Genomic DNA, 47,608 nt, shown 5'->3' on the forward strand with positions numbered 1-47,608 from the left:
CAATGCCGGTGCGGCAAAATCATTAACAATCAACACCGGAGGCGTAGCCACCTGGACATCAGCCTTAATAACCAACATTGGAACAGGCGGAATAAACATAGCTTCCACAGGTGATATAACCGGAGCATCCAATGGTGTGTTAACAACTACCGGAGGGCTTACTCTTAATGCAAATTTAACAAGCACATCAGTAACTATTACCATTCAAACAACTGCAGGACAAACAATTTCCGGCACAGGAACGCTGGCAAAATTAGATATCAGTGCGAACACCACCAATAATGGAATACTTACCGTTACTACCACTCTTGCGAGCACAGTAGCAAGCACCTTAACACAAGGCAGTTCCTCGACATTAACTTATGGAGGAAATACAGTAGCCCCAACGCTTGATGCAAGTGCAATCGGTAATACAGTAGATTATAATCAAGCCGGAACGCAAACAATAAAAAGCACACCCTACCAGAATATAACCATTAGTGGCAGTGGCAACAAAACATTAGGCGGAGCCATAACCGTTAATGGCAACCTGACTGTTAATGCCGGAACCCTTGTTACGAGCACGTTCCAGATCACGGGGAATGCCACAGGAACGTTAAGTGTAGCAGCAGGAGCGGCCCTAACATTAGGCCTTACAACTTCAGCTGCGGTAGTAGACTTTCCTGCCGACTTTACCACTGCAAATATTTCGCTTGACGCAACAAGTACCGTTACTTATCAGGGGAATAACATGCAAACAATTTCTTCTGTTCCAACATATGGAAATTTAACAATCAATACATTCTCCGGTTCCAAAGTAGCAGACGGAGATATAACAGTAACAGGCAACCTGATTACAACAAGCCCTGTCACATTGGATATGACATCAAATACATTGAATTTAACCGGCACCTATACCGGCACAGGAGCGCTATCGTTTAGTTCAGGGAATTTTAATATAGGTGGAACATTTACTAACACAGGCACCTTTACAGCGGGAACAGGAACAGTTACTTATAATGGAAGCGGTGCCCAAGCCGTAAAAGGAATCACTTATTACAACCTGACCATAACCTCCGGCAATATTGCCACAGCCGGAGCCTCGTTTACCTGTAATAATAATTTGTCACTTACATCGGGTACATTTGCTTCGGGAGCATTTACAATTATAGTATCCGGGGCAACAACCATCAGCGGAGGGACGCTCAGAACAAGCAACGCAGCCGGTTTATTCAACCTTCAGTCGTTATCGCTGACGGGAGGAAGTGTAGCAGGCACTGCAACGGGCAATGTGAATGTGGCTACCACGTTAAGTGTTCCAAGCGGCAGTGCGACCATTGGCCGCTGCAACTTAACCGTTACGGGCGCGACAACCGTTAGCGGGACATTAGATTTTAATAGTGCCTTAGGAGTAAAAACATTAGGAGATATTACCATCAACATCGGTGGAACATGGACAAGCACGGGCAATTCAGCACTTACGATTACGGGAAGTTTAACGAATGACGGAACATTTGCCGAAGAGAACGGTATGGTAACTTTTATCGGTTCCTCAGCGCAAACAATCACCGGCGCTTGCACCTTCAATAATATAACAGTAAATAATGCAGCAGGAGTTACCGCCAGTGCAAATCAAACCGTGAATGGCGTGCTTTATTTAAGCTCCAATGCTTCTGCCACACAAGGGTGCCTTGAAATGAGTACTTATACCCTTACCATGGGCGCTAATGCAACTACCACAGGAACCGGCGATGTGACCGGGATTGTGAAACGGACAAGTTTGGATCCCGCCACTTCATATACCTTTGGGAATCAGTACACAACAATAAACTTTCGGAATGTAGGAACTTTACCGACTGATGTCAGCGTGAAAATCACCATCGGCTCGGCACCAGCGTGGAAAACGGATGCTGTCGAAAGGACTTACGATATCATCCAGACAGGAGGAAGCGGTAGTTTTACGACTTTAAACTTGCACTACCTTGATAGCGAACTTAATGGGAATACAGAAAATACGTTGGTCAAATGGGCCTGCGACGCTCCTTTTATACCGGGGACGGCGATAGAATTCGGCAGGTCAAATTATGAAGTGACGGACAACTGGGTTGGAACATCAAGCTTCGATGTATCACTTTGGCCCACAAGCTTTGACACAAGAATCGAGACAATAGGTAATTCTGTCCTCTCAAACACTACCTGGAATGGATCAATTAGTACAGTTTGGACTAACCCTGGTAACTGGACTCCAAAAGGTATTCCATCAGACTTAAGCGATGTCATAATTCCTGATACTTCAACAACCATCAACAACCCGACATTAGGTATATCTCTTGCAGTCGGAAGACTGACAATCGAGAGTGGAGGAATTTTGAACTCAGCGGCAACCTCCACCGTTACCATCTCTGGTGGTAACGGCGCGTGGAGTGACAACGGAGGTACATTTAATGCCAGCACAGGCACAGTGATTTTCACTAACGCGGTAGCCACAATATCCGGTGTAACGGATTTCTACAATGTGACGATTAATTCCGGTGCGGTGTTGACACTGGGAAGCGGTGGTACAATGCGGATTAGCGGGACGATGACCAATAATGGAACATGGCGTGCAGCGCAACTAGCAAATAATACCGTCGAGTATAATGGTGGAAGTCAGACAGTATTGAATCCTAACGGAGCCACTCCAGGCTACGATAACCTTATCCTCAGCGGTAGTGGAACTAAAACAATGCCAGGCACTGCACTGGCTATAGCCGGGGATTTCTCCATGTCGGACACAGCCACGGCCACTGCGGGTGCCGCGATGACTATCGAAGGCGACTTTACCCTCGGCTCAGGAACCACGTTTACCACGGGGGCATTGAGTCATTCAATCGGCGGGGACTTCTTGAACAACGGCGGCACCTTTACTGCCATCGGAAACACCATTATGCTCGATGGCAGCAGCGCACAAACAATTGGCGGGACTGCTGCTACAATGTTTGACAATCTTACTTTAAACAACGCAGCCGGTGCCTTGCTTGGAAACAGTGAAATCGTAAATGGCACACTAACGTTGACAAGCGGAAGATTGACGACTACCTCTTCCTATACACTAACCATGGGAACAGCGGGAATTATTTCAGGTGGCAGCATCAGTTCTTATGTCAACGGCAACCTGCAGAAGAATTTCCCGACCAATGCAGGAACACAGTCGTTCACTTATACGATCGGGGATGCCTCCATCTACACCCCGGTAGTACTGGATATCAGTAACGTCAATATTAGCTCCAACCCGGTCAATATCATTGCATACATCGCATCTACCGATACCAATGAAAGCAGTGGCTCGGGGATCGACCAGACCAAAAAAGCAGACTGCTACTGGTTCGTGAATGAAAATGCATCACCCGGTATATTTGACACCTACGATATCACGTTAAATCTTTCAAACACCACAAATTCGGGGGAAGCCGGCGGAACTATTGAAGGCTATACTATTAAAAAATTCGATCCTTCCACGTGGGCTTCAACTTCCAGCACTGTGACCAATAATTCTGAGGGTAACAGAACCATCAAAGCCACCGGCCTGACGAGTTTCAGCGATTTTGAATCGGGTGAAGACTGCACTGCACCAACCATTACACTGGGGGGCAATCCATCAGTATGCAGCGACACAATATCGGTAAATCTTACCTATAGCGCAACGACAGGCAGCCCGGATCAGTATACCATCGATTATAATGCAGCGGCCGAAGGACAAGGGTTTGCCGATGTAGCCTATACAACGCTGCCATCGAGCCCGATTTTACTAACCGTACCGGGAGGAGCTGCTGAAGGAACATATAATGGAACACTTAAAGTTAAAAACAGTTCGACGGGTTGCGAAAGCAGCGGGTATGAGATAACTGTGACGGTAACGAATTGCGGCTATTTGATACCACTGTCCAACTGGTCATTGTTCATGGCAATCGGTCTGATGCTTGTGGCTTCTGCATTCATTTACAGGAGAAGGATTTCGGGATAAGTTGCTCTAATCTGTGAATAAAAGTTTCCCTGGTCCGGATATATATTCATCTTCTTTTCTAAATTTACCTCATTAAAAAAGAACTTAAAATAATTAAGCTGTTTCTACGTTTAATCTCAGCCAAATGAAAATAATATGACCGGATTTTTTTTATTGCAGATCAGTACTAGTAACGACTTAATCAGCGGACAGGCCAACCCGTCTGAAATCACTCTTTCTGTCTATGACCTCGCCCTTAAAGGCGGATGGATTATGGCAATCCTCGGTGTTCTATCCATCATAGCAGTTTATATTTTTATTGAACGGTTTCTGACTATCAAAAAGGCCAGCCAGGATGACAAACATTTCATGAACAATATTCGTGATTTCATGCACAACGGCAGATTGGATTCGGCCTTAGCGCTTTGCCGTAACAATGAAAGTCCGATTGCCAGGATGATAGAAAAAGGGCTGATTCGCATAGGCCGGCCTTTAAATGATATTAATACCGCCATTGAAAATGTCGGTAAGCTTGAAGTAGCGAAAATGGAGAAAAACATTGCCGGACTGGCCACTATTGCCGGAGCAGCGCCTATGCTCGGCTTCCTGGGAACCGTGATCGGGATGATTGTTGCCTTTTATGACATGTCTATGGCGGGAAATAACATCGATATTACACTCCTTTCCAACGGCATATACCAGGCCATGGTAACCACGGTTGGTGGTTTAATTGTGGGTATCTTTGCACTCGTCTTCTATAACATATTGGTTTCCAGGGTTGAAAATTTAGTCTTCATCCTGGAAGCACGCGCTTCTGAATTCATGGATCTCCTGCACGAGCCTGCATCTTAAAACTTAAACGCCATGCCAATCCACGCCAGAAATAAAATCAATGCTTCATTCAGCATGGCTTCCATGTCTGACCTGGTTTTTCTTCTATTGATCTTTTTTATGATCACTTCTACACTAGTTGCTCCAAACGCCATCAAGCTCCTGCTTCCAAGCAGTAATAGCAAGACCATGGCCAAACAAACAGTCACAGTCTATATTAATAAAAATCAGAATTTCTTTGTTGAAGAACTCCAGGTTAATGAGGATATCCTCGAATCCCAGATCGCTCAGAAACTTACAGGGCAGACGGAAGGTACAGTCGTTTTAAGGGCTGATAAATCAGTACCTGTTCAGCACATAGTAACAGTTATTGATGCTGTTAATGGGATCAACCGGAAAAATGGGACAAAACATAAGGTGATCCTGGCTACTTTGCCAAAATGATAAACGAGAAAAAAAACAGGATTAAGGGCATATTGGGAACCATCCTATTTCATGTGGGATTGCTGGTTTTATTGCTCTTTCTGGCCTTACGGACCCCACTGCCTCTACCGGGGGAAGAAGGCGTACTGGTTAATCTTGGTTTTGATGAGACCGGCATGGGTATGGATCAGCAGGAACAGCCTGCCCCTGCCGAGCCTTTGCCTCAGCCAACATCTTCCAGGCAGGAGCCGGAAGAAGATGAATACCTGGTACAGGATGTAGAAGAGGCGCCTGCGATCAGAGAGAAAATAGTTGAAGAAAAAAAGAAAGAGCCTGAAAAAGTCATTCCGAAACCTGAACCAGAGCCGGTCAAAGAGATAATCCAACCCGAACCCATGCCCGAGCCTAAGCCTCAGCCTAACCCCAAAGCTATGTATAAAGGCAAGAGCACTACAACGACACAGGGCGGCCAGGAAGGTCAGACCGGGAAGCCAGGCGACCAGGGCAATCCCAATGGCACACCCGGTGCTCCCACTTATAAGGGTGCGGGTGGAGAAGGAGCAGGAACGGGAAGTGGCAAAGGAACAGGAACCGGAACCGGAGATGGAGCGGGAGATGGTATCTCTTATAGTTTGGGTGGAAGAGGCTCTTTGATGCTCCACAAACCTTCCTATGATTCCAAAGAACAAGGGAAAGTGGTGGTAACTATAAAAGTAGACAAGCAGGGAAATGTCGTCAGTGCCGTGGCCGGTGCAAAAGGAACCAATGTTTCCGATCAGACATTATGGCAATTGGCTAAGGACGCGGCACTCCGGTCCCGGTTCATCGCTAATCCCAATGCGCCCGACACACAAGTCGGCACGATCACCTATAATTTTATCCGGCAGAATTAATTATCTCATTCAATTTACAAATATGAATTACCGGCAGACCCTGGACTACCTGTTCGCTCAACTGCCGATGTTTCATCGCATTGGTGCTGCCGCTTACCGGGCTGACCTCAGCAATACTATTAATTTATGCACCTTGCTCGGCCACCCGGAAAATACTTTTAAATCTGTGCACATTGCCGGTACCAACGGAAAAGGATCCACTTCGCACCTGATCGCTTCTGTTTTACAAAGTGCCGGCTACAAAACAGGGTTGTACACTTCACCCCACTTGAAAGATTTCAGGGAAAGGATCCGGATCAACGGAAAGAAAATCCCTAAAAGTTTTGTCAGCAAGTTCGTCAACCGTTACAGAAATCAGTTTGAACCTGTTGAAGCATCCTTTTTTGAATACACCGCTGTGATGGCATTTCAGTATTTTGCAAAAGAAAAGGTCGATGTGGCCATCATCGAAACCGGGATGGGGGGCAGGTTGGATTCTACTAACGTCATAACCCCGTTAATCAGTGTGATTACTAACATCAGTAAGGATCACACAGCGTTTTTAGGTGAAACTTTACCAGCCATTGCTGCAGAAAAAGCCGGCATTATCAAACCCGGCGTGCCGATAATAATCGGCGAAACACAACCGGAAGTCCGGGAAGTTTTCCTGGCTAAGGCTAAAGCGTTGAAGTCACCGATTCTGTTTGCTGACCAAAACTTTAAAATGATAAGAACAGGCTTGAGAAAGGGTTCGTTTTATATGGCAGCTTCCACGGGGGACTCTATCCCCGGGGATGGAGTCCTGTTGTATTGCCCACTCAGCGGAATCTACCAGGAGAAGAATATCATTTCAAGCTTCCAGGTTATTAAACTTTTAACAGAATCAGGATTCAACATTCCCGAAGGTGCCATCACGTCAGGTTATAAAAATGTGATCCGGCAGACAGGACTGCAGGGCAGGTGGCAGTCACTGCCCGGTAAACCAAAGACTATCTGTGATGTTGGCCATAATGAAGCGGGAATAAGATATATCCTCGAACAACTGGGCCAGGAAAAATTCGACCGTTTGCATTGGGTTTTTGGGTTAGTAAATGACAAGGATGCGGACAGTATCCTTAAATTATTGCCACGCCATGCAGTTTACTATTTCTGCAAGGCGAATATTCCAAGGGGTTTGGAAGCTTTAGAATTGCAACAGAAGGCTCTGGCATATGGACTGAAGGGAGAAGTGTATCAATCTGTCAGGGAAGCATTTATGGCAGCCCGGAATTCAGCCAATTCGAATGATCTGGTTCTTATAGGGGGAAGCACCTTCGTAGTTGCGGAAGTGCTTTGATCTTAACCTCCGCTGATAAGATGCAAAACTATCACATCATCCCCAGCCTTGATCATCACATTATCACGGTCCACTTTTTTCACTAATAAACCATTGATCTTAGTCACCAGCATAGGGAAAGTGAAATTTTTATATTGAATAAGTTCCGCCAGCGTGAGCTGATCACGTTCAATAATTTCTTTGTTATTATTTAACTGAATTTCCATCTTTTACATTTTACCTAAAATAATCTCTAATACCTGGTTTGCCTGCATGTTCGCTACAACGCCAACACGCGGAGCCAGCGGCGGAAAATCTTCCGATACTTCATTAGACCCATCCCCAAAAAAATACAGCTTTCCAGTAACCGTCATTCCAATTGACTCATTCTCACCCCATCCGGCCAGCCCGCTCCCGCAAATGAGATAATGATCCGGCATTTTTTCAAGCACCGTTTCGACAATCATCTGCTTCATTTCAGCCCGGTCGAAAGCTTCCACGATCACATCACATTCTTTAAAGATATCAGGAATATTTTCCTCATTAAGCTGAATCTCATGCGTTTCGACCTTAATCAAAGGATCAATCCTGTTAATATTCTCTTTCAAGGCAATCACTTTAGCTTTACCTACCTGATCAGTAAAAAAATACTGCCGGTTCAGGTTCGAAACATCTACCTTATCATAATCGGTGATTACCAGTTTCCCCACTCCTACCCTCGCTAAAGCTACAGCACAATTTGAGCCAAGACCACCGCAGCCGGCGATCCCGACGACCTTGTCCTTAAGTTTGGTTCTGATGTGTTGGTCATTCATGGTCATTGATAGTCATTAAGTTGTCATAAAGTTGTCATAAAGTTGTCATAAGGTTGTCATAAGGTTGTTTAAAAAGTGTTTTCATTCTGTCTTCTGTCTTCTGTCTTCTGTCTTCTGTCTTCTGTCTTCCTATTAACAAAATTAAGCAATTCAGCTCTTCATGGAATAATATTAATTCCTTCCAGCCATTTCAAAAATTTCTACTTTTGTGCTGCTAATTAATTAACAATAAAATTCTGAAAATATGGATACCGCGACTATCGCCAAAACCCAGGTAGTATTGAAAGAATGGCCATATAACTGGACGCCGCTGGATAAAGGATACACGGACAAGATATTGTATGTGAATGTCGGATCGGGTGAAATAAAAGAGAAAGCCGTTCCTCCCCTGATGAAAGAAAAATTCATCGGCGGAAGGGGCTATGGGCTAAGGCTGCTCTGGGATGCAACCAAACCGGATACAAAATGGGATGACCCTGAGAATGAGATCAATATCTCCTCAGGCCCTATTGGCGGGATCACCCAATATTCAGGAACAGGAAAATCGATTTGTGTCTCTATTTCGCCGTTGACTGATGTTCCCATTGACAGTAACGTCGGCGGGTACTTTGGTCCTTTCCTTAAATTTTCCGGCTTTGATGCTATTGAATTGCAGGGGAAAGCTGATAAGGATGTGATCGTTTTTATTGACGGGATCAACCATAAGGTGACCGTTAGTGAAATCAATGTTAATATCAAAGATTCCCATGTCCTGGCTGAATACCTGACCGATCTTTATGCCGATGATGAAAAGGATAAGAAAAATGTGGCCGTGGTATGTTCAGGCGCTGCAGCGGAATATTCCCTGATCGGGATGCTGAACTTCAGTTTCTACGACACCCGCCGGAAAAAGGTGCGTCTGAAACAAGCCGGTCGTGGAGGCATCGGAACCGTACTTCGCAATAAGAAGATTAAAGCTGTTGTAGCTAAAATAGCCGGCGTAAAAGGCAACCTGAATAATGTGGCCGACCTCGAACCGATCATGGAGCGTGGCAAGCGGTTTAATGCTGAAATGCGCGATCTCGATGATTCACAGGCGGAAATGCGCACGAAAGGTACGGCCCACCTTACCAATATCATGAATGATTATGACCTTCTGCCTACCCATAATTTCAAATTCGGAAGTCATCCGGAAGCTAACGCCATTCATTCTGAAGTCTGGAAAGCACGCTTTACCCAAGGGATACCTGATGGCTGCTGGATAGGTTGCAACATGGCCTGCTCAAAAGGTGTAGATAATTATAAGCTGAGAACAGGACCTTATGCAGGCGACAGTGTCCTGGTCGATGGTCCGGAATACGAAAATGCCGGCGGATTGGGCTCCTGCAGCGGTATCTTCAACCCTGATTACATCATTGAAGCGAATTTCTACTGCGATACTTATGGTATCTGCGCTATCTCTTTTGGAACCATTACAGCCTTCGTGATGGAATGTTATGAAAACGGTATCCTGAATGACCAGCGCACCGGTGGCCTTAAACTGAACTTCGGCAATGCCGAATCTGCCATGGAAATGCTTCACCAGATGGGACGCGGCGAAGGATTTGGCCTGATTGCCGGGATGGGCGTCCATAAAATGAAGCAGTTGTTCGCCGAAAGCGGATGGGGTGATGCAGGTTTCCTGAATGATATCGGCATGGAAAATAAGGGCCTGGAATACTCTCAGTACGTCTCTAAGGAATCTTTAGCCCAGCAGGGTGGATATGCCATGACAAACAAAGGCCCGCAGCATGACGAAGCCTGGCTCATTTTCATGGATATGGTGAACAACCAGATCCCCACTTTTGAAAAGAAAGCCGAAGCGTTGCATTATTTCCCGATGTTCCGCACCTGGTTCGGGCTGGTCGGGCTTTGTAAACTCCCATGGAACGACGTTGAGCCGCTTACTAACGCCGAAACCGACGAACCGGCCAAAGTGCCCGAGCATGTCGATAACTATGTGACCATCTATAAAGCCGTTACCGGAAAACCTTTCGACAAGTTTGAAATGATCCGGATGTCGGAACGCGTATATAATTTCCAGCGGATATTCAACATCCGCAGGGGATACGGAACGAGGAAATACGATGCCCAGCCCTACCGCGCTGCAGGTCCTGTTACTAGGGAAGAGTATGAATCAAGGGCGGATCGTTACGACAAGCAACTTAAGGAAAAGATCGGAGTTGACCCGGCAGGATTGTCCACTGAAGAAAAAATGAAACTCACCCGAAAATTCAGGGAAGATCAGTATGAAAAGCTACTGGATGCTGTCTATTTCAGAAGAGGCTGGACGAAAAACGGAATTCCGAAGATCGAGCACCTGCAAAAACTGGGGATGGACCTGCCGGAGCTGATCGAACTGGTGAAGGACAAGCAGGGGGATTAATTGAAAATTGAAAATTCTGAGTTTTGAGTTATAATTGTGTTTCCTTATTCTCTGTGTAACTCTGCGATACCTCTGTGGAACTCTGTGTAACTAAACACAAATTGCAAGTTGATTTATAAGACAGTAATTTTCCTTATATAAACCTGATCACCAGTTCTCAATCTCGCCAGGTATAAACCGGGTACCGGGAAGATCTCATCCTTCAGCAATCGGTCCAGTATCGGCTGGTTCCCATCATATTGCTTGCTATAAACCAGTTTTCCGGTTAATGTAAATATTTCCAGGATGGCCTTTCCTCCTGTTGGAAAAGCTTCAAGGTATAACAGTTCCCCATCTTTCACAGGAACAGGATAGATCCTGAAATTGCCGTTTTCAAAATCTTCCGGATCCACAATTCCTATTCCGGAATAACAATCACTCTGGTATTGGGAAATAATGCCGGATGTGACTTCGCACCTGTCAGTTCCGATAGTAAAACTTGTTGTTCCTTCAAAAATGGTATCCGATGGGGAATACGATTCGTTATAATACACGTTCACATTATAAGACCCGGGTTCAAGCGGCCCGTAAGTTACTGAAAGGTCAAAGGTGCAGAGGCAAAACGCCGCCAATCCTGTATCAATCTGGTACCAGTCAATTTGATGATCAATTATATTTATCTCCATCGTGTAAACAGCTCCACAATTCCGGTATGCTCCTGTTTCCCACAATGTTACTGTATCCCCGTTGACATATGCAAAAATGTTTTGAGATTGTGAGGATAGGGCCATGTTTATCAGCGAATAAATGATTAGAAAACTGATTGTGAATGATTTCATGGAAATGAGTTTTTTTAGTCGTAAATCGATAATCTGACAATAAAGATAGCAATTTTCAGCTTCATATGCAACATGTTTTTATATAAACATAAATTTTCTTCTTCTTTAATTAGCCTTACACATTTTGTGCTTTGCTGCGGTTATAGTATTTTTGTCCCGATATGCATAAGATCACATATCGAAAAAAATTAAACTATGGGTAGGTTAAAGCCTAGCAAATTCGAAATATTCCTGAATTATAAGTTGTGGTTATCTTCTGTGACAGGAGAAGGAATCATTGAGGAAGACAAGTATAAACTATTGCAGATAATCAATGAGAAAGGTTCCTTGAAAGCGGCGGCAGATGAAATGAAGATAAGTTACCGTAAAGCCTGGGGAGACCTGAAAAAAGCAGAGAGCTTATTGGGGTATGAACTGATTATCAGGCAACGTGGCGGGAAATCAGGGGGTCAGTCACATTTAACTGATAAAGCGAAAAAACTCCTGGAGGCTTACGATGTCCTTCATATGAAAATGGATGATGCTGTAGAGAAAGCTTACGAAGAGTTTAAAAATAAAACTAGTAATCTTGAATGATTATGAGAAATTCGTTTGCCTTTTTGCTCCTGTTTTTAATGTTCTCCTGCCAGAGCTCAAATAACCCGCAGAAGAATAAAAATGCTGCGATTTCAGGCGATATCATCATTTTTCATGCCGGCAGTCTTTCCGTTCCTTTCCAGGAAATTGCAAGGGATTTTGAACGGGAAAACCCCGGAGTGAAAGTTCTCCTTGAGGCTGCAGGCAGCGTCGATTGTGCGCGGAAGATCACCGATATGCATAAGCCTTGTGATCTGATGGCTTCTTCCGATTATAAAATCATAAAAAAATTTCTGATTCCCGGTTATACATCCTGGTACCTTCCCTTTGCCGGGAATGAAATGGTCATCGCTTATACTGACCACTCCGCCCTTGGCGATGAAATATCTGTCCAGAACTGGCCGGAAATCCTCCTCAGCGAAGAAATCCGTTACAGCCGGGCAGACCCTGATGCTGATCCCTGTGGTTACCGCACCGTGATGGTCATGCAGCTTGCCGGGCTTTATTATGGAAGAAATGACCTGGCCAATAAATTGGCTGCAAAAGATCAGCGGTATATCCGTCCGAAAGAAGTTGACCTGCTGGCGTTACTTGAGCTCCACGAGACCGATTATATCTTTATTTACCTTTCGGTGGCCATCCAGCATGGTCTTAAATTTCTTGAACTGCCGGATGAAATCAACCTGAAGAAGATGGAACTGAATGAACATTATAAGCAAGCCGGTGTTAAGATAAAAGGAAATACTCCTTCCAGCCAAATAGAGGTCAGGGGTGAAGCCATCGTTTATGCTGTCACTGAGCTGGATAATGCTCCAAATCCTTTGGTAGCCGAGGCTTTTCTTAATTATCTCCTGAATAATGAGAAAGGGATGAAAATCATGAATCAAACGGGCCATAAGTCATTAATTCCTGTCCCGCAAAATCCTGATATGAAACTTCCTGAATACTTGAATCAATACACCATTGCAAAAACTGATACAATATAAACCATCTTAATTTATCTTCTCATATGAAAGAAGTTTTGAAAAGACTTGGCATTAAAGAAATAAACCATGGAATCCATGATGGACTTAAATGGGTTGAAACACATGGCGGGCTCCTGGAATCCCATTCTCCGGTGGATGGAAAACTTATTGCCAAGGTATGTCAAGCTTCCCGGGAAGATTATGAGCGGGTGATTTTTAGCGCTCAAAAAGCCTTCACAGCCTGGCAAATTGTACCTGCTCCGAAGCGTGGGGAGATCGTCCGCCAGATCGCCAACGAGCTCAGGATATACAAAGAGCCCCTGGGGAAACTCGTTACCTATGAAATGGGGAAGACCTGCCAGGAAGGCTTGGGTGAAGTGCAGGAGATGATCGACATTGCCGACTACGCGGTTGGGCTTTCCAGGCAATTATACGGATTGACGATGCACTCCGAACGGCCTCAGCACCGGATGTATGAACAGTATCACCCGCTGGGCGTAGTCGGCGTGATCAGTTCATTCAACTTCCCGGTTGCAGTCTGGGCCTGGAATGCCATGATCGCAATGGTTTGCGGCGATGTGGTCATCTGGAAACCATCTTCCAAAACACCTTTGTGCGCTGTAGCTGTGCATCATATCATCCAAAAAGTTCTGAAAGAAAACCATCTTCCGGCAGGTGTCCTCAGCCTGGTAGTTGCCGGCTCTTCATCCTTAGGCGATAATTTCCTGGCCGACAAGCGAATGCCGTTAATCTCAGTCACAGGCTCTGTAAGGGTCGGCCGCCATGTTGCAAAAATTGTCGGGGAAAGATTGGGCAGGACAATCCTTGAATTAGGCGGCAATAACGCTATCATTATTTCCCAGTACGGGAACAAAGATATGGCCTTGCGCGGCAGCCTTTTCGGGGCCATTGCCACAGCAGGGCAGCGATGCACCACTACGCGGAGGCTGATCATCCATGATTGCATGTTTGATATATTCAGGGAAAAACTTTTAAAATCGTATAATCAGGTAAAAATCGGGAACCCTTTAGATGAAACTACTATTGTTGGCCCCCTTGTCGATAAAAGCGCCGTTGAAGCGTTTCGCCATGCGCAGGAGGAGGTTGTTAAAGAAGGTGGAAAGATAATATTCGGCGGGCAGATCCTGGAGGGAGAAGGGTTTGAATCTGGCTGCTATGTCGTTCCCTGCATAGCTGAGGCAGAGAACCATTATCAAATTGTCCAGGAAGAGACTTTTGCCCCTATTCTTTACCTGATCAGGTATAAAACCATTGAGGAGGCTATTGAAATTCAGAATGGCGTACCCCAGGGACTCTCTTCGGCTATTTTTTCACGGAACATTATTGAAACAGAGAAATTCCTTTCCCATGCCGGTTCTGATTGCGGGATTGCTAATGTGAATATTGCAACGAATGGTGCTGAGATCGGCGGAGCTTTCGGTGGTGAGAAAGATACCGGCGGTGGCCGTGAATCAGGCAGCGACGCCTGGAAAGCTTATATGCGCAGGCAGACCAACACGATCAATTTCAGTACTGAGCTTCCATTAGCACAAGGAATTAAATTTGATATTTTTGAAGAATAATTATATGAAGAAGTTCCAGATTATTTACCTTTTGATCGTTTTCGCCCTCTTAACCCAAACCGGGAAATCACAGGAAATCACAAATGATTTTTATGATGATGCTGAAACTTCCAGCCTGAAAGGGTTGACAACTATCCAGGTCACCGGGGAAATCGGAAATCCCGGAGAAATAGATATCATTAAACTTCAGCCACGCTCCCTGGTAATGAAGGAGGCGCTGGCTGACGGCGATTCGAACCGGTTTATCGGGGCATACCGGTATGATGGTTACTCACTTTACGACATACTTAACCATGTCATTCTCAAAAAGAAAAATGAAGCTGAGTTTCCCCCAATCATCGATATGTTTGTGAAAGTCGAGAATGACCGGGGGGAATCGGTTGTGATCAGCTGGGGTGAAATATACTACCCTGCACACCGGCATGAAATTATCATCGCGACGAAGGTCGCACGCATTGTTCCATCGAAAACCAAGGATCTGTGGCCATTACCCGAAGAGACAAAGCTTGTCGTCGGCAATGACCTTCTGACCGAGCGAAACATCTCAAATCCGGTAAAAATAACTGTTTATTCAGCCTCTGCATCCTATCCCGTTAACCGGAACATGAATCCCCTCTATTCTCCCGGTATTAAAATTTATAAGGGGGATAAATTCCTGGGGGAAATGGTCACATCACCTGTTTTGGCGCAAAGTGCTGAATTCGAAACTATTTTCTACGGCCGTGGAAGGGGCATTCACAGCACGACCCCATTCAGGGGCTGCCTGTTGAAGGATGCACTTCAACCTTATTATGGCATTGACCGAAAAACCCTTCGCGAAGGTTTATTCCTTATTGCCTCCGTGGATGGTTACCGGTGTGTTTTTACTTTCAGCGAAATCTTCAACCGGAATGACCAGTCGGAGGTTTTATTAATTGAAGATCAGAAAAATCAGGATGGTGGTGTGTTTCGCTTATTTCCTGCTGCCGATTTCTTTTCCGACAGAGCCATTAAAGCTGTTTCGGAAATCAGGTTGCTGGAGAATCAAAATAATTGAACCTTTTGTATTGATCCAAAGGTTGTTTTGTGTGGAATAAACTTTTAAAAGATTCTACAGCAAACTTCCGGTTATAGTTGCTAAAAAGTGAAACTTCATCGTAAAATTAACCGGCGATGAACTAATGTCCCCAGTAAGTATTCCCTGGCATTTATGAGGGGCATTTTTAATAAGACCTTCTACCATGTTTATTCCCGCCTCATCAAGATTCAGGGTCCTTTCAGCAATAAGCAGATGCTGCAGAAGCTCTGTCGGAAGGGTTGCCAGCACCTGTGATTCTGATCCATTTTCATCGCTGACGGTCAGTAAGCCATTAGTGAGGGTTTGATCGTCAGTTCCACTAAAAGAAGTAAGAGAGTATGTTGCCGACTTTATCTCAATAGTTTCAATATAATCCACATATTCTTCAAAATTATTATAAACGACCGCATCCAGCAGGTAAATTTCGTTAAGAGAGGTCGTGTCGCTATTCACCTCAAAGGTCAGATCAAACTCAAAATCCTTTGAGAAATTTATAATATAGCAGGAAGAACTGGCAACCAGGAAGATTGCAGCTAAAAGAGTGAGATACAATCGTATTCTCATAGGTAATGGATTTTGAAAATCAATGGATAAAATGCGTTATGAACCACGTCAGGTTGCCATGGACTATTTATTAATCTTACAAAAGGGAAAAGGTTATATTACAAAATATGAGATGACATCTCAATGACCTCAAATTATCTCCTCAATTCAAACTTTTCTCCAAGGTAAACTTTCCTGACCTGCTCATCGTCTGCGAGCTCTTGCGAAGTGCCTGATTTTAGAACTTTTCCTTCAAGAAGAAGATAGGAACGATCAGTGATTGATAATGTTTCGTGGACATTATGATCGGTGATCAATACACCGATATTTTTATCTTTCAGATGGGTAACGATTTCCTGTATGTCTTCTACTGCAATGGGATCTACGCCTGCAAAAGGTTCGTCTAAAAGGATAAAGTTGGGGCTTACCGCAAGCGACCGGGCGATTTCAGTTCTCCGCCGTTCGCCTCCCGATAATTGAATGCCCATGCTTTTGCGAACAGTGTTCAGGCCAAACTCCTCAAGTAAGGATTCGAGTTTCTCCTTTTGCTCCTGTTTCGACATTTTGGTGAATTCCAATACAGCCCTGATGTTATCCTCCACACTCAGTTTTCTGAATACGGATGCTTCCTGCGCCAGGTAACCAATCCCCCTCTGCGCCCTCTTATACATCGGTTCTTCAGTTATCTCGTCGTTATCAAGGAATACCTTACCGGAGAATGGTTTGATCAATCCAACGATGATGTAAAAAGAAGTAGTCTTGCCCGCACCGTTCGGCCCAAGCAAGCCAACAATTTCCCCCTGCTTTACTTCAACAGAAACATCATTGACAACTATTCGCTGCCTGTATTTCTTGACGATTTTTTCAGTTCTGAGAATCATATATTAAACTTTCCATGTTTTAAAATGAAAATTGGAATGATACAAATATCCGAAACTGGTCAACATCCGGACCATCCAGGTGAGAAAGCCTCCAAATCGCATCAATCCTTATAACTTTAAAAATATTTTCAATTGCCACACCAGCTTCAAAATAAGGTTTATTTAAATCCCCGCTGTTGCTCGGAAATACCGAATAATTCCTGTTCTCTTCAGACATTGTTCCCCATATTGCCCGGCCTGTAACCACCTCCCTCCATTTTAGTTTACGCATCAATGGTATCCGGTTTAAAAACCAACCATCAAAATGATGGGTATAATAAAGAGAAGCATATGTATCACTTATAAACTCATAATAATTCATCATATTGCCTGCTTCGGAGTAATAAAAGAATGTTTCGTTACCCTCGTGGATTTTTAAAAACGGGTAAGGAAGTTTCCCCCAGATTTTTCCAGTCTCAAATATATATTTTGACCACCCGATATTTGCCACATTAAACCATTGCTTTATCTTAAACTGCAAGCGGTGATATTCCATATCGCTGCCTGAGAATCCCGGGATTCCATAACCATATAACACTTCCAGTACCGGGTATTTAGTGCCCAGCGTTATCCGCTCAAATTCTCCATAAATATATTGTTCCCGGAAAGCAAAACGGGTATAAAGCTGTATTTCATTGGAGACTAATGAATTATCAGTGTACCGGCTGCCATTGTCATGAATAATAAATCCACTATCGATTGCAAACACATCGCGACGAATAAACTTAATCGTATTGGAAAAGCCTGTAAACCATTCATGCTCATAAAAAGCCTTGTATTCTCTTACCATGGTCAATTTATTGGCAGGACTTCTCCGGAAAAAGGAAGCAAAGAAATTATCTTCGCTGAAAGCATTCGGGTCCTGGCCTAACTGTTCCATGTCATATTTAAAGGAAAGCCCAAAACTTCGCCTGGGATTCTTACTAACCATATACCTCATCCCCAGGGCATATTTAAAACTTTCATCCTTTGTCCCATAGGCCAAATGCCCCTCCAGTAATAATTTCTTACTGAATTTATTGCTGGTCCGGCCGCCAATCCTCAACCTGAGTCCTTCAATCGCATTAAAACTAATGAATTTATACAACGGGCCAACTTCAAATCTGCCGGATATCCAGTATCCTGTGCCTAAGAGGATGACGACTTTTTCATAATATTTATAAGCTGGAACCTTTTTAATCGAATCAACCATTTCATAGATCTGCTGCTCGCTATCCTCAAGGCTGTCCGGCCTGTTTTGCTCCCACCAGGTTTCATCCCGCTGGTAGGCAGCATTATCGACAATCACATTTGTCGTAGAGGTATAAAACTCATCAGATTTTGGCTGATCGAAGACATATTGGCGATAAGTGGTGGTGCGGTGGCTAAAGATCCCGAATGCTTTCAAGGTATTTCCTTCGAACGGATTCATATCGACAAGTCGGTAATCACGTGTTAACGCCCAATACTGACCATTGGCTTTTTCATAAGTCTGTGAAATGTAAAAATCATTCACCCAGTTGAAATTAGCATCTGCGGCTACCCTCATATCAACCTGTTTAACGGCAAATGCCGTATCCTGGATCCATAAAGTGCCGTAAAAAGTAAGCTCCTGTTTTCTTTTTGGCTCAAACCTGATCTGGTAACAACTCTTCCCATCAATCAAAACGGTATCTTCCAAAAAATACTCATAAGTTGATAATCCAAAATTCGCAACCGGGCTTACAAAATTCTTATCGAAGATATTCAGGTAATTGTCATAAATATTAATATTCAGGAATATTCCTCCCAGGTATTGTGTAAGACTCTGATTTTCAATACCTGATATCTGACTGGCTTTAATCAGCTCACGGGTAGCACGGGGTGATTTCCTGAAATAAAAATCTGAAAGAGCTTCAGTTATGAGGGCAGGCAAATAAACCTTCTGATTCAACTCATTGGTATCGAGGTTCTCGAATACAAAATCAATCGGTTTAAAGATTTTTCGATCCTGAATTTTCTTATCCAGGTTATTAATATCGATTTGAAATTTATTGTAAATCTCACATTGATAATACTGTATCTGATCCGGGTTATTGAGTTCTTTGCTTTTAAATACACGGCGCATCAGCAATTCAATCCATCTTTCCTCCGGTCGTACCTGGACCTCAGCCAAAGTAGTACTGGATTCGGTCATCTCAAAGTTAATCACCTGAAATTTTCCCTTAATCACGTGCTTTTTCAGGGTTTGGTAGCCGACTGACGAAGCATAAACAGAATCACCCGGTTGGGTTGTATTTAATGAAAAAGCCCCATCCAAATCTGAAGTAACGCCAATAGTCGTCTTTTTAAAGTAGATATTTACAAAGGGTAACGGCTGGCCTGTAACTGCATCGGATACCTTCCCGGTAATCCTTGTTTCCTGAGCTTCAACACCCGTCATAAAGGAGGTAATTGTAAGGAGCAGCAAGATTATGTGGCGGTATAACCGGATCATTTTTTTAGCGATGTATGAGCTTATTCGCTGTATTTAATTGTAATTGTAAAGAGGGAACAAATCTGGTTAAAAGTAGTTCAAAGTATCCCTTCCTTCAATATATCGTGCAGATGGACAACGCCTACATACTGGTCATTATCGAAAACCGGCAGCTGGGTAATATTATATCTTCTCATGATCGTCAATGCTTCCACCACCAGGCTGCCAGCCTGAATGATCTTTGGATTGGCAGTCATGATGTCTTTTGCTGTGATACCGGATATATGATCATTCTTTTCCAGCATGCGCCTCAGGTCGCCGTCAGTAATGATACCGATTAGTCTTCCATCGCTCATAACAGCAGTCGCACCTAATCTTTTAGCAGAAATTTCCATGATCACCTTTCTAATTTCAGCATCCATTTCCACCTTCGGTACTTCGTTATTTATATAGAGGTCTGACACACGGAGGTAGAGCTGTTTACCTAAAGCGCCACCGGGGTGCAACCGGGCAAAGTCGCCGGGAGTAAAACCCCTGCATTCCAGCAGTGCAATGGCCAGCGCATCTCCGATGACCATCTGTGCTGCAGAGCTTGCCGTTGGGGCCAGGTTGTAAGGACAAGCCTCCTTGGGAACCGTGGCATCAATAATATAGTCAGCGGTTCTGGCAAGGTAGGATTCTCTATTCCCGACCAAGGCAATCATTTTATTGCCACGTTGCCTTAGTAATGGGATTAAAATCTTGATTTCCGGGGTTTCTCCGCTTTTTGAGAGGCAGATGACAAGGTCGTCCGCCTGAATTATCCCTAAATCCCCATGAATAGCATCCGCAGCGTGCATAAAAATGGCCGGTGTGCCTGTAGAATTAAGGGTGGAAACAATTTTATTCGCGATTATGGCGCTCTTTCCAATACCAGTAATAACCACCCTTCCTTTGCTGCTTAAGATCAGCTCAACGACACTCGTAAAATCATCATTAACAGCCAATTGCAATCCCTTTATGGCGTCCAGTTCGGTCTGAATGGTGTGAAGGGCAATTTGTTTAATTTCTTCCCTGGTTTTCAAAACTATCAGAATTTCACCTGTTTAATATTGAAAAAATGATAAAAAAAGATTAAAAAATAATTTGCTTGTTTAACTTTTTTCAAAAAATAGTATATTTATAAAAATATAATCAACTATTGACAGTTATAGATTTCTCGGATTTACTCACAAAGATATTCAATTTTAGGACGCAAGCATGATTGTCAAGGAAGCAGTATCGATGAAGGAAGTGCTAAAGGACGTGTTTGGCTTCGACAACTTTAAAGGCAACCAGGAAGCAATTATCAAAAATCTCCTTTCTAAAAAGGATACGTTTGTCATTATGCCGACAGGTGGTGGAAAGTCGCTTTGTTACCAACTCCCGGCAATGATGTGTAAAGGGACAGCAATTATTGTATCTCCGCTCATCGCACTTATGAAAAATCAGGTGGATAATCTTCGGAACTTCGGAACCGAGCATAACCTGGCGCATTTCATGAATTCCTCGCTCAGCAAAGCTGAAATGAAAGAAGTAAGGCAAGACCTGGTTGATGGAAGTACAAAGTTACTTTACGTTGCACCGGAATCTCTGACGAAAGATGAGAATGTGGAGTTCCTCCGCAACATTAATATCTCATTTTACGCCATTGATGAAGCACATTGCATTTCCGAATGGGGGCATGATTTCAGGCCGGAATACAGGAGGATCAGGCCTATTATCGAAACAATCGGGCAGGATGTTCCCCTGATTGCACTGACAGCCACGGCCACACCTAAAGTTCAGCAGGATATCATCAAAAATCTCGAAATTCCCCAATCTACTGTCTTCAAATCTTCATTTGACAGGCCAAATCTATATTATGAGATCAGGCCAAAGACCGAAACGGTTGTTAAAGATGTCATTAAGTACATCAAGTCGAATTCAGGGAAGTCAGGGATTGTTTATTGCATGAGTCGTAAAAAGGTCGAAGAGATGGCCGAAAGCCTTGTGGTTAACGGGATTAAAGCTCTCCCCTATCACGCAGGCCTTGAATCGAACACCAGGAAGACGAACCAGGACAGGTTCCTGATGGAAGATGTGGATGTTATTGTGGCTACGATCGCTTTTGGCATGGGTATCGATAAACCCGATATCCGTTATGTGATTCATTATGATATGCCCAAGAGCCTGGAAAGTTATTACCAGGAAACCGGGAGGGTAGGCCGTGATGATGGCGAGGGAAACTGCATTGCATTTTATAGTTATGATGATATCCTGAAACTGGAAAAGTTTATGAAAGATAAACCTGTCGCCGAACAGGAAATTGCAAAAGAGCTTCTCCAGGAAACTGTTGCCTATGCAGAATCGGCTGTTTGCAGGCATAAATTATTATTGCATTATTTTGGTGAAGAATTCCTTAAAGAGAATTGCGGCTCTTGCGATAACTGCCTGCATCCAAAAGCCAAATTTGAAGGGAAAGATTTCATTAAACTGGCGATTGAAACGATTCTTGCCGTAAAACAGCAATTTAAGGCCAAGCATATAGTCAATATCATCTTTGGCAAGAATTCTACCACGATAAAGTCTTATAAACATAATCAACTGGAAGAATTTGGCAAAGGGGCTGATGAAGATGAAAGGTTTTGGAATGCCGTTGTCAGGCAGGCGCTTATCAGCCAGCTTCTTGTCAAGGACATTGAAAATTACGGTATCCTGAAGGTTAGTAAGGAAGGCCACAAATTCCTTAAAAAACCTTATTCCGTCATGCTCACGCATGATCGTGATTATGATAATCTTGAAGAAGAAGAAGATATCCTGGAAGGAGCCCATAAAACCAGCACAGCTGACAAAACGCTTTTCACGCTGCTGAAAGACCTGCGCAAAGAAATATCGCGGAAAGAAAATTTGCCACCATTTGTTATTTTCCAGGATCCGTCTTTGGAAGATATGGCTATTCAATACCCGATAACGTTTGATGAACTTCACCAGATTACAGGCGTTGGTGTGGGTAAAGCTCAAAAATATGGCGAACCTTTCCTCGAATTGATCGCGCAATATGTCGAAGAAAACGATATCATCCGGCCTAACGATATGGTGGTAAAGTCGGTGATAAACAAGTCGGGATTGAAAGTTTACATTATCCATAATATTGACCGGAAATTAGGCCTTGAAGACATTGCAACTGCCAAAAATCTTACTATCAGTGAGTTATTGACTGAAATTGAAAGAATAGTTTCTTCCGGCACAAAACTCGATATTAAGTATTATATCGATGAATATGTTGATGAATACCACCAGGAAGAGATTTTCGAATATTTCCATGAAGCCGATTCAGATTCGGTCGAAGACGCTCTTACTACTTTAGGGGAAGACGAATATACGGAAGAAGAGATCAGGCTCATGCGGATTAAATTTATGTCGGAGGTTGGGAACTGATGACGAAAATCTTAACCGGGCTTCTCTTTATTTTCGCGCTGGGTTCCTGTTATCATACCACACCGGATCCTTCTTTTGACATGACGCTGGTAATACCGGCCGACTCCATGGTGACCTTGCTTACTGACCTGCATCTTGCAGATGGGGTGATCAATACCATCAAGGTCAAGGAGAAATCCCTCCAACACCTTTCTAATGAATATTTTTCAGCCGTTTTGAAAAAACACAAAATTGGTCGGGATACTTTCGATGAAAGTTTGCATTACTATGCCTACCATACAGAGGAACTTAATAAAATTTATGAAAAGGTGATAGTTAACCTGAGTAAAATTGAGAGCATGGTTCCTCCGGCTGAATAGAGATGTTCAGGACGTATCTGCTTCGTATTACTTTGAAAACAGAGCATTACAACTGAATTCACTTGGCCCGATGATCAGGGTATAATCCCAGGAGATGGTTCCATCGACCTGATAGGTTCCCTTCCCACTCACCGTCCAGCCTTCCCCGATTGTCTGAGAAGATACATGAACGGAATTGGTAACCACAAGTCCAACTGCCGGGTCATAACCAGGCCCCGTATTTCCGTAATTATATATAAGTACCTGTGCACTGTTCCCCGGGTCTGCCTGGATTTCTACATTATAATTCAACCGCCTGCAGCTTTCATTCACTTTCCAATCGCCAAGGAATTTCGCGACAGGGTCATCCGGATTAACGTTTTCGTCTGTTGGGAGGCAGGCAGGCATGATTAATACCAGCATACCCATCATGATAATAATAACTCTGGTTTTCATAATTACTTTTTTAAACTTCCAAGGGACTCCATCTCAATTACAAATTTCTGTTTATCCTTATTATCAATGGTTTCAAGTGCTTTTTTGAGAATGAGTCCCGCATAACCTTTTTAAAATTTCCCCTGCAAGGCTGCTGGCCCCGATGCGGAAATATTCTTTTTGGAACCATTGTTCGCCCAAGACATTCAATAACAATCCGGAATAGAGAAGGGCCTGTTCCGGTGTTCTGATCCCACCAGCCGGCTTGATCCCGATTGCTTTACCGGTTTTTTCAAGAAATTCACGGATGGTATCGAGCATCACCAGGAATGCTACCGGAGTTGCACCGATCGAAATCTTACCGGTCGAGGTCTTGATGAAATCAGCTCCGGCAAGGATGGCTAATTCGCTGGCTTTCCTTACCAGTGAAACCGAAGGCAACTCCCCTGTTTCAAGGATGACTTTCAGGTGGATCTGTCCGCAGGTTTCCCGAATAGCCGACAGCTCATCAAAGACCTCTGATTCAAGGCCCTCCAGGAGTTTACCCCTGCTGATCACCGTGTCGATCTCATCGGCCCCTTCAGCTATAGCATATCGTATCTCTTCCAGTTTTACATGCAGGCTTGTCTGGCCCGATGGGAATGCACCTGCTACCGACGCAACTAAGATTCCGGTCCCTTCAAACTCTTGTTTGGCACACCTGACAAACGAGGGATACACACATACAGCGGCAGCATCCGGGAATTCTTTTTTTATTGATGAAAACCTTGCCTGCCGGCAAAGTTGGATTACTTTTTCTTTTGTATCGGATCCTTCCAGTGTGGTAAGATCTAAAAGACCTAGTAACTTAATAAAAAATCTTTGTTTTTCCAGTCCGGGTGAAGTAACTGCCGTCATCTCATCAATCCGCTGCTGCAGTAATTCCAGAGTATTATTGTATTCCCCAAAGATATTTCGCATCATCCTGCTTTTCTAACCATGAAGATAACGGAAAAAGCAAATACTTTATTAGGTATAGTCTGATTTATTTCAGACAAAAACGCCAGATTTTAGATATAAATTTACAAAACATACCAGATTTGTGAAGATTACCGTTATTTTGCAATAAATTTATTTTCTGATGCAGCTTAAATTCTTCCCGATATTCTTATGCTTCCTTATTCACTATCTCCTGCTCCCTGGCAATCTCATTGGACAATCATGGGATTTTATAAAAGAACGTGATGGTATTAAAATATACACCCGCAGTGAAGAAAACACTGCACTGAAATCTTTTAAAGGTGAGGTAGATCTAAAAACAAACATAGAGAAGATCAGTAATGTCATCGGGAGAATTGAGAGTTTTGACTGGTGGGATGATGACATCAGTGAAATCAAGGTATTGGGTTACGAAGAAGAAAAGTATATCAGGTATTACCTGGTTTATGATGTGCAATGGCCTTTCAGCGATCGTGACTTGTGTGTCGAGGCACTGATCACCAATGATCCTATAACAGGTAAACGGGTAGTACGCGCAACGCCGCTATATGGAGTTATTCCGGAAAAGCCCGATCTGGTCCGTATAAAAAATTATTGGCAACAATGGACTATGCAGCCTGCAGGTAATGGAATGATCCATCTCACCCTGGAAGGGGCTGTTGATCCCGGCGGAATCATTCCAGACTGGTTGATAAATCTCGTAATCACGGATACTCCCCTGAATATTATGAGGAAAGTCCGGGAGCAGGTAGAAGACTAATAAAGACAATAATTATCCCTTAAACACATAAACGTTCTTGTATTTGTGAAATTTAACCCATAAATTCGCAAATGAATCTGAATCGTTTAAAGGAATAGATTTGTATAATTCTTGATTTAACATGTCAAAAGTTGCCCATATAATATTCATTGCAGTATTAACTGCCATTGTCATCCTGACTCTTATAGCCCTTAGCTACACAGGTTTTTCATACTATAATACCAGCCTGGGAGAAAGATTTTTCCATATAAATCATACAACACTTAAACCAAGTGGCATTTTTGGTCATGGATTGGGAATTATCGGTTCACTGCTAATACTTATTGGAGTTTTCACCTACATAGTCAGAAAAAGGAGCCGATCATTGATGCGCCTGGGAATATTAAAATACTGGCTTGAATTTCATATCTTCTTGTGTACTTTAGGCCCGATAATGGTGTTGTTCCACACTGCTTTCAAGTTTGGGGGATTAGTGGCTGTCAGCTTCTGGAGTATGGTTGCCGTCTTCTTAAGCGGAATAGTCGGAAGGTTTATCTATATTCAAATTCCGAGATCAATAGAAGGGCGGGAATTAAGCTTAAGCGAAGTTAGGGATATGAAAACTGACATCGGTGATATTATAAATCTTTCGGATAGACTCGATGAAGAAAGCTACAATGTTATTGTAGAATCGACCAAAAAAAGGGTTGGTGTTTATCATGAAAATATCGTTGTGCGCTTTTTTAAGAATTATAGTGAAGATAAAAAGACCTTTCGTAAAGTTAAATCAGTACTCAAAAGAAATAGTCTTACCCAGGCACAATATAAGCAGGTATTGAAACTGGTGAAAAATGAAATTTCACTCAACAGGAAGATCGATAGGCTCGTTACTATGCAGAATTTGTTTAAATACTGGCATGTTGCACATTTACCTTTTGCCATTGTCATGTTAGTTATTATGCTTATCCATGTTGCTGTTACCGTTGTTTTTGGATTCAGATGGATTTTTTAGAAATGGAATCACTTATTGAAAATATTTTGGTCTATGGATTGGCAGCAATATTGTGTCTTGTTGTCGTCTTTATTTACTTGCGAAAACAAAAACGGGATTCAAAAACTGTAGAAGATAAGATAGAAAAAGCAAAACAGGAAGGACTGTTTGAGCCGGTATCTCTCCACCCTGTAGTTGATGTAAACAGTTGTATTGGAAGCGGTGCTTGCATTGTCGCTTGCCCGGAAAGGGATATTCTGGGAATCAGGAATGGAAAAGCAACAACAATAAATGCATCCCATTGTATCGGGCACGGAGCGTGCTTTCATGCCTGCCCTACGCAGGCAATTACCCTTGTCATTGGTACAGAAAAACGAGGCGTTGACCTGCCCCATGTGAACCAAAACTTCGAGACTAATGTGCCCGGTATATTTATCGCGGGTGAATTAGGGGGAATGGGTCTTATAAAAAATGCTGTGGTACAGGGCAAGCAAGCAGTTGAAAACATTGTAAAACAGGTTAAGAAAGATCATAATGCTACCTATGACCTTATAATAATTGGTGCAGGTCCTGCTGGTATCGCTGCTTCTCTTACGGCAAAAAAACACAATCTTAATTTCCTGACCTTAGAGCAGGATACTTTGGGCGGAACTGTTTTTTCATTTCCCAGGTCTAAAATAGTGATGACTTCAAGCATGGATTTGCCTCTGCATGGAAAAGTAAAACTCTACGAAACAAGTAAATCGGAATTGCTTGAATTGTGGACAGAAGTTTTGCGAAAAAACGATATTTCAATTAAAGAAAATTCAAAAGTAGACGCTATTTTTGAAGAAAACAGTCATTTTAGAATCGAAACTCTGGCCGGGGAGCATTTCACTACGAAATTTGTATTACTATCCATTGGACGCCGTGGTACTCCAAGAAAATTGGGTGTTCCGGGTGAATCACTGGAAAAAGTGGCTTACCGGCTTTTGGAGCCTGAAGATATTCAAGGAAAATATATTATCGTCGTTGGCGGGGGTGACTCTGCTGTTGAATCAGCCCTGTTGCTGGCTGAGGAGAATAATGTAATCCTTGCCTACCGGAACGAAGTGTTCAATCGGTTAAAACCAAAGAATAGCAAAAAGATAAATGATGCCATTACAGAAGGCCGTATCGATGTCAGGTTCAATACAAACCTTGTTGCAATTGACAAAGATGATATAACCATTTCGACCGGGCAGGAAAATGAAACGCTGATAATAAAAAATGATCTTGTTTACATTTTTGCCGGTGGCGAATTACCAACGGAGTTTTTAGAGAAAGTTGGACTAAGGATCACTAAAAAATTTGGAGAAGCTATTTTAAAACACTAATTTTATTCTACTGTACGCCAATTTTCATGAAAACAGGGATTGGTAAATTTTTAGCATATGTAATAATTCTGGTAATTTTCGCTTACCAGGCGCATTCTCAGATTTCGCCCGGTGATTTATCAGAAGTGCATTCACACCTGGAAGGCATGTCCAATTGTACTCAATGTCATATTTTAGGAGATAAAGTTTCTAATGAAAAATGCCTGGCCTGCCATACAGAAATTAAGGAAAGGGTTGATAAACAAAAAGGATATCATTCATCTGCCGAAGTACGCGACAAATCCTGTGTCATTTGCCATAATGACCACCACGGCAGAAACTTTGAAATAATCCGTTTTGAAAAAGAAAAGTTTGATCACAGCCTGACCGGTTATGATTTATTGGGTGCACACAGTAAGAAAAAATGCGAAGACTGCCATAAATCGGAATTTATAACTGATCAAAAAATAAAAAATAAAAAGCAGCCTTCCTATTTAGGCCTCAAAACTGCATGTTTATCCTGTCATACTGATTATCACCAGAACACCCTGTCGCGCGACTGCCTGAATTGTCATGCCTATGATGCATTTAAACCAGCAACCCGATTCGATCATGATAAAACAAAATTTCAATTAAAAGGAAAACATGAGGCTGTTGACTGCATTAAATGTCATAAAATTGAAATTAAAAACGATAAGCAAGTTCAGAAATTTGACGGGATTCAATTTGCCAATTGCACAAACTGCCATAAAGATATGCATAATAATCTTTTTGGACAAGATTGCCGTCAATGCCATAACGAAGAGTCATTTCACAACATACAGGGAATGATAAACTTCGATCATAATAAAACCAATTTCAGGTTAGAGGATAAGCATCAGACCGTTGCCTGCAAATCCTGCCATAAGACAGCGCTCACCGATCCTGTAAAACATGACCGGTGCACCGATTGTCACCTTGATTATCATAAAAATCAGTTTGCCAAACAGGGAGTATCGCCCGATTGTTCCAATTGCCACAGCACAAAGGGATTTACGGGGTTCACATATACTATTGAGCAACATAACACAGGCATTTTTCCATTACAGGGAGCTCATCTCGCCACTCCTTGCTTTGCGTGTCATAAAAAAACAGAAAAATGGAATTTCAGGGAAATCGGGATACGTTGCAGCGATTGTCATGCCGATATACATGACCCGTTCCTTGATAAAAAATATTACCCTGATGCAACCTGTAATAGTTGTCATTCGGAAATAAGCTGGAGTGAAATAAATTTTGATCACGCCAAGACCAGTTTTGTGCTAGCCGGGGCTCACCAGAAACAGATATGCCGGTCCTGCCATTTCAAGCAGGATATTGAAGGGATTGTTAATCAAAGATTTTCTGGATTAACTTCTACTTGCACAAATTGCCATAAAGATGTCCATGTAAGTCAGTTTGAGAAAGATGGGGTAATAAATTGTAATCAATGCCATGATTTTAATAGCTGGAAAATTAGTATATTTGATCATGATAAAACTAATTTTAAACTGGATGGGCGACATAAAAACGTAGCCTGTAATAAATGTCACAAGCCGGTCCAGCTCAATGAAATAACTTATGTGCGATACAAATTAAATGATTACAAATGCGAAAGTTGTCATCGATAATATTGTTGGTTGTATTGTGCAGTAATGTATTCGCACAATCTCCCCATGGTAAAGAATTTAATAAGAATTGCAGTGATTGCCATACTACTGAAGGTTGGAAAATAGACCTCAAAAAACTTTCATTCAACCACGATCAGACACAATTTCAGCTCGTCGGGCAGCATCAGCAGGTTAATTGCAGATCGTGCCACAAATCACTGGTTTTTACTGATGCAGAAACCGAATGCATGTCATGCCACACCGATATTCATTACCAGACTGTCGGATTTGAATGCGGAAGGTGCCACACTCCAAAATCATGGATCGTGGAAAATATTACAGAGATCCACCAGCTTGGCCGTTTTCCCCTTGTTGGTGCCCATGTGACCGCCGATTGTTATGACTGCCACACTAGTCTGTCTGAATCTCTTCTGCGATTTGAACTACTTGGAGTTGAATGTTTTGATTGCCATAAGGATAAATACCTGGCTACCACTTCTCCCAAGCATGATGAAGGCAACTTCCCCTCCAATACCTGCGAGGAATGTCATTTGATGAACAGTTTTGACTGGACCAGCGATAACATTAATCACGCTTTCTTTCCGCTTACAGGTGGCCATGATATAAAAGATTGCAAAATATGTCATACGACTAATGATTATTCAAACATCTCGGCGGAATGTGTTTCCTGCCATCAAACGGATTATAACGGAACATCAGATCCTAACCACTCGGTCCTGGAGTTCCCGACTAATTGCATTGAGTGCCATACCACCAGCCCGGGTTGGAAACCTGCTGAGTACACAGAGCATGATGGTCTCTTTCCGATTTATTCAGGATCACATAATGGTGAATGGAATACCTGTGCCGAATGTCATACAACCACCGGTAATTATGGATTATTTAGCTGCATTGATTGCCATGAGCATAACCAGGGAGAAACAGATGATCAGCATAATGAAGTTGGCGGATATTCTTATAACAGTTTGGCTTGTTATGAATGTCACCCCACAGGATCAGGGGAAGGAGGATTTAATCATAATGCATCAGACTTCCCTTTAACCGGGGCACATATAACTACCGAATGCATTGGTTGCCACGCCAGTGGATTTGCCGGAACTCCCACAATCTGTTTCGCATGCCATGAAAATGATTTCAATCAGACCGCTAATCCAAATCATAATACCGTTGGTATTGCAACCGATTGTGAGACCTGTCATACGACAGACCCGGAATGGAAACCGGCTTTATTCCCGAACCATAACGAAACTTACCCGCTGTTAGGTGCCCATGCAACCATTGCCACCAATTGTTTTACCTGCCATGAGGGTAATTATGTCAATACACCGAATCTTTGCTATGGCTGCCATGCGGAGAATTACAACCAGACCACCGACCCGAATCACATAGCTGCACAGTTTTCTACGAGTTGTGAAACCTGTCATAATGAAAATGCATGGACGCCTGCTACTTTCGATCATGACGGGCAATTTTTCCCGGTTTATTCCGGCAAACACGAAGGGGAATGGGATGTTTGTTCCGATTGCCATACAAATCCAGGCAATTATGCGGTTTATACCTGTACCAGTAACTGCCATCCGCAAGGGGAGACAAATGACCAGCATAATGACGTTAGCGGATATACCTATAATGATGCAGCATGCTTTGAATGTCACCCTGACGGGTCTGCCGAAGGAGCCTTTAACCATGACAACTCAAACTTCCCCCTGACCGGTGCACATATATCGGCCGAATGTATTGAATGTCATGCTAATGGTTATCAGGGGACTCCCACCATTTGCTTTGTTTGCCATGAAAATGATTTTAATGAGTCGGTGAACCCAAACCATAATGCCATTGGTATTCCCAACGACTGTGAAACCTGTCATACAACTATCCCCGACTGGCAACCGGCTACATTCCCGATCCATAACGAATATTATCCTTTGCTTGGTGCACATGCAACCATAGCCAGTAATTGTTTTACCTGCCATGAGGGCGATTATAACGAAACGCCAAATACCTGCGTAGGATGCCATCTTGATAACTACAACCAAACAACGAACCCGGACCATGATGCTATCGGTATAGGAACCGATTGCGAGACCTGTCATACTACAAATCCGGGCTGGCAACCGGCTACATTCCCTATACATGACCAGTATTGGCCATTGACAGGAGCTCATCAAAGCGTTGATTGCGATGCCTGCCATAACGGTAATTATAACAGTACGCCAAATACTTGCGTTGGTTGCCATTTGGATGATTACAACGGCACTACAGATCCGAATCATGCTGCAGCCGGGTTTCCCACCGATTGTGAATTGTGCCATACTACAGTTGCCTGGGTGCCTTCAACCTTCGATCATGACGGACTATATTTTCCGATTTATTCAGGATCGCATGAAGGAGAATGGAATACTTGTTCCGAATGCCATCCAAATCCTTCTGATTATTCCGTATTTACATGCCTCACTTGTCATTCCCAAGGTGAAACGAACGAAGAGCATGAAGGGGTCAGCGGATATCAGTATAACAGTGATGCTTGCTATGCGTGTCACCCGAATGGTGAAAGTGAAGGAAAGATGTTCAGGCTAACCAAACCAAAAATATAACAATGAGATTTATTCTTCCAGTTTTTCTTTTTGTTTTTATAGGATTAAACCTGAAGAGCCAAACTATTATTGAGCCTGAAGAGGGTACGGTTTCTTACGTGACCTCACAGAGTATCTACGTTAAATTTAAATCGACGGAAAATATTGCCGTGGGTGACACCCTCTTTATCAAACAGGGAGATAAACTGGTTCCTGCTTTGGTGGTGAGCAATCTTTCATCAATTTCCTGCATATGCATTCCAATTTCTTCAAATCCACTTGCGGTTTCTGATAAAATCTTTACAAAACAAAAAATAAAACCTGCAACTGACCAGCCAAAGGAGGAAATTCCTGTTGCGCCGGTAGTGGTACAACCTCCGGAAGAAAAAAAGGACACTACAGTTGCTGATACGACGGCTAAAAAGAAGTTAAAACAGGATATCAGCGGCCGTGTCTCGCTCTCCTCCTATTCAAATTTTTCAAATACACCCGGGGGCAACTCTCAACGGATGAGATATACCTTCTCCATTAATGCGAAAAACATTGGCAATTCAAAATTATCGGGGGAAAGTTATATTTCTTTTGTCCATAAAGACGGCGAATGGAATGAAATTCAGCAGAATATATTTAATGGCTTAAAGATTTACAGCCTGGCGGTTAATTATGAATTCAACGACAACTACAGAATTTTGCTTGGCCGGAAGATCAACCCAAAGATTTCCAATATGGGCGCTATAGATGGATTGCAGTTTGAAATGAAGTTTAATTCATTCTCAGCCGGAATACTTGCCGGTTCAAGGCCTGACTATAATGATTACAGCTTTAACTTCAGTCTTCTCCAATATGGCGCCTACATCAGCCATGATTATGCGGGGAAAAAGGGAAATATGCAAAGTTCCCTGGCATTTGTCGAACAAACGAACCATTCGATGACTGACCGCAGGTTTGTTTATTTTCAACATTCCAATTCGCTTATCAGGAATTTGAATTTTTTCGGGACCGTTGAATGTGATTTATACAGGTATGATACGGTAAAGAATAAACCGCAAGGTACTTTCAACCTTACAAATCTATATTTATCATTGAGGTACAGGGTGATAAGGCAGTTATCATTATCCGTTTCTTACAGCGCCCGTCAAAACGTCGTTTATTACGAAACCTATAAGAATATCCTGGACCAGATTCTTGATCCTGAAACCATGCAGGGATTTATGTTCCAGGTAAGCTATAACCCGGTAAAATATCTGTCGGTTGGTGTGAAAACGGGCTACCGTTATAGAAAATCAGATCCTAAACCATCGAAAAATATATATGGTTATGTTACTTATAGCCGTATCCCCGTGCTGAATATGTCAGCCACACTTTCAGCTACAATATTGGAAACAAGCTATATTTCAGGCAAGATTTACAGCCTTGTGGTGTCACGGGACCTGGTCCGGGGAAAATTATACGGAGGCCTGGGCTACAGGTACGTTGATTACAAATATTTCAGCACGGAATCGTCCATACCCCAGAATATGGCAGAATGTAACCTGAACTGGATCATTTATAAAAAGCTTTCATTATCCCTTAATTATGAAGGGACGTTTGAAAAGATAAACAAATATAACCGCCTCTATATCAATGTTACCCAAAGATTTTGATTGAGGATCAGGAAATGAATAATTCCTGGATTCAGTTTAAAAAATACTTCGCGAGGCTCGGGATGACGAGGGATCTGGTTGGGTTCTGGATTTATGTTTTGTAGCGGGGGAATCTCACTGCTTCACCACCTTCCCCACTTCCACCATCCTGTCATTGGTCAGCCGTATAAAGTAAACGCCGCGGGGCAGATTGTTTATGTCAATATGTGTCTTTGGTTCCGTTATTTGGCGTGTGAGGAGTTGCTGACCGTTGATATTGAAAATGGTTAGGAATGTGTTTTTTTGTGGTATAGTGGTGGTTTCTATGGTGATTTGGGTTGAAGAAGGGTTTGGAAAGATGTAATATTGATTTTCAGATGTACTGCTCTCGTCTAGCCCAACTCCGCAAGCCGCTTCAACTTCCTGCTGGTTATTACATCCCACAGCATTTTCTTGGATATCGATGGTTCCGTTCGGGCTGATTAAATATTCACAAATGCTCAGGATCGAACAGGCGGATAGGACATTATTATCTAAAATGGTCAGACTATCAATTGTTTGTTCCGCAATATTGTCAAGCCCGCTTAAGGTTGTAAGGGCATTGTTCTTATAAATGTAAAGGTCGCCCCCGATGGAATGCAGGTCAATTAAGGCATCGAGGCTTGTAAGATTCGGGTTGCGGCAAATATAAAGGCTGCCGCCGATGGATTTCAGACTGCCCAATCCGGAAAGATTTGCCAGGGAATTTCCGCCGAACTGGGGTCCACCTATAGAAACAGAACCCCCCACGGAGGTCAGATTATCTAATCCTGTGAGGTCAGTTATTCCATCATTCCCTAAAATAACCAGGTATCCTGTGATCGAGGTAATATTTTCCAGTCCGCTGAAGCTGCTGAGAGAATCATTATTCCAGATGGTCAGGCCGCCATCAAGTAAATTCAGGTGCCCGATCGAGGAAATATCTGACAAAACCTCATTTAATGTAATATCAATATCTCCACCAACTGAATCAAGATTTTCCAGACCGTCTAAACTTGCCAGGTCACGATTCCACCAGATATCCAGGTTTTTTCCTATTACACTGAGGTTTTCCAATCCTGTGATACTTTGCAGCGAATCACAACGCCAGATACTAAGCGCATCACCGATGTAAGTCAGGCTGCTCAACGCATCAAGGTTGGTTAAGGAATCATTGTAATAAAAATCCAGGGTTCCGCCGATAAAAGCCAGGTTTTCAAGTCCTGTAAGCGTTTTTAATCTCCCATTTTGTTTTGAAAGCAGGTCACCTCCGACAGATGTGAGCGCATCCAGCCCGGACATATTAACGATTTGAGTAAGATCGAGAATCATGTCTCCGCCGACTGATGTCAGTACGTCCAGGCCATTAAGATTAACAATTTGCAGTCCGTTAATCTGAACACTTCCTTCAATTTCCGTACAACCCGGATAATTGATCTGGAAATTGTCAATTTCACTTTGCGTACCGAAGATAATTCCTTCAGGAAGGCAGGATTGGGAGGAGGCTGTTGAGTAAAGAAAGAAAAGGATTACGATGAGGTGCATTGATTTTTTCATAGCTTTTAATTTGGCTCTGATTTAGTATGCCTTAAAGATAGATATTTATTGGAGAAAAAGCAAGAGGGAAACGGGGAAAAGGTGATAAGGTGAAACGGTTCTTTGTGTCTCTGCGTCTCTGCGGATTAAATTAAAAAGCAACTTTACTAAAGGGTTGGGTTTAACTAGAAAGGCTTACAAATTTGTATTAAAATCTTTTTGTTTTATGTATGAGGCAGTAAATATAGTATCTTTGCATCCCGATTTGAATTAAAAGTATTCTTATTGGTCATATTGCGGGGTGGAGCAGTGGTAGCTCGTCGGGCTCATAACCCGAAGGCCAGAGGTTCGAATCCTCTCCCCGCTACAAAGCCAGGACCCAACCAGTTAAAAAGGTTGGGTTTTTATTTTCAGGAGGGCTAACGCTTTGGGGCCGGCAGTTCCCTCGTCGCTGCGCTCCTCGGGATGACGACGATTTGTGTATCTCTATCAGTCAGCGACATTTCCAAAGATTAACCGCACACTTTAATATAACCCAATGTATGTAATTCATTTCATTATGATTTTAATTATATTTATGGGTTATTACTGGTTCAGGCGTTTATACCTTCCCTCAGGGTATAATTAAAACCATAATAAACATATCATGAAAAAAGTCTGTGCATTGCTGATCGGGTTGTTCTTGTTGCATTCAGGCATTTCCCAGGATTGTCCTCCCGGAGCTCCTTTTGTAACTCAAACACAAATCGATAATTTCCATATTGATTATCCCAACTGTATATATCTCGAGGGTGGTTTATGGATAGGTTTTGGTGAAATGACATTAATTACGAATCTGGATGGATTATCTAATATTACTTCAATCGACCGTGATTTAATAATCCTCTATAATCCTAATCTAAAAGACCTGGATGGACTGAATAATTTGAAATCCATCGGGGGAGATCTTGAGCTTTGTTATAATTTCTCGCTTAATAGTTTGGAAGCTTTGAGCTCTCTAACCTCAATCGGGGGAAAAATTTATATTTGCGACAGTCCCTTCCTTACCAGTTTATCCGGATTGGAAAATATCGACGCCGGTACCATCACCGATATAGAATTCTTCCGTAATAATTCGCTATCCTATTGCCATGTAAAAAGCATTTGCGATTATTTAAAAATTTCTAATGGTCAAAATCTTTTTTATTATAACTCGACAGGATGTAACAGCCGTGAAGAGGTGGATTCCGCCTGTAACCTGATTTCGGTGGAAGACCTGGATTTAAATCCTGCATTTACAATTTATCCTAATCCTGCATCGACAACCATCATCATTGGAATACCCCATAGCACAGCCATAAACACTTTCCTGGCCATCTATAACCTCAATTCGCAGCAAATCTTAATGCGTCAAATAACGGGACCAGAGACAACCATTGACATTCGCGGTCTGGCACAGGGGGTTTATTTTGTGCGGCTGAATAATGACAGGACAGTGCAGGTGGTTAAATTAGTCAAAAATTAATTTATTGAGATGAAAAAATCGACATTTTTAGTGAATATAATATCCTTAGTAACAGGATATATATTATTAATCCTTCTCGTTTATTCATGCGTTGATATTGAACCGGAGCCCGAACCGCCGAAGCAGCTCAGATTTTCTACCCAGGCCGAAATTGACAATATTGAATTCAATTTCCCTGACTGCAAGATACTAAACTGGGATGTATGGATACAGGGAGATGATATAGCTAATTTACATGGATTTAGTCAGGTAACCCAGATTACGGGAGGTCTTCATATTTCTACAGGCGATTATCTTGTGAATCTGGAAGGGCTTGAAGGTCTCACATCCATTGGAGGAGGTCTTTATATAGGTACCAATACTATTCATCCTGTCTTTAACAGTTTGAAAGGCCTGGATAACCTGACTTCGATCGGTACAGAGCTTGAGATCGGCGGGAATACTAAGTTAAAGGATCTCAAAGAGCTGGGAAATTTGACCAGTGTCGGCAAAGCAATTGTCATTAGCGGTAACGAGGCCCTGAAGGACCTTTCGGGACTGGAAAGTATCACTTTCATAAAGGCAGGATTTATAGGTATTCAGGGTAACGATTCTTTAACCAGCTTAACAGGACTGCAGATTAATAATGCCGATTCTATAAGGCTTGTCCAAATTATTGGCAACCCTCTTCTGTCTACCTGTGATGTACAATGTATTTGTAGTTATTTAGCCAGTCCAACCGGACCAGTTAATATTTACGACAATGCCCCCGGTTGCGCAAGCCGCGAAGAAATTGAAACTGCCTGCGGATCCGGAATGCATTAAAACAACAAATAAAGGTATTAATTATGAAAAAAATACTAATAGCCTTAGGAATTGGAATAGCAGCATTGATAATTTTCGCAGCAGGATATTTTCTGGTCATGAGACATGAAATGAAACAAATGGCCACAGTGGAAACCGGCAAAATTACCGATCAGGTCTATGCAATAAAAGACTCGTACGTCAATGTATATGCAGTCGGGTCGGATAGCGGCTATATCATGATCGACGCGGGAAATAACAGCGAAACGATCGAAGCAGGATTAGTGGGCTTAAATATCGATCCGGCTAAGGTCAAAGCAATATTCCTGACTCATACAGACGGAGACCATGTCGCTTCGATCCCGCTGTTCCCAAATGCTGCAGTGTTTTTGTCCAGGCAGGAGGAACAGATGATAAACGGAGCAACAGGAAGATTCCTGTTTTTCGGGAATAAAATCAGCGCTAAAAAATCCACGTTGGTAGATGATGGGCAGGTAATCAATCTCCCGGGCATAAGCATCAAAGGGATCCTGTCACCGGGCCATACCCCCGGTTCCATGTGTTACCTGGTCGATGAAAAGTACCTGTTTACCGGGGATGTGCTTAGTCTGAAAGCTGGGAAAGTGGCCGCATTCAGCAAATTCATCAACATGGATACCAAAACCGATCGGGAATCCATTGATAAGCTGAGCCGATTGAAAAATGTCAGTTACATTCTTACGGCCCATTTCGGGGTATCAAACGATTTTGGGGCGGCGTTTAAGGATTGGCATTTTTCAAACGCTGACGGGTCTCCGACACCGTCAGGTTTGATCGATCACTGACCTGTCAGTGTCCGACAAAGGAGGACCTGACAGCGTCTGTAAAATTAGTTCTCCCGTAAAACGTACTCATCGTACTCCAGTTCAAACCGCAGCTTGTGCCTGGATTCTTCCATTGCCAGGGATTCGAAAATCTCTTTCAGCTGATCGTTCGGGGCGCGTTCTGCCAGGGTAGAATATAACTTGAAAGCGGCTTTTTCACGCTTCATGGCCAGGATGAGCGTTTCTTCATAAGTCAGTTTGCCTGATGCCTTCACATCGACTATATAATCGCTGATCTTCAGATCCGTCACATGCTGCCTGGGCATGCTGAACACGCCTTCTTCCCTGATCCGTGTCAGGCGCTGCTTGTGCTTGATCTCTTCGCCGGCAAATTCAATAAAAACCTTCTTCATCTCTTCGTTACGGGCTTCCTTTGCCAGGCCCGTGTAAAACTCAACGGCTTTTTGCTCCTGTTCGATGGCAAAAACCAATATCTCATCGACATGTTTAAACTCTTTCATACAGATCAATTTTTACGTTTTCAAATGCCTTTGCAAATTCATCTTCAAACCGCATGACAATATGATCACATCCGTGACCGTAAAGCCTGTTCGGGTTATCATTCTGCGTATGGATAAATTGATGCGTTATATTTTCACTGCCGGACGGCAATAATGACATCACTTCCTCCAGCACCTCATGCAACCCTGCCCTCTGCCCTACGCCTAATGCTGTCAATAAATCAGCAAGCTGTACCAGTCCCGTCTTCTCCACCGCCGGTGTAAATAAGGCCTCAAATTCCTGGATCACCTTCTGGGTATTGGTGAAGCTTCCCCCGGTTTCAACCGAGGCGGAGGCTGGCAATATGAGATGAGCGTGTCTCGCCGTTTCGGTCATGAAGTAATCCTGGACAACCACGAAGTCGGCAATGGTAAGCCATCCCGCCGTCTGGACCTTATGACCGGTGCACCCGAGCGGATCTTCGCCGAAAATGAAGATATTCTTCAGCTTGCCGTCTTCCAGGCCTGAGTAGATATCAGGATCCGTTTGCTCAGGGAGTGCCGGGATATTCCAGGTCTTTTTGAGTTTATCTATTAGCGTCGCGTCAGTCATCGGGACTCCACCCACTCCGTATGCCATGCAAACGCCCATATCGAACAATCCCTGGGAATTATTCTTCTCCTTCAGGGAAATCAAACCGCTGCCCGTTTTACCGAGCTTCCCGGTGATCATCGCCAGATTGAAAAGCTCGGTGCAGGCATTGGAGGAGAGTTCCTTCTCCGAGAAGACAATGATCGCATAAGGTTCGTTGTTGTAACGCTTGGCGAATTCGATCACATCATCCATGATCTGTGTTCCGGCTTTCTGAACTAAATCGACGAAATTCTCTTTCAGCAATTCAGCCTTATATTCTTCAAAACCGGCACAGTTGTCGCGGATAAAAAGCCCGTTGTGGAAATTATTGGCAACCAGGTAATAATTGACAGCCTTGATGAAGTGATAAATCGATTTGATAACCATCACCTCTTCAACCTTCCGGCTCATGGAACTTTCAGCATGGGTGGTCACCACCTCTATCGGAACCCCCTTCATCATTCCCGCATTGTGTATCATAAATCCCACAACGGCATTATCTTCATTGATCTCCGAGCCGATAAGATAAATCTTGCCGGCATCCTTGATCTGGCTGAACGGCGTATTGGCCGTGGAATTATTCCGGTAGCCCATTCCGCGGTTCAGGTAATGGAAGCTGGTCACATTATTGGTCTTTGCACCTGCCCTGGCCAGCTTCTGAATCAGGTACATCTCTTCATTCGACAGCCTGGCCCCCGCAAAAAACACATTTTCGTCAGCCTTCACAGCTTTAATCCGCTGTACGATGGTTTCAAAAGCCTTCTTGAATGAAACTTCCTCGAAACGCCCGTTGATCTTCATCAATGGCTTGGTAATCCTTGACTTGTCGTTCAGGTAGTGATACCCGAACTTTGCATACCGGCAAAGGTTACCGTCGGTATTAACCTGTCCTACTATACCTGATACCTGCATTACAAACTGACTTTTGTGGTCAAGTGAAATGGAGCATCCTACTGAACAATAGTTACAGATTGTTTCTGCTGCAGTCAGCTTCACAGGTCCCGGCTTGAAGGGGACATTCTCCGTAATCGCTCCGGTCGGGCAGGTGGTGATGCAAAGCCCGCAGGATTCGCAGGGTGTATCCTGCAAAGCCAGGCCCATGCTGGGTGCCACGTAGGTATCGAAACCGCGGTTTACCAGCCCGAGTGCGTCTGCACCGACGACTTCCCGGCAGATCCTGATGCAGCGGCTGCAGAGGATGCATTTGTTATTGTCGAATTCGATGTAAGGATGCCGGAAATCCACGTGATGTTCATTGAATGCCCCTGCCTGGTTTTTCTGGTCTGCTTCGTAATTGCCGGAGTAACGTTTCAGGTCGCAGGTAAACAGGGCGGTACAGCCACATTCCAGGCAGCGCTGGGTTTCATGGAATGCAACATCTTCCGAATCATAACCCAGTTCCACCTCCTTGAAATTATTCCGCTTCGACGGATCAAGTGTAGGCATTTCCTCGCGCTTCTGCTCTCTATAAAATCCTTTATAATCTGTGTCAATCTGTGCTTTAAAAACATCTTTGCTACTGAAAAACTCTTTTTTCATTGCCTCCACAGGCAGCCCTTTCAGATAAAGGTCGCAGCTATAAGAAGCTTTTCGTGCCTGTGCAATAGCCGCGATCAACGTGGCCGGTCCGGTCACCCCGTCACCTGCGGCAAATATCGAAGGAATTCCCGTCTGCAATGTTTTCGGATCGGTCTCCAGGTCACCCCAGCGGTTAACCTTCACTTCGCCTTTTCCGGCGTGAGCTTTGATATCATCCAGGAATTCAGCCACAGTCTTTTGGCCGATGGCAGCCAGGATGTAATCGACCTCAATGTCGAACTCCGAGCCTTCTACCGGCACAGGACGACGACGGCCAGAGGCATCTGGCTCCCCTAATTCCATTTTAAGACAGGTAATACTTTTCACTTTTCCCTCTTCGTTTTTCACTATCCTGCTGGGATTGGTCAGCAGCATGTATTCCACCCCTTCGAGCCTGGATTCATGGATTTCGATGGGATTAGCCGGCATTTCCTTTTCGGTCCGCCGGTATATCACGTAAACTTTATCAGCGCCGCAGCGTTTGGAGGTCCGGCAGCAGTCCATGGCGGTATTTCCACCACCGATGACAGCCACCTTCTTCCCTTTAAAGTTGAAGGGTTTCCCGGTCATTTCCATGTTTTTCAGGAAATCGATACCGGAAAAAACGTTTTCCGCATCTTCACCTTCACAACCGATCATGGTCCCTTTCTGGGAACCGATGGTCAGGATCATGGCGGCGTACTTTTTTTTCAGGTCTTTGTAAGAAACGTCACTTCCGAATTTTTTGTTGAAATGGATCTTTACGCCCATTTCGGTGATGTTGTCGACTTCTTTCTGTAAAAGGTCATTAGGTAACCGGTACTCAGGGATGCCATACCGGAGCCATCCGCCGGCTTTGGGGCTGGCTTCGTAGATGTCGACCTGGTGACCTTCCTTTTGCAGGAAGAACCCGCAGGAGAGCCCCGCAGGCCCTGCTCCGATCACGGCGACTTTTTTGCCCGTCGCGGGTTTCAGTTCGGGTTTCCATTTGCCGGGAGAATCGATGTCGATGTCGGAAGCAAAGCGTTTCAGGTAGTCGATACCCACGGCAGCGCCTTCGTCGAGCAGGTTCCGGCGGCAGGCTACTTCGCAGGGCCTCACACAAACGCGGCCGCAGATGGCCGGGAGCGGGTTGGTTTCCTTGATGAGGCCCACGGCATCGTGATACTTACCTTTTTCGATCAGTGAGATGTAACCCTGCACATCCACCCCTGCCGGGCAGGTTTGCTTGCAGGGGCCGATGCAATCCGCATAATGGTTGCTTACCAGCAGGTCGAGCGCTGTTTTGCGGGCCCGGTGGATCTTCTCGTTGTCGGTTTCGATCCGCATCCCTTCGGAGATCTTCGTGGAGCACGAAGGCTGCAGTCCGCGGAGGCCTTCGACTTCCACCACGCAGACGTAGCATGAGGTAAAAGGTTCGAGGCGTGGGTCGTTGCAAAGGGTGGGTATCTCTATATTGTTGCGCTTGGCCAGTTCCAGGATGGTCTCACCCCGGTAACCGTCGACGATATTACCGTTCAGGATTATATTAACTTTCTCGCTCATTGTAGTTTCTTTAGTTTATCCAGGTCAGGAAAGTTTAATCGCTTCGAATTTACATTTGGTATAACACATGCCGCACTTGATACAATCGGCCTCGCGGATGAAGTGGATCTGTTTCCGTTCGCCGTCAATACAATTAACGGGGCAGTTCTTGGCACAGACAGTGCAGCCTGTGCATTTGTCGGCGATGACTTCATAAGTCAGCAATGCCTTGCAGACTTTAGCCGGGCATTTTTTATCGCGGATATGAGCCTCATATTCATCGCGGAAATAGCGGATCGTTGTCAGGACCGGGTTTGGCGCCGTCTGGCCGAGGCCGCACAGGGAATTATCCTTGATCTCATAAGCAAGATCCTCTAATCTTTCTATATCACCATCCTGCCCTTTGCCCTCCGCTATATGCTCTAAGATCTCAAGCATGCGCTTGGTACCCATCCGGCAGAAGGTGCATTTGCCGCAGGATTCCTTCTGGGTGAAATCGAGGAAGAATTTAGCCACATCGACCATGCAGGTATCCTCGTCCATGACCACCATCCCGCCGGAGCCCATGATGGCGCCCGTTGCATTGACCGAGTCGTAATCGACGATAGTTTCGGCCATATATTCCGGGATACAACCGCCGGAAGGACCGCCCATCTGCACCGCTTTGAATTTGCGGTCGTTCTGAATGCCTCCGCCCAGCTTGAAGATAATATCATGGATGGTGATGCCCATGGGCACTTCCACCAGCCCGGAGCGCTTGATCTTGCCGGCGAGGGCGAAGACCTTGGTGCCCTTGCTTTTCTCGGTGCCGTATTTTGCATATTCCCCGGCCCCGTTGAGGATGATCCAGGGGATATTGGCGAAAGTCTCTACGTTGTTGATGTTGGTTGGCCTGCGCCATAGGCCGGATGCTGCCGGGAACGGCGGTCGTTTGCGTGGCATGCCGCGTTCACCTTCCACCGAGGCGATGAGAGCTGTTTCTTCGCCACAGACAAATGCCCCGGCACCCTCTTTAATGTAGACATCGAAGCTGAAGCCGTCGATGCCCAGGATATTCTTACCCAGGTAACCTTTTGTCCTTGCCTGGTCCAGTGCAATATTAAGCCGTTTGATGGCCAGCGGGTATTCGGCGCGGCAGTATATAATGCCGCCGGTGCCTTCGATCGCGTAAGCCGCGATGATCATGCCTTCGATGACCGAATGCGGGTCGCCTTCGAGGACGGACCGGTCCATAAATGCACCAGGATCACCCTCATCAGCGTTGCAGATGATATATTTTTCGCTGGATTTACTGTCGTTGGCGAATTTCCATTTGAGTCCCGTAGGGAATCCTCCGCCGCCGCGACCGCGGATGCCGGAGCTAAGGATGGTCTGGATCACGTCGTAGCGCGAGATGCGCTGCCCGGCGATTTTCTTGATGGCCCGGTAGCCCTGGCGCGCTTCGTAGTCGTCAATATTTTCGGGGTCGATGTAGCCGCAATTGCGCAGCACGATCTTTACCTGCGATTCAGTGAAGGATTTATCGGTAGTCTCGAACAGGTCCGACTGGATGATATAATCCCGCACCGGGCTGCCCTGGTTGATGTGTTTATCAATAATTTCTATTGCCCGTTCCTCGTTGATCTCGCCATACAAGTAAGAGCCTGTTTCGTCGATGATCTCCACCAGCGGCTCGCGGTAGCACATCCCGACGCAGGAGGTTTTCTTAAGCTCGAAATCCAGGTTTTCACTCTGCTGCATGGCGCGGATCTTTTCGTACACCTTCCCTGCCCCGGCGGCAACCCCACAGCTTCCCAGTCCAACTATTACTTTTGTCGTTTGCATGTACCTTGTTATTGGTTAGTGGTTAGTGGTTAGTGGTTAGTGGTTAGTGGTTATTAGTCACCCAGTCACCCAGTTACCCTGTCACTTAGTCATTAGTCATTGGTCATTAGTATCTTGGAATTTGGAATTTAGTGCTTTGAATTTGTTTGGAATTTGGTGCTTGGTGCTTGGAATTTTCTAATTAGCGTTCTTCACTTCTTCCATCCTGATATTCTTAACTATGCGAACTGCTTCCGTTCCTGTCAGTTTGCCGAACGTATTTTCCCCAACCATCATGACCGGTGCGAGGGAGCAGCAGCCCAGGCAGGCGACGGATTCGAGGGTAAAGAGGCCGTCCTCGGTCGTTTCGCCGTCTTTGATCCTGAGTGATTCCTCGAGGGAATCGCTGATGGTATTGGCGTTTTGCACGTGGCAGGCAGTGCCATGGCATATTTTGATGATGATCTTCCCGACCGGCTTTAATCTGAACTGGGCGTAGAAGGTTGCCACGCCGTACATATCGGAAAGTTCCAGTCCCGTTTCCCGCGAGATCTTCTCAAAAGCCACATAGGGCAGGTAGCCAAACATGTTTTGAGTACCCTGGAGGAGCGGGATAAGGTTTCCCTTTTTTCCTTTATATTTTTCGATCAACGGATCAAGGCAGCTGAGATCGATGTCCTCCTGTTTATCCCTGCTGATCTCCTGTGTGATTCTCTCAATGCGCATATTGTAGCGGATTTAGGACAGCAAAAGTAGAAAAAGTTTACCGGAGGGAATGCAGCAAGAAGGTAATTTATAGATTGTCTAAATAGCTGTATATGGCTGGTTTATTGGAAATTAGAAATTAGAAAATTGGAAGGGTTGTGGAAAGGGGGATTTTTTGTGAAATGATTAACAATAATTCATAATTGATACTCAAGATTTGAAAAAAGGAATTAAATGTGAATCAAAAAATCTCAACTAGTAATCCTACTTGAAGTAAGCCCTTTTAAACAGTTATTGATTTCTAAATGTTGATATTCTAATTCCTTTCTTTTCTATTTCGTATTTCGATATGTAATTCTTATTAGAAAGTATTTGAACAAATTGCTTATTCGCATCATTTATTTCAATTTTAGGTCTTTTCCCTCTCTTAGCAATATCCGAAAATGGACTTTATTTTTTTTTCTTTTCATTATACCATATTTGCTTTTGGTTCATTATATTCTATATTTCTGGAATTTCTTCTCTTGGTAATCTTTTTCGTATTATATCTACCAGTTGAGTAATTGATTTGTTATTTCTATGCCATAAAAACAATAACAATATTCCTGCTAGAAAACCTAAAATTGACAATATAACAAATATTATAAAGGTTAAATTTGATTTTACATTAGTTGTTAATATTGCAACTATTAGCGTCAATGCAGAACCAATAAGAAAAATAGCAAAATTTAAAAAAATTGATCCAGGGGATCCTTTTTTTAATGTTTCTAATTCTCCTTCAGAGATCTCATAGATATTTAAATGGTCTATTCTAGCTCTCCTGATTTCTGGAGAAAACTCAGAATTTAAAATTGTTTTAGCCATAATTTATCCCTTTATAATATTAACTGATGCATTTACTGTTCCAGCATAGCCACCTAAATCTATTACTACGTGCCAATGTCCACCATGTGGTGGTCTTATATGCACAGGTGATTTAGTTACGCCTCCACCATAAAAAGTATACTTTTGCCCTGAACGATATTTTTGAAAGTTTGAACTGTCTAGCAATCTGACATTTGCCTGTTTATCCAAAGTTACTTCAACAACATCATTGCTGGTCAAGCTAAATTCATAATGTAAATAATTCATGCTTATAATATTTAATTTCAGTAAGTTATTTCTGTTAGTTTTTCACATCAATACCATGTATACAGGAATTCCGGGATAAATATAGATTACACGGCGGCCGGACCAGATGGAATTCCTGCAAAACAATTTCACCCTTTGAGACAATCACATAACCAATCTGACATATACTTGATAATTCAGGAGTTGCGGTCTCAACATCGAAGGCTATGAAATCCGGTTTATTCATTTTTATAATTAAACCTTGTTTCTATAGTGTCTGTAAGCAGAACCAAAAATTGTCGATTGTCAACTGTCAACTGTCGGTTGTCAATTTTCTTACTGTCTTACAGTCTTATCATCTTAAATGGACCTGGGGGGAAGTCTTTTGGCCTGAACCTCAAATATAAGCAAATTAAATGATTATAAAAACAAAGGGGAGAAAATAATTCCAGTGTTCATGGTTCCAGAGTTCCATTGATGACGCCTAACAACTATTTTCCTACCCCACCCTCACCTGCCCATTCAACAAAAAATTGGCAATAGTTCATTTTCAATGATTGAGTAAACATCAAACCTACTTTTCCAATATAAATTCAATATTTCTAATGATTTTTAAAAGATTATCGAGATTCACGTTTTGGAACAGGTGGAGGTGGAGGTTCCCGACGTTCAGGAGTCTTGAGAGGTGGTATTGGCGCTTCCCGACGTTCAGGAATTCTAACTGGTGGTATTGGCGGTTCCCGACGTTCAGGAGTTTTTATAGGAGGTGGCGTCTTGGGTTCGGGTATCCTTACTGGAGGTTTTGGAGGTTGTTCCATTATCGGATTTGTACTGTAGTTTTCCATAACATTGATCTATTAAATATTTAATAATAAGAATAATACTTGCAATCCGATTCCAATTGCGAGACTAAAGTAAATAAGCGTTCTACCGAGTGATAATTCCTTGTGGCTGATATTCCATAAATTTAACAATTGTTTATCTTCACTAACAGTATCCGGTTTCATTTTGTCTATAAATTTCATCAGTTGTAAATCATGATGACTTGTTCTAGATTTTCTAAATAATATTAAAATAAAGGATATAAAAATAAAAGACAAACTCAATATTAGAATCACTTTATAATTGGCGGCTTGAATTTTAAGAAATTTTTCATTGATCGTAATAAAGAAGCCTAAAGTACCTATCGAAATATAACTTAGTGATGTTTCAATCTCAAGGTCTTTGTCAATAAATTCTTTTTCAAGAATTTTTCTATAATCTTTAATTTCAGTTTCATTCATAATATTATGGTTTGAATAAGGTTATTTTCTTACCACTATCGTACCCAGGCTTTGTGAATGTGGGTCTTAAATTTTTCATATATTTTTTATCTTCATTTTTCCTATTAATAACTCAAGTTTCGCAGTAAAAACACGTGCTTTATTTAATATGTTAATAACAAGATGATAACTTAGGGTTAAAAATGTGGGTCATGTTATGTAAGTAATTAAATTTAAGTTGCTTACAAAAAATAA

38 protein-coding genes and 1 tRNA gene are annotated in these 47,608 nt (G+C 43.3%); 22 read left to right on the forward strand and 17 right to left on the reverse strand.

Annotated features, from left to right (window positions below; all coding sequences use genetic code 11):
- From M0Q51_11595 to M0Q51_11615, 5 genes are all read left to right on the forward strand, one after another.
- Window positions 1-3,982 (forward strand): hypothetical protein (locus M0Q51_11595; GenBank protein MCK9400620.1); only part of this gene is annotated, 3,982 nt, incomplete at its 5' end.
- Window positions 3,983-4,117: 135 nt separating this feature from the next.
- Complete coding sequence (locus M0Q51_11600) at window positions 4,118-4,813, forward strand: MotA/TolQ/ExbB proton channel family protein (GenBank protein MCK9400621.1); 696 nt, start codon at window positions 4,118-4,120, stop codon at window positions 4,811-4,813.
- Window positions 4,814-4,825: 12 nt separating this feature from the next.
- Window positions 4,826-5,236: a biopolymer transporter ExbD gene (locus tag M0Q51_11605; protein ID MCK9400622.1), complete on the forward strand. Its 411-nt coding sequence runs from the start codon at window positions 4,826-4,828 to the stop codon at window positions 5,234-5,236.
- A complete protein-coding gene (locus tag M0Q51_11610; protein MCK9400623.1) occupies window positions 5,233-6,108 on the forward strand; it encodes a hypothetical protein in 876 nt (291 codons plus the stop codon). Before M0Q51_11605 ends, M0Q51_11610 begins: the two co-directional genes overlap by 4 nt.
- A 22-nt stretch (window positions 6,109-6,130) precedes the next feature.
- Window positions 6,131-7,423 carry a bifunctional folylpolyglutamate synthase/dihydrofolate synthase gene (locus M0Q51_11615; protein ID MCK9400624.1) on the forward strand — a complete coding sequence of 431 codons (1,293 nt, stop codon included), beginning with the start codon at window positions 6,131-6,133 and terminating at the stop codon, window positions 7,421-7,423.
- A 2-nt stretch (window positions 7,424-7,425) separates the two neighbouring features.
- Here the strand turns inward: M0Q51_11615 and M0Q51_11620 are convergent, their stop codons facing one another.
- Window positions 7,426-7,629 (reverse strand): sulfur carrier protein ThiS, encoded by a 204-nt coding sequence (locus tag M0Q51_11620; GenBank protein MCK9400625.1) that lies wholly within the window; start codon window positions 7,627-7,629, stop codon window positions 7,426-7,428.
- A gap of 3 nt (window positions 7,630-7,632) precedes the next feature.
- On the reverse strand, window positions 7,633-8,223 hold the full coding sequence (gene thiF, locus M0Q51_11625; protein ID MCK9400626.1) for a sulfur carrier protein ThiS adenylyltransferase ThiF: 591 nt from the start codon (window positions 8,221-8,223) through the stop codon (window positions 7,633-7,635).
- A gap of 238 nt (window positions 8,224-8,461) precedes the next feature.
- Here thiF and M0Q51_11630 point away from each other — a divergent pair, with 238 nt between their 5' ends.
- Window positions 8,462-10,621 carry a hypothetical protein gene (locus M0Q51_11630; protein MCK9400627.1) on the forward strand — a complete coding sequence of 720 codons (2,160 nt, stop codon included), beginning with the start codon at window positions 8,462-8,464 and terminating at the stop codon, window positions 10,619-10,621.
- A 113-nt stretch (window positions 10,622-10,734) separates the two neighbouring features.
- On the opposite strand, the gene M0Q51_11635 is transcribed toward M0Q51_11630, so the two are convergent.
- A complete protein-coding gene (locus M0Q51_11635; protein MCK9400628.1) occupies window positions 10,735-11,439 on the reverse strand; it encodes a T9SS type A sorting domain-containing protein in 705 nt (234 codons plus the stop codon).
- A 195-nt stretch (window positions 11,440-11,634) separates the two neighbouring features.
- Between M0Q51_11635 and M0Q51_11640 the strand changes: the two genes are divergently transcribed.
- From M0Q51_11640 to M0Q51_11655, 4 genes are read left to right on the forward strand one after another with little or no spacing between them, the layout of a single operon-like run.
- Window positions 11,635-12,015, forward strand: a complete 381-nt coding sequence (locus tag M0Q51_11640; GenBank protein MCK9400629.1) for a LysR family transcriptional regulator — start codon at window positions 11,635-11,637, stop codon at window positions 12,013-12,015.
- 2 nt (window positions 12,016-12,017) lie between these two features.
- Window positions 12,018-13,001: a tungstate ABC transporter substrate-binding protein WtpA gene (gene wtpA / locus M0Q51_11645; protein ID MCK9400630.1), complete on the forward strand. Its 984-nt coding sequence runs from the start codon at window positions 12,018-12,020 to the stop codon at window positions 12,999-13,001.
- A gap of 23 nt (window positions 13,002-13,024) precedes the next feature.
- The gene (locus tag M0Q51_11650; protein MCK9400631.1) at window positions 13,025-14,563 is read left to right on the forward strand and encodes an aldehyde dehydrogenase family protein; all 1,539 of its coding nucleotides are present in this window, start codon (window positions 13,025-13,027) and stop codon (window positions 14,561-14,563) included.
- Window positions 14,553-15,599, forward strand: a complete 1,047-nt coding sequence (locus M0Q51_11655) for a hypothetical protein (protein MCK9400632.1) — start codon at window positions 14,553-14,555, stop codon at window positions 15,597-15,599. The genes M0Q51_11650 and M0Q51_11655 overlap by 11 nt, the downstream gene beginning before the upstream one ends.
- A 54-nt stretch (window positions 15,600-15,653) precedes the next feature.
- Here the strand turns inward: M0Q51_11655 and M0Q51_11660 are convergent, their stop codons facing one another.
- From M0Q51_11660 to M0Q51_11675, 4 genes are all read right to left on the reverse strand, one after another.
- Entirely contained in the window at window positions 15,654-16,184 is a 531-nt protein-coding gene (locus M0Q51_11660) for a hypothetical protein (GenBank protein MCK9400633.1), read from the reverse strand.
- A gap of 134 nt (window positions 16,185-16,318) precedes the next feature.
- The gene (gene lptB / locus M0Q51_11665; GenBank protein ID MCK9400634.1) at window positions 16,319-17,044 is read right to left on the reverse strand and encodes an LPS export ABC transporter ATP-binding protein; all 726 of its coding nucleotides are present in this window, start codon (window positions 17,042-17,044) and stop codon (window positions 16,319-16,321) included.
- 19 nt (window positions 17,045-17,063) lie between these two features.
- Complete coding sequence (locus tag M0Q51_11670) at window positions 17,064-19,538, reverse strand: DUF5686 and carboxypeptidase regulatory-like domain-containing protein (protein ID MCK9400635.1); 2,475 nt, start codon at window positions 19,536-19,538, stop codon at window positions 17,064-17,066.
- A 77-nt stretch (window positions 19,539-19,615) separates the two neighbouring features.
- Window positions 19,616-20,581: a KpsF/GutQ family sugar-phosphate isomerase gene (locus M0Q51_11675; GenBank protein ID MCK9400636.1), complete on the reverse strand. Its 966-nt coding sequence runs from the start codon at window positions 20,579-20,581 to the stop codon at window positions 19,616-19,618.
- A 175-nt stretch (window positions 20,582-20,756) separates the two neighbouring features.
- On the opposite strand from M0Q51_11675, the gene recQ reads away from it, so the two are divergent.
- Both recQ and M0Q51_11685 read left to right on the forward strand, forming a co-directional pair.
- Window positions 20,757-22,955 carry a DNA helicase RecQ gene (gene recQ, locus M0Q51_11680; GenBank protein MCK9400637.1) on the forward strand — a complete coding sequence of 733 codons (2,199 nt, stop codon included), beginning with the start codon at window positions 20,757-20,759 and terminating at the stop codon, window positions 22,953-22,955.
- Complete coding sequence (locus M0Q51_11685) at window positions 22,955-23,314, forward strand: DUF4296 domain-containing protein (protein MCK9400638.1); 360 nt, start codon at window positions 22,955-22,957, stop codon at window positions 23,312-23,314. Before recQ ends, M0Q51_11685 begins: the two co-directional genes overlap by 1 nt.
- 27 nt (window positions 23,315-23,341) lie before the next feature.
- On the opposite strand, the gene M0Q51_11690 is transcribed toward M0Q51_11685, so the two are convergent.
- Window positions 23,342-23,749: a hypothetical protein gene (locus M0Q51_11690; protein MCK9400639.1), complete on the reverse strand. Its 408-nt coding sequence runs from the start codon at window positions 23,747-23,749 to the stop codon at window positions 23,342-23,344.
- A gap of 72 nt (window positions 23,750-23,821) precedes the next feature.
- Window positions 23,822-24,691, reverse strand: coding sequence for a deoxyribose-phosphate aldolase (gene deoC, locus M0Q51_11695; protein ID MCK9400640.1), 870 nt, complete (start codon window positions 24,689-24,691; stop codon window positions 23,822-23,824).
- A gap of 157 nt (window positions 24,692-24,848) precedes the next feature.
- Between deoC and M0Q51_11700 the strand changes: the two genes are divergently transcribed.
- The 6 genes from M0Q51_11700 to M0Q51_11725 all read left to right on the forward strand — a co-directional run bounded on the left by M0Q51_11700 (window position 24,849) and on the right by M0Q51_11725 (window position 33,635).
- Window positions 24,849-25,466: a hypothetical protein gene (locus M0Q51_11700; GenBank protein MCK9400641.1), complete on the forward strand. Its 618-nt coding sequence runs from the start codon at window positions 24,849-24,851 to the stop codon at window positions 25,464-25,466.
- Window positions 25,467-25,587: 121 nt separating this feature from the next.
- The gene (locus M0Q51_11705; GenBank protein MCK9400642.1) at window positions 25,588-26,457 is read left to right on the forward strand and encodes a hypothetical protein; all 870 of its coding nucleotides are present in this window, start codon (window positions 25,588-25,590) and stop codon (window positions 26,455-26,457) included.
- 2 nt (window positions 26,458-26,459) lie between these two features.
- Window positions 26,460-27,791, forward strand: coding sequence for an NAD(P)-binding domain-containing protein (locus M0Q51_11710; protein ID MCK9400643.1), 1,332 nt, complete (start codon window positions 26,460-26,462; stop codon window positions 27,789-27,791).
- Between the two features lie 26 nt (window positions 27,792-27,817).
- Complete coding sequence (locus tag M0Q51_11715; GenBank protein MCK9400644.1) at window positions 27,818-29,419, forward strand: cytochrome C; 1,602 nt, start codon at window positions 27,818-27,820, stop codon at window positions 29,417-29,419.
- Window positions 29,398-32,013 carry a hypothetical protein gene (locus M0Q51_11720; protein MCK9400645.1) on the forward strand — a complete coding sequence of 872 codons (2,616 nt, stop codon included), beginning with the start codon at window positions 29,398-29,400 and terminating at the stop codon, window positions 32,011-32,013. Before M0Q51_11715 ends, M0Q51_11720 begins: the two co-directional genes overlap by 22 nt.
- Before the next feature lie 2 nt (window positions 32,014-32,015).
- Window positions 32,016-33,635 carry a hypothetical protein gene (locus tag M0Q51_11725; GenBank protein ID MCK9400646.1) on the forward strand — a complete coding sequence of 540 codons (1,620 nt, stop codon included), beginning with the start codon at window positions 32,016-32,018 and terminating at the stop codon, window positions 33,633-33,635.
- A 114-nt stretch (window positions 33,636-33,749) separates the two neighbouring features.
- Here the strand turns inward: M0Q51_11725 and M0Q51_11730 are convergent, their stop codons facing one another.
- Window positions 33,750-35,189 (reverse strand): T9SS type A sorting domain-containing protein, encoded by a 1,440-nt coding sequence (locus tag M0Q51_11730; GenBank protein MCK9400647.1) that lies wholly within the window; start codon window positions 35,187-35,189, stop codon window positions 33,750-33,752.
- Between the two features lie 274 nt (window positions 35,190-35,463).
- On the opposite strand from M0Q51_11730, the gene M0Q51_11735 reads away from it, so the two are divergent.
- The 4 genes from M0Q51_11735 (at window position 35,464) to M0Q51_11750 (ending at window position 38,279) form a co-directional block, all read left to right on the forward strand.
- Window positions 35,464-35,535: transfer RNA gene (locus M0Q51_11735), tRNA-Met, on the forward strand.
- A gap of 279 nt (window positions 35,536-35,814) precedes the next feature.
- The gene (locus M0Q51_11740; GenBank protein MCK9400648.1) at window positions 35,815-36,672 is read left to right on the forward strand and encodes a T9SS type A sorting domain-containing protein; all 858 of its coding nucleotides are present in this window, start codon (window positions 35,815-35,817) and stop codon (window positions 36,670-36,672) included.
- Window positions 36,673-36,681: 9 nt separating this feature from the next.
- Entirely contained in the window at window positions 36,682-37,476 is a 795-nt protein-coding gene (locus tag M0Q51_11745; GenBank protein ID MCK9400649.1) for a hypothetical protein, read from the forward strand.
- Window positions 37,477-37,499: 23 nt separating this feature from the next.
- On the forward strand, window positions 37,500-38,279 hold the full coding sequence (locus M0Q51_11750; protein ID MCK9400650.1) for an MBL fold metallo-hydrolase: 780 nt from the start codon (window positions 37,500-37,502) through the stop codon (window positions 38,277-38,279).
- A 44-nt stretch (window positions 38,280-38,323) separates the two neighbouring features.
- Here the strand turns inward: M0Q51_11750 and M0Q51_11755 are convergent, their stop codons facing one another.
- From M0Q51_11755 to M0Q51_11785, 7 genes are all read right to left on the reverse strand, one after another.
- Window positions 38,324-38,779 (reverse strand): ferritin family protein, encoded by a 456-nt coding sequence (locus M0Q51_11755; protein ID MCK9400651.1) that lies wholly within the window; start codon window positions 38,777-38,779, stop codon window positions 38,324-38,326.
- Window positions 38,766-42,494 (reverse strand): FAD-dependent oxidoreductase, encoded by a 3,729-nt coding sequence (locus M0Q51_11760; GenBank protein MCK9400652.1) that lies wholly within the window; start codon window positions 42,492-42,494, stop codon window positions 38,766-38,768. Before M0Q51_11760 ends, M0Q51_11755 begins: the two co-directional genes overlap by 14 nt.
- A 24-nt stretch (window positions 42,495-42,518) precedes the next feature.
- On the reverse strand, window positions 42,519-43,853 hold the full coding sequence (locus M0Q51_11765) for an SLBB domain-containing protein (GenBank protein MCK9400653.1): 1,335 nt from the start codon (window positions 43,851-43,853) through the stop codon (window positions 42,519-42,521).
- Between the two features lie 621 nt (window positions 43,854-44,474).
- Window positions 44,475-45,002 (reverse strand): NADH-quinone oxidoreductase subunit NuoE, encoded by a 528-nt coding sequence (nuoE, locus tag M0Q51_11770; protein ID MCK9400654.1) that lies wholly within the window; start codon window positions 45,000-45,002, stop codon window positions 44,475-44,477.
- Window positions 45,003-45,482: 480 nt separating this feature from the next.
- Window positions 45,483-45,845 (reverse strand): hypothetical protein, encoded by a 363-nt coding sequence (locus M0Q51_11775; protein MCK9400655.1) that lies wholly within the window; start codon window positions 45,843-45,845, stop codon window positions 45,483-45,485.
- 3 nt (window positions 45,846-45,848) lie between these two features.
- Window positions 45,849-46,112, reverse strand: a complete 264-nt coding sequence (locus tag M0Q51_11780) for a DUF1883 domain-containing protein (GenBank protein ID MCK9400656.1) — start codon at window positions 46,110-46,112, stop codon at window positions 45,849-45,851.
- Between the two features lie 836 nt (window positions 46,113-46,948).
- The gene (locus M0Q51_11785) at window positions 46,949-47,374 is read right to left on the reverse strand and encodes a hypothetical protein (protein ID MCK9400657.1); all 426 of its coding nucleotides are present in this window, start codon (window positions 47,372-47,374) and stop codon (window positions 46,949-46,951) included.
- Window positions 47,375-47,608: the final 234 nt, after the last annotated feature.

Source organism: Bacteroidales bacterium (assembly GCA_023229505.1).
GTDB lineage: Bacteria > Bacteroidota > Bacteroidia > Bacteroidales > JAGOPY01 > JAGOPY01.

Coding starts and splice junctions, on each gene's coding strand:
- M0Q51_11740 (MCK9400648.1), top strand. CDS start 35,815: ATGAAAAAAGTCTGTGCATTGCTGATCGGGTTGTTCTTGTTGCATTCA.
- M0Q51_11630 (MCK9400627.1), top strand. CDS start 8,462: ATGGATACCGCGACTATCGCCAAAACCCAGGTAGTATTGAAAGAATGG.
- M0Q51_11705 (MCK9400642.1), top strand. CDS start 25,588: ATGTCAAAAGTTGCCCATATAATATTCATTGCAGTATTAACTGCCATT.
- deoC (MCK9400640.1), bottom strand. CDS start 24,691: ATGATGCGAAATATCTTTGGGGAATACAATAATACTCTGGAATTACTG.
- M0Q51_11725 (MCK9400646.1), top strand. CDS start 32,016: ATGAGATTTATTCTTCCAGTTTTTCTTTTTGTTTTTATAGGATTAAAC.
- M0Q51_11635 (MCK9400628.1), bottom strand. CDS start 11,439: ATGAAATCATTCACAATCAGTTTTCTAATCATTTATTCGCTGATAAAC.
- M0Q51_11605 (MCK9400622.1), top strand. CDS start 4,826: ATGCCAATCCACGCCAGAAATAAAATCAATGCTTCATTCAGCATGGCT.
- M0Q51_11685 (MCK9400638.1), top strand. CDS start 22,955: ATGACGAAAATCTTAACCGGGCTTCTCTTTATTTTCGCGCTGGGTTCC.
- M0Q51_11640 (MCK9400629.1), top strand. CDS start 11,635: ATGGGTAGGTTAAAGCCTAGCAAATTCGAAATATTCCTGAATTATAAG.
- wtpA (MCK9400630.1), top strand. CDS start 12,018: ATGAGAAATTCGTTTGCCTTTTTGCTCCTGTTTTTAATGTTCTCCTGC.
- M0Q51_11700 (MCK9400641.1), top strand. CDS start 24,849: ATGCAGCTTAAATTCTTCCCGATATTCTTATGCTTCCTTATTCACTAT.
- M0Q51_11730 (MCK9400647.1), bottom strand. CDS start 35,189: ATGAAAAAATCAATGCACCTCATCGTAATCCTTTTCTTTCTTTACTCA.
- M0Q51_11720 (MCK9400645.1), top strand. CDS start 29,398: ATGCGAAAGTTGTCATCGATAATATTGTTGGTTGTATTGTGCAGTAAT.
- M0Q51_11615 (MCK9400624.1), top strand. CDS start 6,131: ATGAATTACCGGCAGACCCTGGACTACCTGTTCGCTCAACTGCCGATG.
- M0Q51_11690 (MCK9400639.1), bottom strand. CDS start 23,749: ATGAAAACCAGAGTTATTATTATCATGATGGGTATGCTGGTATTAATC.
- lptB (MCK9400634.1), bottom strand. CDS start 17,044: ATGATTCTCAGAACTGAAAAAATCGTCAAGAAATACAGGCAGCGAATA.
- M0Q51_11600 (MCK9400621.1), top strand. CDS start 4,118: ATGACCGGATTTTTTTTATTGCAGATCAGTACTAGTAACGACTTAATC.
- M0Q51_11710 (MCK9400643.1), top strand. CDS start 26,460: ATGGAATCACTTATTGAAAATATTTTGGTCTATGGATTGGCAGCAATA.
- M0Q51_11715 (MCK9400644.1), top strand. CDS start 27,818: ATGAAAACAGGGATTGGTAAATTTTTAGCATATGTAATAATTCTGGTA.
- M0Q51_11670 (MCK9400635.1), bottom strand. CDS start 19,538: ATGATCCGGTTATACCGCCACATAATCTTGCTGCTCCTTACAATTACC.
- M0Q51_11610 (MCK9400623.1), top strand. CDS start 5,233: ATGATAAACGAGAAAAAAAACAGGATTAAGGGCATATTGGGAACCATC.
- M0Q51_11650 (MCK9400631.1), top strand. CDS start 13,025: ATGAAAGAAGTTTTGAAAAGACTTGGCATTAAAGAAATAAACCATGGA.
- M0Q51_11760 (MCK9400652.1), bottom strand. CDS start 42,494: ATGAGCGAGAAAGTTAATATAATCCTGAACGGTAATATCGTCGACGGT.
- M0Q51_11750 (MCK9400650.1), top strand. CDS start 37,500: ATGAAAAAAATACTAATAGCCTTAGGAATTGGAATAGCAGCATTGATA.
- M0Q51_11755 (MCK9400651.1), bottom strand. CDS start 38,779: ATGAAAGAGTTTAAACATGTCGATGAGATATTGGTTTTTGCCATCGAA.
- M0Q51_11620 (MCK9400625.1), bottom strand. CDS start 7,629: ATGGAAATTCAGTTAAATAATAACAAAGAAATTATTGAACGTGATCAG.
- M0Q51_11780 (MCK9400656.1), bottom strand. CDS start 46,112: ATGAATTATTTACATTATGAATTTAGCTTGACCAGCAATGATGTTGTT.
- thiF (MCK9400626.1), bottom strand. CDS start 8,223: ATGACCATGAATGACCAACACATCAGAACCAAACTTAAGGACAAGGTC.
- M0Q51_11785 (MCK9400657.1), bottom strand. CDS start 47,374: ATGAATGAAACTGAAATTAAAGATTATAGAAAAATTCTTGAAAAAGAA.
- M0Q51_11775 (MCK9400655.1), bottom strand. CDS start 45,845: ATGGCTAAAACAATTTTAAATTCTGAGTTTTCTCCAGAAATCAGGAGA.
- nuoE (MCK9400654.1), bottom strand. CDS start 45,002: ATGCGCATTGAGAGAATCACACAGGAGATCAGCAGGGATAAACAGGAG.
- M0Q51_11745 (MCK9400649.1), top strand. CDS start 36,682: ATGAAAAAATCGACATTTTTAGTGAATATAATATCCTTAGTAACAGGA.
- M0Q51_11660 (MCK9400633.1), bottom strand. CDS start 16,184: ATGAGAATACGATTGTATCTCACTCTTTTAGCTGCAATCTTCCTGGTT.
- recQ (MCK9400637.1), top strand. CDS start 20,757: ATGATTGTCAAGGAAGCAGTATCGATGAAGGAAGTGCTAAAGGACGTG.